This is a genomic window from Actinomadura formosensis NBRC 14204 (assembly GCF_001552155.1).
In the GTDB taxonomy this organism is placed as follows: domain Bacteria; phylum Actinomycetota; class Actinomycetes; order Streptosporangiales; family Streptosporangiaceae; genus Spirillospora; species Spirillospora formosensis.
The window spans coordinates 1-49911 of record NZ_BCQQ01000043.1 but is presented as its reverse complement, the minus strand read 5'-3'; the positions used below and the strand labels follow the sequence as shown (position 1 = coordinate 49911).

The following is a 49911-nucleotide window of genomic DNA, read 5'->3' as shown; positions in this document are numbered from 1 at the left end:
GGTGCCGCGGCCGATGCGCGGCAGCGGACCCGTACCGGGACCTTCGGCGCGCGGAAGCGCGAGCGGACCCGTGTTCGGGTGGATGACGGGCTGCGGGCCGGTGCCGGGCCCGACCACCGGCTGCGGACCCGTCCCGGAGCCCACGACGGGCTGCGGGCCGGTGCCAGAGCCGACCCTCGGCAGCGGGCCGGTACCAGAGCCGATCGCGGGCAGCGGGCCGGTGCCGCGGCCGATGCGCGGCAGCGGACCCGTACCGGGCCTCTCGGGACGCGCCAGCGGACCCGAGTTGAGATCGACGACAGGCTGCGGACCGGTGCCCGTGCCCACGATCGGCTGCGGGCCCGTCCCAGAGCCCACAACGGGCTGCGGGCCGGTACCGGAGCCGACCCTCGGCAGCGGGCCGGTACCGGAGCCGATGGCGGGCTGCGGGCCGGTACCAGAACCGACCCTCGGCTGCGGGCCGGTGCCCATGGTCGGCTGGGGGCCGGTGCCGGAGTCGCCGGGCTCGGCCGGCGGGCGGGGCGCGGCGAACCCGCTCAGGTCGGGCATCGTCAGCGACGGGTCCACGACGGTGGACGTGGGGTCGCCGGCGGCGCGCTCCTCCTCCAGGGCGCGCGCGAAATCCTGCTCGGGCCCTTCAGGGCTCGGGGCGGGTACGGGCGGCTGTTCGCCGTCCGGCACGGACATGGGATCGGACATGGGATCGGTGAACGGATCGGAGGCCGCCTGGAGGGCGGGCGGGCCGGGCTGCGCCCCGCCGGACTGGTCGGCGTGCCTGTCCTCCTCGATGATGGCCTTGAAGCCCTGGGTCACCGCGGGGCTGACGGGCTGGAGCTCGGGATCGTCCGCGTCGGACTTGAGCTCGCCGAGCCACTCCATCGAGGGCTCGTCGGAGTTGTCCCGTGCCGCTCGTCCGGAAGCGTGGGGCCGTTGCTCACTCATGCGTTGACCAGTCTCTTGACGATCGAGGTGAAAAAGCCGAGCCCGTCGGTGGACGGTCCGGTCAGCGACTCCACGGCATGCTCGGGGTGGGGCATGAGCCCGACCACGTTGCCGGCCTCGTTGCAGATGCCGGCGATGTCATCGAGGGAGCCGTTCGGGTTCAGGTCGACGTACCGGGCGACGATCCGGCCGCTGTCGGCCAGTTCGTTCAGGGTCTCCCGGTCCGCGGTGTACCGGCCGTCCCGGTTCTTGATCGGGATCACCAGCTCCTGGCCCTCGCCGTAGTCGCTGGTCCAGGCTGTGTCGGCGTTCTCGATCCGCAGCCGCTGGTCACGGCAGACGAAGTGCAGGCCGGCGTTCGGCAGCAGCGCGCCGGGCAGCAGGTGCGACTCGCACAGCACCTGGAAGCCGTTGCAGATGCCGAGCACGGGCAGTCCCGCGCCCGCGGCGGCCACCAGTTCGGTCATCAGCGGCGCGAACCGGGCGATCGCCCCGGCCCGCAGGTAGTCCCCGTAGGAGAATCCGCCGGGCAACACGACCGCGTCGACGCTCTGCAGGTCGTGGTCGCCGTGCCAGAGGGCGACCGGCTCGGAGCCGGATAGCCGGACGGCACGTGCGGCGTCCTTATCGTCCAGGGAACCTGGGAAGGTGATGATCCCTACCCGGGCAGCGTTCATCTCTTCTGTTCCTCCGAAATGAGGTGAGGTCGGGACGGTCGGGTTCTCCTCCGCCGATCACCCCGTCGCGCGTCGCAATACCCCCCGCGCGCGTCCTAATCTACCCGGCGTTGTGCATGAGGCTGCGGTCGAGGCGCCGGACCAGCGCCCCGTCCCGCCAGGTCAGCCGCTTTCGCAGGTGAACGATGGTGCCCCGGTCGGGCGAGGAGTCGATGTCCAGGTCGTCCACCAGTGCCCGCATGATCGCGATCCCGCGTCCGGACTCGCTCAGGGGGCCCCGGTCCGCGGGCGCCGGGCGGGGCCCGCCGCGCCCCCAATCCATGATCTTCATCATGCAGAAGCCGCCGTCCACCTGCCCGGTGACCTCGTACTTCCCGGTCGCGCGGGCGTGCTGGACGACGTTCGTGCATGCCTCGGAGGTGGCGACCAGGACGTCGTCGACGCAGTCATCGGATACGCCCAGCCCCCGCAGCGCATCCCCCACCACCCGCCGGATCACCGGGATGCTCAGCGCCTCGCGCGGCAGCGCGAGCGAGAACCTCATGTTCACCCGGACACCTCGTGTCATGGCCCCGGGCTTCCCGTTTTTCCCCCGGCCCCGGAGCGTGCTCGACGACTCGACGCAGCTAACACTTCCCCGGCGGAATCTTCCGTAATCGCTATACCTGCGGTCTTTCCCGGGCATCTCAGCGGCCCGCGGAAACGATATGGAACGAACCAACTTCATCCCGGCACCGAACGGTACTCCGCGCCATTTCCGATCAGAGAACGCGGACCTCGTAGTTCTCTATGACGGGATTGGCCAGCAGCGTCTCAGCGATCTTGCTGACCCGCTCCAGGGCCGCCTCGTCGGCGTCCCCCTCCAGTTCCACCTCGAACCGCTTGCCCTGCCGGACGGCGACGACCCCGTCGTACCCCATCTGCGGCAGTTTCCTGGCGATCGCCTGGCCCTGCGGATCAAGGATCTCCGGCTTGAGCATGACGTCCACGACGACACGCGCCACGACCGCCTCCTCACTGATCTGCGCTTTTTACTTACGATCTGAAGCGTACGGCACCATGGCCGAGCACGACCCATCCGCACCCCCCGGAGCCACCTGATGAACATCGAGGACCTGACCCCCTCGGAACGCCTCCTCTGGAAGGCCTTCCCGAAGGGCGAATCGGTCGACCTGTCGTCCGGCGACCCGGCCTTCGACGACGTCGGGCAGTCCGACCGGTGGGGACGCGACCGGGTGGTCAGGGCCGAGGTCCTCGTCGCGCTCCTCGCCGGCGCCGTGGACCCCGAGCCGGGGCAGGTCGCCGCCGTCCGGCTCAGCGGCGCCCGCATCACCGGCTCGCTGAACCTCGGGCACGCGGAGGTCACCGTGCCGCTGGCGCTCACCGGCTGCTCGTTCGACGAGGCGCCGCACCTGTACTGGGCGAGCATGAACAGCGTCCACCTGATGCGCTGCGGCCTGCCCGGGCTGGTCGCGTCCGGCACCCGGGTGGACGGCCACCTCTGGCTGGAGGGCAGCCGCATCAACGGCGGGCTGTGGCTGGACGGGGCGAACATCACCGGCATCCTGAACATGTCGGGCGTCCAGCTGGCCAATCCGGGCGGGGACGCGCTGCTCGCCGACCGCCTCACCGTCGAGGCGAACGTGTACTGCGACCAGGGGTTCACGGCCACCGGCGAGGTCCGGCTGCCCGGCGCCCATGTCGGCGGCCAGCTGATCTTCCGCGGTGCGCGGCTCCACAACCCGTCCGGCGCCGCCCTGTACGCGAGCCGCCTGGACGTGGCCGCGAACGTGTTCTGCGACGGCGGGTTCACCGCCGAGGGCGAGATCCGGCTGCGCGGTGCCCGCGTCGGCGGCTACCTCTCCTTCGTCGGCGCGAACCTGTCGGCCCCGGAGCGCACCGCGCTGAACGCCGACGACCTCGCCGTCGAAACCGACATCTACTGCTCGGACGGATTCACCGCCGTCGGGGCCGTCAGCTTCTCCGGCGCCCGCGTCACCGGCCAGCTCAGCTTCCGCGACGCCCGGCTGCGCCACGAGCGGGGGACGGCGCTCAGCCTGCAGCGCATCCAGGCCGAGGAACTCCTGCTCCGCACCGCCGAACCGATCAGGGGCACCGCCGACCTCTCCTATGCCCGCATCAACCTGCTCCGCGACGACGCCGCGTCCTGGCCGGAACGCCTCCAGCTGGACGGCCTCCAGTACGAGACCCTCGATCCGCCGCTCACCGCCCGCCAACGCCTCGAATGGCTGCACCGCGACACTGACGGCTACGCGCCGCAGCCCTACGAGCGCCTCGCCCAGACCTACCGCTCCCTCGGCCTCGACGCCGACGGCCGCTCCGTGCTGCTCGCCAAGGCCCGCGACCGGCGCCGGACGCAGGGCGTCCCCCGCAAGATCGTCGGCTGGCTGCAGGACTTCCTGGTCGGCTACGGCTACCGCCCGTTCCGCGCCGCGAGCTGGCTGATCGGCCTCCTCGCCTTCGGGACGATCGTCTTCTCCACCCACAAGCCCGACGTCCTGGACGACGGCCACAAGCCGCACTTCAACGCGTTCTTCTACACGCTCGACCTGCTCCTGCCCATCGGCAATCTCGGCCAGGAGGTCGAGTTCGCCCCCAAGGGCGTCTACCAGTGGATAGCGAACTTCATCGTCGCCGCCGGCCTCATCCTCGGCCTGACGGTCGCCGCCGGCGCCACCCGGGCCCTGTCCCGCGAATGAACATGGGGGTCAGGGCGCGGAGGTGCGGGTAGGGATCACAGTGGCGGGACTTGCATCGCAGGGTGTGATGTCTGCCACGATGGCATTGCGGCTTTTGTCCCTTACCGGGGGCCAAGTCCGCTGACATCGGCCGGCGACGCGGCGATCCCGTGTTCCGGCCCTGAACGAGGAGTGTCATCGATGACGATCGACTCCGTGCGCGGCGCGCCCGACACCCCCGAGCTCACCGAGCCCGAGCTCATCCAGCTGCTCACCCCCGAGGGGGAGCGCGTCGAGCATCCCGACTACCCCCTGGACCTCGGTGCCGAGGAAGTCCGCGCCCTGTACCGCGACCTGGTGATCGTGCGGCGGATCGACCTGGAGGCCGTGGCGCTCACCCGGCAGGGCGAGCTCGGCCTGTGGGCGTCGCTGCTGGGGCAGGAGGCGGCGCAGATCGGCTCGGGCCGCGCGCTGTCCGAGCACGACATGGTGTTCCCGACGTACCGGGAGCACGGTGTCGCATGGTGCCGGGACGTGGAGCCGCTGAAGCTGCTCGGCCTGTTCCGGGGCGTCAACCACGGCGGGTGGGATCCCGCCGAACACGGGTTCCACCTGTACACCATCGTGATCGGCAGCCAGACGCTGCACGCGACCGGGTACGCGATGGGCATCCAGCGGGACGGGGTACTGGGCACGCCGTCGGCCGGCGCCACGATCGCCTACTTCGGGGACGGGGCGACCTCGCAGGGGGACGTGAACGAGTCGTTCGTGTTCGCCTCGGTGTTCAACGCACCGATCGTGTTCTTCTGCCAGAACAACCAGTGGGCCATCTCCGAGCCGCTGGAGAAGCAGTCCAGGATTCCGCTCTACAAGAGGGCGCAGGGATTCGGGTTCCCGGGCCTGCGGGTCGACGGGAACGACGTGTTCGCCTGCCTGGCCGTGACCAGGAAGGCCCTGGAGAACGCCCGGACGGGGCAGGGCCCGACGCTCATCGAGGCGTACACCTACCGGATGGGCGCCCACACGACGACGGACGATCCCACGCGCTACCGGCTGAAGGCCGAAGAGGAGGCGTGGAAGCTCAAGGACCCGATCGAGCGCGTCAAGGCGTACCTCGTCCGGAACGACCTGGCGGACGCGGGGTTCTTCGAGAAGATCGAGGACGAGGCCAAGCGGATGGCCAAGGAACTGCGCGAGGGGTGCCGGGCGATGCCCGACCCGCAGCCGCTGTCGATGTTCGACGAGGTGTACGCCGAACGTCATCAGCTGATGACGGAGGAGCAGGAGCAGTTCGCCGCCTACCTGGCGTCGTTCGAGGAGGAGGCGAAGTGAGCACCCTGACCCTCGGCAAGGCGTTGAACGAGGGCCTGCGCAAGGCCATGGACAACGACCCGAAGGTCCTCGTGATGGGCGAGGACGTCGGGAAGCTCGGCGGGGTCTTCCGGATCACGGACGGCCTGCAGAAGGACTTCGGCGAGGAACGCGTCATCGACACGCCGCTCGCCGAGTCGGGCATCGTCGGGACGGCGATCGGGCTCGCGCTGCGCGGATACCGGCCCGTGGTGGAGATCCAGTTCGACGGGTTCGTGTTCCCGGCCGCCGACCAGATCATCACGCAGCTCGCCAAGATGCGGATGCGGTCGCTGGGCGCGCTGTCGCTGCCGGTCGTCGTCCGCATCCCGTGCGGGGGCGGCATCGGCGCGGTCGAGCACCACTCGGAGTCGCCCGAGGCGTACTTCACGCACACGGCCGGCCTGCGGGTGGTGACGTGCTCGAACCCGGTGGACGCGTTCTCGATGATCCAGCAGTCGATCATCTCCCCCGACCCGGTGATCTTCTTCGAGCCGAAACGCCGGTACTGGGACAAGGCCGAGGTCGACCTCGACTCCACCGACTGGACCCCGCTGCATCAGGCGCGGGTCGTCCGGCCGGGAGAGCACGTGACGGTGCTGGCGTACGGCCCGGCGGTGAAGACGTGTCTGGAGGCCGCCGCGGCGGCGGCCGAGGAGGGGCGCTCGCTGGAGGTCATCGACCTGCGCTCGCTCAACCCGCTCGACATCGACACCGTGACGGCGTCGGTGAACCGGACGGGACGCTGCGTCGTCGTCCACGAGGCGCCGGTGTTCAGCGGGTTCGGCGCCGAACTGGCCGCGCGGATCACCGAGCGGTGCTTCTACCGGCTGGAGTCGCCGGTGCTGCGGGTCGGCGGGTTCTCCACGCCGTACCCGCCGTCCCGCCTTGAGGACCACTACCTGCCCGACCTCGACCGCATCCTGGACGCGGTCGACCGTACCTTCGCGTGGTGACGCCGGTGAGCGAGCCGAAACTGTTCAAACTGCCGGACGTGGGCGAGGGCCTGACGGAGGCCGAGATCGTCAAGTGGCATGTCCAGCCCGGCGACACCGTCGAGGACGGCCAGACCATCGTCGAGATCGAGACGGCGAAGGCGATCGTGGAGCTGCCCTGCCCGTTCGACGGCGTGGTGGCCGAGCTGCTGGTCACCGAGGGCCAGACCGTGGACGTCGGCGTGCCGATCATCTCGGTGGACGCCGCGGGCGGCGGCGGGGTGGCGACGCCGGTGTCCGAGCCGCCGGCGCAGGCGGCGGCGCTGCGCGAGGAGGGTGTGCCGACCGCGAACGAGCCGGGCATGATGGCTCCGGAGGAGCCGCCGAAGCGCCGGCCGGTCCTGGTCGGGTACGGGGTCAAGGAGGGGACGACCAAGCGCCGGCCGCGCAAGGCGGCCAACGGCGCCGCGCCCGCCGCGCCCGCTGTGCCCGCTGTGCCCGCTCCGGCGCGGCCGGAGGCGCCCGCTCCCCGTCCGCGGCCTGGGGACGGGGGGCTGCCGCTGGCCAAGCCGCCCGTCCGGAAGATGGCGAAGGACCTCGGCGTGGACCTCGCCACCATCGCGGGCACGGGTCCGCAGGGCTCGATCACGCGGGACGACGTCCTCGCCGCGCAGGCCGCGCCTCAGGCGCCGTCCGTCCAGGCGGGTTCCCGTGAGGAGCGGATACCGGTCAAGGGCGTCCGCAAGGCCACGGCGGCGGCGGTGTCGGGTTCGGCGTTCACGGCTCCGCACGTCACCGAGTTCCTCCAGGTGGACGTGACGCGCACCATGGAGGCCGTCAAGCGGCTCCGCGAACTGCCCGAGTTCGCGGACGTGAAGGTGTCGCCGCTGCTGCTGGTGGCGCGCGCGCTGCTCACCGCCGTGGCGCGGCATCCGATGGTGAACTCCACGTGGGCGGACGGCCCGGACGGCGCGGAGATCGTCGTCAAGCGCTACGTGAACCTGGGCATAGCGGCGGCCACCGACCGCGGCCTCATCGTGCCCAAGGTGAAGGACGCGCAGGACCTCGACCTGCCCGGCCTCGCGCGCGCGCTGAACGAGCTGACGGAGAAGGCACGCGCGGGCAAGGCGTCCCCGGCCGACCTCTCCGGCGGGACGATCTCCATCACCAATGTCGGCGTGTTCGGCGTGGACACCGGGACCCCGATCCTCACCCCCGGCGAGGCGGCGATCCTGGCGTTCGGCCAGATCCGGGACATGCCGTGGGTGCACGAGGGCGAGCTGGCGATCCGCAAGGTCACCACCCTCGCCCTGTCCTTCGATCACCGCATCGTGGACGGCGAACTGGGCTCTCGCGTCCTGCGCGATGTCGGCGACATGCTGGAGGACCCGATCCGGATGCTCGCCTGGAGCTGACGAACGATCACGTGGGGCCGGCGCCGCACCTCGGCGCCGGCCCCGCGGCCTTTCAGCGCGGCGGGTTGTCGCCGTCGTACATGTGCTCGTCCCGCCGCTGGTCGGAGCCCGGCCCGCGCTGCTGCGGGCGGGCCATCATCACCAGTTGCAGCACGACCATCGCCCCGCCGACGATGATCAGGATGACGCCGACGACGTGGACGTCCACCGGGTCGGTCATCGCATCCGACCGGATCGCGAACTTGAGGATCAGCCCCAACGTGATCAGGAAAACACTGACGCCGATACCCATGGATGACCTCCGCCGGACGATCCGTTGCCGTGCTCTTTACCTATCCGCCCGGCTCGTCCGCCACACGTCGCGGTACCGGCCCAACGGCACCGGGGCCGAGATCGGTCTATGAAACGGGGACCTTCTCGACCTTTCCGAAGGGACCCGCATTGAACGTCACGGACGTGACATTGCCGGGCGGCGCGGGCAGGTAGACGAAGCCCCGGCCGGGCCGGCCGACGGCGGTGAGGAAGGTGGCGCGTCCGGGGTCGAGGTAGACGCCGGTTCCGGTGGGCCTCGCCGGGCCGACGCGGACGGCACGGTAGACGTCCTTGCCGCCCGGCACCTGAATGGAGAACGACCCGAACACGCCTCCCGGATAGTCGGGGTTCGGGTAGGACGCGTCAGGCGGAGTAGTGCCGGGACCCTCGTTCACGATGTCGAACACGGCGACGATGTAGGCGCCGTCCCGGTAGAAGGGTTTGACTTCCAGCCGCCTCTTGTCGGCGCCAAAGTGGGCCGTGCGGGTCGCCACCGTCTTGCCGTCCTCCGGGCGGAAGGCCGCCGGTGAGGTGGTGCCGCGCGCGCTTGCCTTCACCTGATAGGAAATCTCGACACGGTTGTTGCGGGCAGTGTCCTTGGAGATGGGCTCGGCCTTCCCCCTGCCGGTCGCGGTGTAGGTGAAACCGCCGCCGAGCCGTGTCTTCATCTCCTTCATGACGGCGTCGGCACGGTCCTGGGAGAGCTTCACGTCGTCCTTGCCGTCGGCGTGCCCTTCGATCGTCAGGGGGCCGGCGGCCTTCGCCTTGATCTGCCGCGCCATCTCGTCCAGGACGGCTTTCGCGCGGCTCGACGGCTTGGCCGAGTCACCGTCGAACAGCACACCGGCGCGCAGGCTCACCGTCATATCGGAGATGCCGGACGTGACGTCCTTCGTCTCGCCCTCCACGATGTCGTACAAGTCCACCGGTTTCCCGGCTGAAACGGACGGAGACGGCGGCGAGGTGATGGACCGGAAGCGGCGCGCCCACGGACGGCTCAGCGCCCACAGAGGGCTTGGAGCGCGGCCCGGACGTGGTCGGGGACGCGCTGGGCGCGGCCGAGGTCGGGGACGGCGCCGGAGACGAGGCCGCGCCGCCCACCGGGATCCCGGTGAACTCCCCGGCCGTCCCGGGTGTGAGCGCGGTGACCTTCTGGACGTCCGCGGGAAGCGGCGGGTATTCGGCGGTCATCTCGCGCGTGGCCCCGGGCGCGAAGCCGCTGCCGCTCGTCGTCCCGGTCGGCTTGTAGAGCCTGCGTCCCACCGGATCGATCAACGCGATCTCGAACGGGACGGACTTCTCCGTCGAATCCAGAGAAGTCACGCTGTAGCGCAGCACCGCCTTGGAGACCTGCCGCTCGACGCCCTTGACGTCCACCCGCGCGTGCAGGCCGTCCGCGCCGCCGAACCAGCCCTCCTTGGAGAACGCTCCCCCGGGCGGCGCGGCGGGCCGGGGATCACCGCCCGCCCTGACGGTCGGCGGTTCGACCTTCTCGGCCTTGCCGGCGTCGGCGCAGCCAGAGGCGAGCAGCAACCCGGCGAGGGAGACGGCGAGGGGCATGGCACGCATCGGTCATCCGGTCCGGGAGGCAAGAGGGCGGGGAACCCGGCCGATAGTAGTGAACAGCGACAGCCCCCGCCATACAGGCTCGTCGGGCCGCTACAGCGCACCGCGAACGGTCAGCCGGCTTGGGAGTCGGCGGGGACGGCGGTGGCGCGGACGTGTTCCAGGACGTGCTGGATGGACGTCACCTCGGTGTCGGTGAAGAGGTCTTCCGGGCCACCGGGGGCCAGCCCGGTGAACGGCGGCCTGTAGAGGGCGCCGACGTCCACGACGCCGTTCTTGGCCAGGAAACCGATGAGGAGCTGGAGGAAGTCGAGTTGCGCGGCTGAGAGCTTCTTCCCCGCCTGGAAGTGGTCGAAGGCGGCGGTCGCGGCCTCGTACTCCAGGCCGGTGACGGAGCGCAGGAACAGGCCGAGGTTTCCGTACTCCCCGCTGACCTGGTCGATGTCGTCGTGGGTGCCGAATCCGGAGGCGATGAAGACGTCCTCGAAGTGGGCGATGTCGAGAGTGGTGAGCTGGCGGTTGCGCAGTAGCTTCTGCACGGCGAGTTCGTGTTCGTGGCTGCGCAGGTAGGTGCGGACCTTGGTTTCGAACCGGGTCCGGTTGGTGCCGAGGGAGACGCCCCTGAGTTCCGCCTCGGTGAGTTCACCCAGCTCGTCCTGGAAGTCGGTGTAGAGGACGCCCTTCTTCGCCTTCTGGATGAGCTTGGCGAGGCCGCGGACGCGGCGGCGCATCAGTTCCAGCATCGGCAGGGAGACGTCCTGCCACCACTCGTCAAGGGTGAGGTCGGACAGCAGTTCCCGCTGCTTGGCCACGACGGGATTGTTCAGCGTGGTCGGGTCGAGGAGCGCTTCGGCGATCTCCTGGACCTGGCCGCGCAGCGTGTCGTACGCCGGGTCGCCGCCCAGGACGGCGAGCTGGAGGCGCAGGGCGAGCAGGTCGAACCGTTTGGCCTCCTCGCTGTTCTCGTCCTCGCGGAACTCGGTGGGCAGGCCCGCCAGGTTCTCGGTGATCTCGTCGCGTTTCTCGGCGGTGAGCCGCTGCCAGCTCGCGGAGTCCTGGTAGCGCTCGACCTCCGCCAGGCGGCGGCGGACCTCGATGTTCTGCGGGTTCATGCCCGAGACCTCCTCTTGGAGGCGGGCGGCGAGATCCCGGCGGAGCCCGGTCTCGGTGCGCGTCCCGTCCGATTCCGGGGACGGCTCCGGGGGAAGGTCCTGCCGGTCCAGGGCGTAGAGAAGATCGGTCCGTTCCCGGAACAGGCGCTCGCTGAGGGACGGCTGGACGCGGCCCTCGGCCGTGGCGATGTCCTGGTTGAAGAATTCGACGTTGCGGCACAGGTCGAAGACCAGGAATTTCTGCTTGTCGATGTTCGGCCCGAACAGGTCCGGGCACAGGCGGGTGCCGCGACCGATCATCTGCCAGAACTTCGTCTTGGACCGGACGAGCTTGGCGAACACCAGGTTGACGACCTCGGGGATGTCGATCCCGGTGTCGAGCATGTCGACGGAGACGGCGATGTGCGGGGGCGAGTCCTTCATCGAGAACAGCATCCGCTGGTCGGGCGGCCTCTCACAGCTCACATGGACGAACGCCCTCTTGCTACACCTGCGCCCGTCACGCACCATGGAAGGAGAACATTCCCGGCGATTTCTCGCAAGGAGGCGCCATGCGCGCTCGGTTCCTCGGCAAGGATCCAGACTCCCAGGAGGGCCAGTCCCCCACTCTCTTCGCCACCGACCGCACCGACCGGATCACCTACATCGCCCAGGGCTGGAAGGTGACCGATCCCCAGGTGCTCGACGACGTCGGCCCCGTGCCGGAGCACGAGAGCCTGATCGAGATTCCGGAGGACGTGCTCAAGATGTACGCCCGGCGCTACCTTGGCGAGGGGGAACAGCACTGAGTCGACTGATCCCACCCGGCGCGGAGTTCAGCGAACTCTTCCGCACCTTCGAGCACACCGCCTTCCGCCTGGAGACTCGCGACGAGTACAAGTCGGCCAACGAGACGACGGCCCTGCGTCAGTTCGTTGCGGGCGAGCCTGTGGACATGGCCTGGTTCCATAACTGGCTGACCATGATCCGCGATGCCACGGCCGAGGGCAGGCGCTTCACGCGCGTGCGGGTCGTCACCACACCGCTGACCGACTACAGCCGGTTCGGTGTCTTCTGCTCCAAGTACACCAACGAGGCGGGCGAGGAGATCCGCTACCTGGCCCGGAACGACGCGGCCGATCTACCGAACTACGACTACTGGCTGTTCGACTCGCGGAAGCTGGTGAAGATGCACTTCGATGAGTGTGAGAACTTCCTCGGCGCCGAGGTCATCGACGATCCTGCCGTCATCGTGCAGCACAACTACTGGCGTGATGCCGCTTGGCACCGCGCCATGCGACGGGACGAATTTGCCACCGAAGAGAACCACCGGAATCACCAGCGTTCACGAAGCACGTGACGCGCTGGGCAAACGGCTCCGCGAGCTGCGACGACAGGCCGATCTGAGCGGCCGGCAGCTCGCGGAGTCCTTGTCATGGCCGCCGTCCAAGGTGTCCAAGCTGGAGAACGGTCGGCAGACGCCCACGGACGACGACATCCGCGGTTGGACGCGAGCAACCGGGAGCGAGCGGGAGGCGGAAGCACTTCTCGCCTCACTGCACACGCTCGAAATCCAACACGCCGAGTGGCAGCGTCAGCTGAGGACGGGCCTCCGACCGCATCAACAGGAGATCGCCGAGCTGGACGCCAGGACGCGACTCTTCCGCGCCTTCGAGCCGACCTTCGTCCCCGGCCTGCTTCAGACGGCCGAGTACGCCCGCTACCGCTTCGCCCAGAGCATCACCGTGTTCAAGGTTCGCAACGACATCGATGAGGCAGTGGCTGCACGGGTGAAACGGCAGGAGATTCTGTACCGGCCGGACAAGCGCTTCCACTTCGTCCTGACCGAGGCAGCCCTGCGCTACCGGCTCTGCCCACCCGAGGTGATGCTCGGGCAACTGGATCGCCTGATCTCCCTTTCCGCACTGCCCAACGTGAGACTCGGCATTATCGGATTCGAGACGGCATATGCGGTGGCACCCGCGCATGGCTTCTGGTTGCTCAACGACGACCGCGTGATGGTCGAAACCTTCTCGGCCGAACTGAACCTCGCCCAACCGCAGGAGATCGAGCTTTACGGGCACGTCTTTGAACAGCTCGCAGCCGTCGCCGGTTATGGCCGGTCGGCGCGAACGATCATCCACCGCGTCATCGAGGATCTCGCTCCAGAGACCGAAACGGACGACGCGGGATAGCTCCTGATTGCTCCCAAAAGCTTCGCGGGAAGATCTTCTAGAAAGATAGAGAAACTTTCTAGCTAAGATTGTTATTCCTCTCTACTGTCGGCGCTAAGAGCGAATCACGCCCGCCCCGGCCGCCAGCAAGGGAGAGGGACACATGCCTCCCATCCGAGTTCCTCTGCTCAGCCAGGATCAGATCGCCCGGCTTCCCGTCCGGGCTCGCGAAGTCGTGGAGTACCGCAAGAGCGGCCTCAGCCTGAACCACATCCAGGGCTGCCCTCTGGACTGCGCGTACTGCATCCGGCACACCTACGGCCTCTGGGATCAGCGCCGGCCGCGTGCCCTCATGACGGATGCCGAAGCCGTTAAGGAACTGGTCAATCATCGCTACTTCCAGCCGCACGTCACTCCGGTGCAGGTGTTCAACCGGGCCACCGACCCGTTTCTGCCCAGCGTCCGGCCGCACACCTTCGCCGTCGCGGAGGCCCTGGACGCGCGGGAGTTGACCAACCACGTCCTGATCATCACGCGCCACCAGATGACATCTGATGACATCGATCGGCTCAATCGACTCCGGCATCTGAGAGTGACGCTGCTGTTCACCTACTCGGGCATCGATGACAGAAGGATCGAGCCCTACCCGTCGCACGTCGCCGCCGAGTCGCTGAAGCTCATGAGCGCACCGCGGTCGCGGCGCTACCGCACCGTCCTCTACTGGCGTCCGCTGGTCCCCGGCTTAAACGACTCACCTGAGCAGCTGAACCGAGCGTACGAGCTGAGCAAGCACGCCGACGCCACCGTATTCACCGGCCTCTTCTACCGCGACCAGATCGCGGAGTACTACCGGGCGAACCATCTGCCCGAGCCTTACGGTGAGACGGCCCGTCGCAAGGTCGTCCCTGAGACGCTCGAAAAGCGGGTGCTTTCAGCGTTCTCGGGTAGCCGGGCCTTGTTCCGTAAGACCTCCTGCGCCGTGGCGTTCGCCCATGGGCTCCCGGATTACAACGGCCACTATGGCATCCGTGAGCTATGCGACATCTGCCCGGCACGTCAGGTGAAGCTCTGTGCGTCCACGCACCGCAGACCCGAGGCCGAGGAGATCCAGCGAGCCGCCAGCTCGCTACCCGATGCGCGTGATCTGGTGGTCGAGGACATCACCGACCGCGCAGCCGTTCTGTCCGGGTTGCCGGACGAGCAGCCGCGCTACTTCTTGCAGCACGGTTTCGGCTTCCAGATGCACGACGCGGCTCACCCGCATCGGGAGCGTCGGCACGGTCGGGCCGACATCGGATGGAAGGTGCCGGAACAGTGACCGACTGGACCGAGCTCACGTATGCCGTCGTGGACGTCGAGGGCAACGGACAGCAGCCGCCCGACCTTGTGGAACTGGCCATCGTTCCGATCATCGGCGGTTCCGTAGGCGAGTGCGTCCAGTGGCTCCTCAAGCCGGACGAGCCGATCAAGCATTTCGCCACGCGCATCCACGGCCTGCGGAACAGCGACGTGGCCGAGGCGCCGAAGTTCGACCACATCGCACCCCAGGTCCGAGAAGCGTTGGATGGGACGGTCCTCGTCGCGCAGAACGCGCACGTGGACGCGGGCCTGTTGGCACGCAAGCTCGGGGAAGCGTGGCCACATCCAGAGGTACTCGACACGCTCAAACTCGCGCGGCGTCTGCTTCCCGGTAGGAAGAGCTACCGCCTTGGCGAACTGGCGACGTCCCTCAACCTCGCTGAGGGCCTCCCCGAAGGACTGACACCGCACCGGGCGGTCTATGACGCGCTCGTGACCGCGCGCCTGTTCACACTTCTGGCCGAACGCGCCCGCACGATCGAAGCGCTGCGCGACATTCCGGGAATGAGAAGTGCGGACGAACCGCCGGCCCTCTTCTGAACGGCACAAAGGGCTGTTCGTCAGCGTTGACGGGCCAAGTGGTGCCGGGAAGACCACCATCGTTCACCACCTGGCCCGGCTCCTCACGGCAGAAGGCCGGAAGGTTCACGTGACCGCAGAACCGTCGTCCGGTCCGATCGGTGAGTTGTGCCGAGCGCTGACCGAGACCGTCACCGGCCCCGCGCTCGCCTGTTTGTACGCCGCCGACAGGTATCACCACCTGGTCACGGAGATCCGGCCGAAGCTCATGGCCGGGCATCTGGTCATCTCCGACCGATACCTCGCCTCGGGCCTGGTGGTCCAACGCCTTGACGGCGTGGACGCCGGTTTCCTGTGGAACATCAACGAGGCGACCGATCCGCCGGACCTCGCGGTGATCCTCGAAGCCGATCCAAAGGTCGTCTCTGCACGGCTGGCCGAGCGCGGACCCCATAACCGTTTTCAGATCACGCCGGGCAGCAGCGGTGCCGAAGTGCACTTCTATCGGGAGGCTGCCATGCGAATGAGCGAGGCCGGTCTCAATGTGCTCCCCGTCAGCTGCAACAAGCGACCGGCCCACCAGATCGCCAAAGTCATTTGCGGCCGACTGCTCACACTCTCCGCTACAGGCGGTCCCGAGGGCGGTCGATCTTGCTCTTCAGCTCACCCGTAATCACGCCAGAACTCCAGTAGCTCACGGCGCCGCCTGCGCCCGACTCCCGCAGGTCGGGGGCGGTCGCTCCGACTCCGCCCGTACCCCGCAGATGTCCACGCCGGGCATGACACCACATTCGCGGGTGACGAGCTTTGACGGACGGCCATCGTGCGCCCCAGGCTCTCTCTCCCCATCCAGGCACATCGCTTGTCAGGGGCAGGGGCGAACCTCGTCGGACCATCCGTCGCGCTACGTCCGTCAGAGGTTCTTGAGCGCCTGAGCGAAGCGGCCGAAGTCACGACGACTCACCACGAGCACCGGGCCGTTGGGGTCCTTACTGTCTCGGACTGCTACAAGGTCCAGGGTGCATGCCACTTCAATGCACTGGTCTCCGTCATCGTGGCTACGGGACGCCTTGCGCCAGGTTGCCCCACTCAGGTCCATCTTTCTTCAATCACCTCTCCGATCAAGGCTCTCGTGGCCCCAGGCTTTCCCGTCCAGGCTCATCGCTTGTCAGAGGCAGGAGCGAACCTTGATCGGACCATCCGTCGCGCTACGTCCGTCAGAGGTTCTTGAGCACCTGAGCAAAGCAGCCGAAGTCACGACGACTCACCACGAGCACCGGGCCGTTGGGGTCCTTACTGTCACGGAATGCCACGACTCTCGACGCTCCGGCAACTTCAACGCAGTTGTCACCCTCTACCGTGCTGCGGGTGGCCTTGCGCCATACCGTCCTACTCGAAGCCATCGTCTTCATAGATTTTGCTCCAGCAGAGGGTAACCATACTTACAAACTCTTGAGCACCTCAGCAAGGCGCCGAAATTCGCCACAACTTACGAATATCTTAGGGCCGATCGGGTCCTTGCTGTCGCGGAAAACAACGACACGAGACATTAGCGCAACCTCAACGCAAGCGTCACCTTGTTCGCTACTGCGAGAAGACTTACGCCACGTTGCTTTGGTCATGTCCATTGTTCGTCTATAACCTTTCTAATCAGGGCTCGCGCGTCCCTCACGTTCAGTGCTTCCGATTGCAGGATCACGAAGGTCTCGTTTGCCATTGCAATCTCTTCGGGGGTCTGTCGTTGTTTCACCTCCCCACGCCTTGATCGCATACGCCACCTGCTTGTGGTCGGGACGAGTGGCGATATGAAAAGATCCCCAGACGTTCCTGATGTATCGAATCGGAGCAATCTGCAACTGAACCTTCCCGCTCAAGGATAGTTCACATAGGTGCTCCAACTGCTCCTTCATAACCTCCGGCCCTCCAACCTCACGATAGAGGACCGTCTCGTCCATAATGACAGAGATGATCGGAGGCGGATTCCTGTGTAGAATCTCCTGCCGTCGCATCCGGTTTTTAACTGCGTCCTCATCTCTCAAGAGAACGCGAGCATAGGCTTCCTTCTGCAAAAGCCCCGGCACCAGTCGCTCCTCGTAGGCGCGGACCATGATCGCGGACTGCTCAGCCTTCGGGTAGCTAGCGAAGTGTTCGGGGTACTTGTCGGACTTGATCGATTCTAGTAGTTCGTCCCAGGCTTCGACGAGGGTCGTCCCGGACTTGAGCGCACGGTCAAGCCGAAGGGCCATATCTCGGCGGCAGCGCGTCCGGCCGGACTCGATCTGCGTGATGTAGCTGCGTGTCACATTCACCAGGTCAGCGAGCTGCTGCTGATTGAAGCCAGCAGCCTTGCGGAGGCGCCTGACCTCCGCACCGAAGCTCAGGAACTCGGGCTTGATTCTGTTCTGCATCGGCATAACGCCTCTCGCTGAGGGGGTTACTTCCAACGACAGCGGTTGTGAGTGTTCTGACACTGCTTCACAGGTACCCGGGAATCCTACGCCGTCTTGTGACTTCATAGTGTTCGTTCGATAACACAGGGTGATCGTGGCGGGTTCTTCCGGTTTGGCGGGTTGGCCCCGTTCGAGATCAGCCTCCGTCCAGGCTGGAGGTTCACCGATGCCAGCGGTCATGCTCGCGCCCGAGGCGGCGCCGCTCGTCCTCGATCCGTCCGACGAGGCGCCCGCGAAAGCGCGCCGCTACCTCACCGACCGGTTCCGCGAGCTCGGGCACGCCGACGACTTCGTCGGCCGGCTCGTGGTTACCGAGCTGGTGACCAACAGCTACAAGCACGTCGGGGTCGGGCACATCATCGTCCGCGTCTTCCCGGACGTGCGCGAACCGCTCACCGTCATCGAGGTCTGGGACGAGAGCACCACTCTCCCCATCGTCCAGGACGAGGACGGCGACGCCGAGAGCGGGCGCGGTCTGCTGCTGATGGCTCAGCTCGTCCACGACTGGGGTGTCCGGCCGCTCAACGAGGAAGGGAAGATCACATGGGCTCGCTGCGCCCGCTGAACGTCCGGGCGGGCCGTCATCTGCTGCGGTGGCGGACCCGGCTGGGGCGCACCACGGCGATCCGGAACCTCGACCTGCTCGCCGTCGCCGTCCGAGCCAAGAACTACCGCTGCGTCAAGCTCTACCAGGCCGACGAGTTCCCCACTCGTCCGCCGGTGCTCTGGGTGCTGGCGTTCGGCCCCGACGACTACGTCCGCGTCGCGGTGAACGTCCAGGCCGTGCCCGGCGGCTGGGCCTACTACGACGCCGGGCGCGGACGCCACGGCTACCTCTGCCCCTGCGGCGACACCAAGCAGGCCGCCGACCAGGTGGACGCCCTCCTCAAACACCGCATGTTCCCCTCCACCTGGTAGCGCAACGGAGGCATCCCGATGACCCACAGACCCGAGGCGTGGCACGACCGACCGGCGCTTGCCCGCTCAGCGCCCGCGCCACCGCTGTCCACGCGTCCGGTCGGACGGCTGGAGCTGGATCTCGACATCGACCAGGCTCTCGACGACCTTCAACGTGCCTTCCCGGGGCTCTGCATCTGGCACGGCGAGTTCAGCGGTTCGCTCTGGGCGCTCCTTCCGGACCGGCTGGTCGAAGCCAGGACGGCCGCCGACCTGGCCCGCAAGCTCCGCGCCGCTCTGCCCCGCCCGCATCCCCACGCGAGGCCCGAGCCGTATGTGCGCCGCCCTCAGCCGTCCACCCCGCATCCAGACGGCACCGGGACGACCGCGAAGGCCACCACCCGGCGACCAGCGCAACACAGCGGGCGTGTCCGGCGCGTCGTCCACTGGTTCCTGACCGCCTGCCTCCACCCGACGCCCGCGGCTCCACTCCCGTGACCGCCAATCCGCGAAATGCCCGGGCGCCGTGATTTCCAGGATGGCCGGGTTTGATCGGCGTTGCCGCAGAGGCAGACCCGAACGAGTTATTCCAGCCCGAACCCAACGAGCCCCGAACAGGGCCAGCACTCCGTAAGGTCGAAAAGATCGTCCGAAAGGATCAGCCTCATGGGTAAACACGAGAATCCGTCGAACTGCGGCATGTGCGGCGGAAGCGGAAAGATCACCGTGAACAACGACAGCAAGGAGGAGGACGTCAAATGCCCCGGCTGCCACGGTTCGGGGAAGGCATGAGCATCGACGCCGCGTTCAAGGCCGTACCGCGCGAAGCGTTCGTCCCTGACCTGGTTTGGGTCCGTCGTGACGACGGCTGGGCCGTCCCCCTGCGCCGTCAGGACGACCCGGACCGCTGGCGCGCCCTGGTGCGCTCCGACGACGCCGTGACGACGCAAATAGATGACGGAGCGGCCGATAAAGGCGTGTGGCCCACAAGCTCGTGCTCGGCCCCGCACGTCGTGCGGCAAATGCTGGAGCTCCTGGACCTTCAGCCCGGTCACCGGGTCATGGAGATCGGCACTGGCACGGGCTGGAACGCCGCACTGATGGCGGAAATCGTCGGGCCGCAGAACGTGACCACGATCGAGATCGACCCGGTGGTGGCCGAGCAGGCGAGGGCGAACCTGGCCGGGGTCGGCTGCCCGGTCCAGGTCGTCACCGGAGACGGCGAGGCCGGAAGCCCGGCGGGCGGCCCGTTCGACCGGGTGATCGCCACGGCCGCCACGGCGGAGCTGCCGTATGCCTGGGTGCGGCAGACGCGGCCGGGCGGGCTCCTACTGGTTCCGTGGGCTCCGACGTTCCACCCCGACGGCCCGATCGGTCGTCTCGCCGTCCGGGACGGAGGGCGTGCAGAAGGCCGGTTCGTCGCCCCCTCCTGGTTCATGCCGCTACGCGGCCAACGGATCTCCCAACCCGACCGGAACGCCTGCAAGGAGAGGTGGGCCGACGCCGGCAGACCTGCCATCGACCGGTTCGGGATCACCGTGACGTCCCAGGGGCAAACGATCTGGCTCGACTCCCCGGACAACCCGATCGCCCCGACCTGAACGAACAGGCCCCCGCCGTCGGGACGGCGGGGGCCGGTGCGCGGCCGGTCAGGACGGGATCAGAACGATTCTTCGGGAAGGTCCGTCACGTCCAGGGTGGTGGCCTCGGTGACGGCCCGCCCGCATCCCCACGCCAGGCCCGAGCCGTATGTGCGCCGCCCCCGGCCCTCCACCCGCCGCGCAGACGGCACCTGGACGACCACGAAGTTAATTAGCGGTGCCGCACAGGCGGACGTGGACGAAGTCCTCTGGGCGGTCGATCGGGCACACTGGTGTGTATGAAAGGGCACAGCGGAGAGCCGTTCAGTTACGCCGAGACCAGGCCGTACGAGGTGGCCGGCTCGCTGGATGAGCTCCGGGGGCCGGAGCATGGTGTGGTGGTGCTTCCCCTAGAGCTGGCCTGGGGCGGGCGGACTGAATTCGATCTTGATGACGACTACGACCGGGCGGCGCTCTACAAGATTGTGCTGGAGGAGGGCGGGGCGGAGCATCAGCGGCGGCTGATCAACGGTCGGCTGCTGGTGGAGCACTGGGATGAGATCCTTTCGGCTCGTCCGGTCCGTGCCCGGTGGGAGCGGCGCTTTTCCCAGTTGCGGCATGCCGCCTGATGGATCGGTTCCCACAACGGCTGGCCCGCATCGCGCTGGAGGCCGTCGGTGACCGGGGTCCCGGCTTTGACACTGCGCTATTCGCAGAGTCGCTCTCCTACCTGCACCGCATCCCCGACCGGGACTTCACCGCCTACGGCGTGCCCAGCGCGGAGATCGGGGCAATGAGAGACCGATTCGCCGCCTGGGAGCAACTGCTTTCGCCATAGACGACGGGACCGAAGCCGCCAGACCTGCCATGGGCCGGTTCGGGATCACCGGACGCCGGAGGGGCAGACGATCTGGCTCGACTCCCCGGACAACCCGGTCGACCCGGCCTGAACCGACAGGCCCCCGCCAGAACCCTCACGGGGGCCTGACGCGCTGTCTATGGCGCAATGGTGTCGGTGTACGCCGCGTCCACTTCGGCCGTGAAGGTGTCCTCGGCGCCGTCACCGTCGGTGATGGAGACACGAGACGGGCGGCTGCGGGCCCAGAAGGCCCGCATGTCCGGCTGGCCATCAGGAACCGCAGGGCATTGCGGAGTTCTGGGAGCTCGATGGTGCGGGTCTCATAGGCGACCTTCTGGAGGTCAGGATCAGATTGCAGTAGTGGTCCTTGCGGGTCGTCTGCTCGCCGGGTGCGGGGGCTGGCCAGACCGAGCGGAGTTCGCTGTCCTCGATGGCCATTTTGATCAGGTCGGTGTGCAGCTCGCGCATCGCGAGTTCACTGCTTCGCGCCTGCTCCTCCTGAGCAATTCTCAGCTCTTCACGCTGGTTGCGCAGCTCGCGGCCCTGCATCAGGAGCGCGGCGGTGATGCCCAGGAACGCGGCGCCGGAGAAGAAGACCGCGACCGGGCTGACCGCCTGACCGATGTCCGACCAGCGCGCCAGCTCGTCGTCGTCCAGACGGAGCAGGAGAAGAACCGGGACGAGGACGCAGAAGACCACGGCGAGGAGTCCCGCCGTGATCGCGAGACCCATGGGGAGGGCGCGCCGCACTCTGCCTTTCATGGCATCGCCGGGTCAGGCGCGGTAGGCGTCCGGAACTCCTTGCAGCGGTCGCAGCCTTTCACCGCGGGTCCGCACATCGCCGGCGATGTCCGCGAGAGCGTCCAGCGTCTTTGGACGCCGGACGAGCCAGCCGCCGACCTGGTAGCCGATGGGGCCGGGACCGTAGTCGTGGACGAGGGCGCTGTGCGAGTCGAACAGCAGGAAATCGAAGTAGTTCTCCACCGGAGCCGGTGGCGCGAAGAATTCGATGTGCTCGCCCAGCCCGCACCGCACCTCATAGTTGATCATCTCGTAGCGCAGGTAGTCGGTGAGCGGGTAGGACAGCAGCCGCACCCGGGTGAACTCCAGGTTCCGCGACCTGACCTCGTCGCGAAGGGGCTGGTCTCCCATCGCCTCTTCGCTCAGGAGGCGGCGGGCCCGCACGGCGTCGCCCGCCTGGAACGCCTCCTGCGATCGGACGCCGTCGGCCTCGCGGTAGGACTGCCAGCACTCCAGCTTGAGGAAGCGCCGTTCGGTACGTGCCCAGGCTCGGCCGAACGCCTCCAGGAAGCCGTCCAGGGTGAGCCGCTCGCTGCCGTCCAGTACCCACTCAGGCGGTTGATGCATCATTCGTCCGGGATGTCTTTCTTCGCGGCGATGAGAGTGGCGCGCGTGATGCGAACGATCCGTTCATCTGGGGCGCATCGGGCGTCTTTCATCGGATTCGGCCCGAGCTCGTCGGTGATGTCGACGCCAATGACCGCGAATGCACCATCACTGAGTGTGAGAATATCAGGAGAACCGGTCGTCGAGGTCGTATCACCGCGCTCGGCGGGTGCTTTGCCGAGGCGACCGATCACCTTCATGGGGATCCTCCCGGATAGAAGCCGTCGTCAGCCCTCCCCGGGCCACATCACGGACAAACGGCAGACGCACGCTTCCGGCCTCTTCGGGTCAATACTGTCCGCAAGGTGCAGTGATCATCTATTTCCGGGCGACACTGCGGTCGAGAATCGTTCTGTCCAAAGCGCGGGCTCGCCGACACAGTGGTACGAGAACAGGCCCCCGCCGAAATCGGGCGGGGGCCTGTCGCAGTCGAACTCAGAACGATTCTTCGGGCAGGTCCATTACGTCGAGGGTGGTGGCCTCGGTGATGGCGCGGTCGGATGCCAGGCGCGGCAGGACGGTCTGGCAGAAGAACTGCGCGGCCGCGACCTTGCCGCTGTAGAACGCCTTGTCGGGGTCGGACACGTCCCCGCCGCCGAGTGCGGTCAGCGCGACGTCGGCCTGGCGGAGCAGCAGCCAGCCGACGATGAGGTCACCGAGGGCGAGCAGCAGCCGGGACGTGTTGAGCCCGACCCTGTACAGCTCCTTCGGGTCCTCCATCGAGCCGAGCGCCCACCCGACCATCGGGGTGATGATGCCCTGCACGTCGTCCAGGGCCCGGCCGAGCAGCTCCCGCTCGTTCTTCAGCCGGCCGTTGCCCGCCTCGGACTCGGCGAACGCCCTGATCTCGCCGGCGAGCACCTTCAGCGCCTCGCCGTTGTCCCGCAGGATCTTGCGGAAGAACAGGTCCTGGCCCTGGATCGCGGTGGTCCCCTCGTACAGGGTGTCGATCTTGGAGTCGCGGATGTACTGCTCGATCGGGTAGTCCTGCAGGAAGCCGGAGCCGCCGAGGGTCTGCAGCGACTCGGCGCCGAGCAGCGCGTACGCCCGCTCGGAGCCGAAGCCCTTGACGATCGGCAGCAGCAGGTCGTTGACCTTCTCGGCCTGCTCGTCCTTGCGGCCCTCGTGCTCGGCGACCTGCACGGCGTCCTGGTAGGTCGCGGTGAGCATCACGAGCGCCCGCATCCCCTCGGCGTACGCCTTCTGCGTCATGAGGCTGCGCCGGACGTCCGGGTGGTGGGTGATCGTGACGCGCGGGGCGGACTTGTCCGTCATCTGCGTCATGTCCGCGCCCTGCACGCGCTCCTTCGCGTACTCCAGCGCGTTGAGGTAGCCGGTCGACAGCGTCGCGATGGCCTTGGTGCCGACCATCATCCGGGCGTACTCGATGACGAGGAACATCTGCCGGATGCCCTGGTGGACGTCCCCGACCAGGTAGCCGATGGCGGGGTGCTTCTCGCCGAGGGTCAGCTCGCAGGTCGTGGAGACCTTGAGGCCCATCTTCTTCTCGACGTTCGTCACGTAGGCGCCGTTGCGCTCGCCCAGCTCGCCGGTCTCCAGGTCGACCAGGTACTTCGGGACGAGGAACATCGACAGGCCCTTGGTGCCGGGGCCGGCGCCCTCGGGACGGGCCAGCACCAGGTGGAAGATGTTCTCGGCCATGTCGTGCTCGGCCGAGGTGATGAAGCGCTTGACGCCCTCGATGTGCCAGGTGCCGTCCGGCTGCTGGACGGCCTTGGCGCGGCCGGCGCCGACGTCGGAGCCCGCATCCGGCTCGGTCAGCACCATCGTGGCGCCCCACTGCCGTTCAAGGGCCAGTTCGGCGAACCGCTTCTGCTCGGGCGTGCCGATGTACCACAGGATCTGGGCGAAACCGGGACCGGAGGCGAACATGTAGACGGCCGGGTTGGCGCCCAGCACCTGCTCGGCGACGGCCCAGGTGAGGGAGCGCGGGGCGCCGCTGCCGCCGAACTCGGGTGCGAGGTCGAGGCGGTACCACTCGGCGTCCATCCACGCCTTGAACGACTTCTTGAAGCTCTCCGGCATCGTGACGGTGCCGGTGGCGGGGTCGAACGCGGGCGGGTTGCGGTCGGCGTCCTCGAAGGACTCGGCGATCGGCCCCTCGGCCAGCCGGTTCACCTCGTCGAGGACGCTGCGCACGGTGTCCTCGTCCAGTTCCGCGTACGGGCCGCTGCCGAGGAGGTCCTGGCGCCTGAACACCTCGAAGAGGTTGAACTCCAGGTCCCGGAGGTTGCTCTTGTAGTGCCCCATTCGAGACTCCGTTTAGCTCCGGCGGTGCCGGCGGCCCCGCTGCATACTGGTTAGTAACTCAACATCATGCTACCCGCTAGTAACCAGTGGCAACCCCGCACAGCACCCGGTTTCAGGGCATAGGCCACATCGAACCACGCCCCGATGCCGGACATGACACAACTCACAAGCTCGCGGGCGCCTCCCTGACCCCGCCCCAGCCCCTTCCGCGGCCCACCGGACCGTGGTGGGAAGATCGGGCGGGGGCTGAACACCGTGAGACACGAGGAGGTGCGCATGAACCAGGAGGAGGCCGAGGCCCCGAGACTGACCGTCATCGGGACCGGCTACCTCGGCGCCACGCACGCCATCTGCATGGCCGTGCTCGGCTACGAGGTCCTCGGAGTGGACGTCGACCGACACAAGATCGACCGGTTGGCGTCCGGCGAGGTCCCTATCTTCGAGCCCGGACTACCCGAACTGCTCACCAAAGCGCTCGACTCCGGCCGGCTCCGCTTCACCACCTCGTTCGAGGAGGCCGGCGCGTTCGGAGACGTCCACTTCCTGTGCGTGGGCACACCCCAGCAGGCCGGGTCCGACGCCGCCGACCTGACCTACCTGGAGGCCGCCGCCCGCTCCCTCGCCCCGCACCTGCGCCGCCGCGCCCTCGTCGTCGGCAAGTCCACGGTGCCCGTGGGGACGGCCGCGCGCCTCACCGAACTCGTCCAGGCGCTGGCGCCCGCGGGCGACGCGGTCGAGCTGGCCTGGAACCCCGAGTTCCTCCGCGAGGGCTTCGCCGTCGACGACACCATGCGCCCGGACCGGCTCGTGTTCGGCGTCGCGTCCGACTGGGCGGACGAGCGGCTGCGGGCGGCGTTCAAACCCGTCCTCGACATCGGCACCCCCGTCATCCGGACGGATCTCGCCACCGCCGAGCTGGTCAAGGTCGCCGCCAACTCCTTCCTCGCCACCAAGATCTCCTACATCAACGCGATGGCGGAGGTCTGCGAGGCGGTCGGCGCCGACGTCAAGGACCTCGCCGACTCGCTCGCGCTCGACGACCGGATCGGCGGCAAGTTCCTCAAACCGGGCCTCGGCTTCGGCGGCGGGTGCCTGCCCAAGGACATCCGGGCGTTCGCGCACCGCGCCGAGGAGATCGGCGTCGGCCAGGCCGTGTCGTTCCTGCGCCAGGTGGACGACATCAACCGGCGCCGCCGGGCCCGCACCGTCGACCTCGTCCGGGAACTGCTCGGCGGCGACTTCGCCGGCCGGCGCATCGCCGCCTGGGGCGCGGCGTTCAAGCCCAACTCCGACGACATCCGGGACGCGCCCGCGCTGGACGTGGCGCGCACCATGCACGGCCTCGGCGGGGACGTCCGCGTCTACGACCCGGCCGCGCTCGGCAACGCCCGCCGCGCGTTCCCCGAACTGCGGTACGGCGACAGCGCGTTCGACGTCGCCCGGGACGCCGACGTCGTCGTCCTGCTGACCGAATGGTCGGACTTCCGGGAGGTCGACCCGGAGGCGCTGGGCCGGGTCGTCCGGCACCCCCGGATCGTGGACGGGCGCCACGCCCTCGACGCCACCCGATGGCGCGAAGCGGGCTGGGAGTACCGCGCCCTGGGCCGCTCCTACGCCCCGAGCCGCTCCTAACGCGCGGCAGGCGGCCACTCATGGCCACCAAAACTGGCGATTCGCAGGTCACAGCCATTCCCGGAACGTACTCTCCCGTAACAGCGTCTATGGGACGAGAGCGCGGGGAGTGCTCGAACACGGGAGGGACCACCCTTGGTCTTCAAGAAACTGCGGCAGGCGATGGGCATCGGCGGCCCGTCCATCGAAACCGTCCTACACAACCCGAACACGACGCCGGGCGGTGTCGTGACGGGTGAGATCACCATCATCGGGGGCCAGTACAACTCCGACATCAAGGCGGTGAACCTCGCCCTGCGGACCAAGGTGGAGGTCGAGTCGGGCGACAACGAGTACACCACCAACCTGGAGTACGCCAAGATGCCCGTCGCGGGCGGCTTCAGCCTCCAGGAGGGCGCGCGGCACAGCATTCCGTTCCAGTTCCCCATCCCGTGGGAGGCGCCGCTCACCCACATGTACGGGCATCCGCTGCACGGCACCACGGTCGGGATCGCGACCGAGCTGGAGGTCGCGGGGGCACTCGACCCGGGCGACCTCGACCCGGTCGCCGTCCACCCGCTGCCCGCGCAGGAGCGCATCCTCGCGGCCTTCTCCAACCTCGGCTTCCAGTTCCGCAACGCCGACTGCGAGAAGGGCCGCATCTGGGGCGTCCACCAGGAGCTGCCGTTCTACCAGGAGATCGAGTTCCACCCTCCGGGCCAGTACGCGCGCGGCATCAAGCAGCTTGAGGTGACGTTCGTGTCGTACCCGCAGTCGATGGAGGTCGTGCTGGAGCTGGACAAGCGCGGCGGTGTGTTCACCGAAGGGCACGACGCGTTCAGCCGGTTCACCGTCGACTACGCGACCGTGGAGCACACCGACTGGGAGCGGCAGCTCGACGGCTTCTTGCAGGACGCCGGCCGGCGCCGCGGCTTCTTCTAACCGTTCCGGCCGTCCCGAAGATCCCCTCCGCGATCTTGCTCGCGGAGGGGATCTCCGCGTAGAAAGAGGTTCCGTGCCCCAGCCCCCCGGACTGAACCACGCGGAACGGCGCCTCTGGGCCGCGTTCCCCACCGGCTCACCCGTCGTCCTCGGCGACGACCTGCCCGCCGGGCCGCTGCCCGACCGGATCGTCCGCGCCGAGATCATCACCCGGCTGCTGCTCGGCGCCGGCGAGACGCAGCCGGGCGCGGTGGCGGCCGTCCGGCTCCGCGGCGCCTACATCACCGGACGGCTGGACGTCACCGGCGGCACCGTCGAGCACGAGCTGCGGCTGGAGGACTGCCGCCTCGTCGAGGAACCGGACTTCTCCAACGCCACGACCCGGCAGCTGCGGCTCTCCGGCTGCCGGATGCCGGGCTTCGACGGCGGCGGCCTGCGCGCGGACGGCTACCTCAGCCTGTCCCGGTCGCGGATCGAGGGCTCGGTGCGGCTCCCGAGGGCGCAGCTCAGCGGCGGCCTGCGGATGAACGACACGCGCATCACGGTGACCGACCCCGCGCAGTGGGCGATCTTCAGCGGCGGCCTCGTCGTGGACGTCGGCACGTTCATCCGGGGCGCCGAGATCAGCGGCGGTGTCCGCTTCGTCGGCGCGCGGATGAACGGCGGCCTGTTCATGGAACAGACGACGCTCTCCAATCCCGGCCGCATCGCCCTCGACGCGCAGAACATGATCGTCGAGGACGCCGCCGAGTTCAGCAGGGGCTTCACCGCGCTCGGCACCGTCCGGCTGCGCAGCGCCCGGTTCAACGGCATCCTGTCGTTCTCCCGGGCCCGGCTCGACTCCGGCGACCCGGCCCGGATGGCGCTGCACGCCAGCCACATCCAGGCGGACGAGCTGCTGCTGTGGCCGGAGGAGAAGATCCAGGGCCGGGTGTCGCTGTCGTACTCCCGGATCGACCTGATCATGGACCATCCGTCCGTCTGGCCGGACGAGCTGTATCTGAACGGCATGACATACCAGACGCTGCGCGGCGCCGAGTTCAAGGACCGGCTCAGCTGGGTCTCGCGGGACAAGGAGTTCCACCTCCAGCCGTACGAGCAGCTCGCCGCCTGGTACCACGGCATCGGCCACGACGACCTGGCGCGGAAGGTGCAGCTCGCCAAGCTGCGGGCGCGCCGCCGCGGGCTCCACCCGGTCGGCAGGGCGTGGAACCACCTGCTCGACTGGACGGTCGGGTTCGGGTACCGGCCGTGGCTCGCGGCCGCCTGGTTCGCCTCGCTGCTGGCCCTCGGCACGACGGTGTTCTCGATCGAGCATCCCCGCCCGGTCAAACCGGGCAACGAGCTGCCCTCCTTCCACGCGCTGATCTACACGCTCGACCTGCTGATCCCGCTGGACACCTTCGGGCAGCAGCTCTCCTACGACGCGGTGAACTGGTCGCGCTGGATCGCCTACGCACTCGTCACGCTGGGCTGGGTGCTGGCCACCGCGCTGATCGCCGGTGTCACGCGGGTGCTCCGTCCGAACTAACCCGCCGCCCCGCGCGTCCATCGAGGTAGGGGACGCGGGAAGATGGGACGACATGGGCACATATCTGATCACGGGGGCGACGGGCGGCATCGGGACGGCGGTGGCCGAGCTGCTGCGTGAACGCGGGCACGACCTGATCCTCACCGGCCGCTCCCCCGAGCGCCTCGACGCGCTGGCCGGGGCGCTGCGCACGGGTGCGCACGCCGCCACCCAGGTCATCAACCGGGGCGCGGTCACCTCGCCGCCGCGCACCACGTCCATCACCACGATCCCGCTGGACCTGACCGAACCGCGCCGCATCGAGGCGGCCCTGGCGATGTCCGGGATTCCGGCGCGGCTGGACGGCCTCGTCCACGCGGCGGGCATGGTGCGCCTGTCACCGGTCGCGCACCTGGAGGCCGACGAGTGGATGGAGCACCTGTCGGTCAACCTGGTGTCCGCGGCGGAGCTGACCCGCCTGCTGCTGCCCGCGCTGCGCGCCGCCGAGGGGCAGGTCGTCTTCGTGAACTCGACCGCCGGGCTGCGCGCCAACCCCGGATGGGCGGCCTACGCGGCGAGCAAGTTCGGGTTGCGCGCGCTGGCCGACTCGCTGCGCGCCGAGGAGCCGTCCCTGCGCGTCACGACCGTGTATCCGGGCCGGACGGCCACGGAGATGCAGCGCAGGGTGCGCGCCCAGGAGGGCCGCCCCTACGCCGAGGGCGACTTCGCCGCCCCCGCGACCGTGGCCCGCGTGCTGGTGTCCGCGCTGGAGACGCCGCGCGACGCGGTCGTCGCGGAGGTCACCGTCCGGCCGCACTAGCCGCGGCGCAGGAACCAGGACGCGAGGACGCCGCCGATCAGCCCGAACAGGTGGCCCTGCCAGGAGATGCCGGGATCTCCGGGGATCACGCCGAAGATCATCGTCCCGTAGACGGCCACGACGGCGACCGCGATACCGATGTCGAGCAGCCGCCGCTCGAAGATCCCGCGGCCGACCAGGTAGCCGAAGAAACCGAAGATCAGGATGCTGGACCCGAGCGTGTTCGCCGAACTGAGGAACCACACCCCGAGCCCGCCGACCACGATGATGATCAGGCTGGCGGCCAGGAACTTGGCGATGCCGCGCGCCGCCGCGACGAACCCGAGGATCAGGAACGGGAGCGTGTTGGCCATCAGGTGCCCGAACCCGGCGTGCATGAACGGCGCGGTGAAGATGTCCGGAAGGTCGTTCACGTCGCGCGGCTGGATCCCGAACCGGTCGAGCCAGCCGTCGGTCGTGTAGTCGAACGCCTCCAGCACCCACATGACCGCGGTCACGGACCCGATCAGGATCAGCGACGACAGCGCGCGGGCACCGTGCTTCGCGAACCCTTCGGAGGAACGTGGCCGGTCAGGGAGATAGCTCATGTCAGTCACCGTAAGTCTGGACGACCCTGCATGGTCAACGAGCAGGCCGTCCAGAAGGTGCCATGAACGGTTTTCACCCTGCCCCGGGTGCCGCCCCGCACGGCACCTCCGGCATCGGCGGCCGAGGTCCTGGACGACCCGCCGGCCCGCCGCTTCGCGGGCAGGAGCTCTGCCTCCCTAGGCGGCCGGCGCGTGCTCCGACTCGGACGCGTCGCCGCGCACCACGATGACGGGCAGCGGGCGCCGCGCCGGGGCATCGGCCGTCCGGCGCAGGTAGCGGCGCTCCTCCGGGGTCGTCCCGCCCCAGATGCCGTCGGGCTCGCCCACCCGCAGCGCCCACGCCAGGCATTCGGCGCGCACCGGGCAGTTGGCACAGATCTCCTTGGCCGCGTCCTGCTGCGCCTGGAGGAGCGGCGCCGAGTAGCCGATCGGGAAGAAGAGGTCGGGATCGGCACCACGGCAGATGGCGTGGTCGGTCCAGTGTTCCTCGTTCTCGTTGCTGTGCATTGGCTTCTCCCTGCGCGGCGACGAGACCACCGTGGGTTCGGCCCGGCGGGGGTGGTCTCCACTCAACGTAGTACTACCGCCCGTAGTACTACAAGACATACATGAACGATGCAACTTAACGTCCGGATAACCTGTGAGATGTGCAGCGTGATGAAGAAGTGACCATCCGCGAGGCCACGGCCGACGATCTGCCGGGGATCGTCCGGCTCCTGGCCGACGATCCCCTCGGATCGACCCGTGAAACCCCGGGAGAGAGGATCCCGGAGTCCTACTTCACCGCCTTCGCCGCGATCGAGAAGGACCCCAACAACACCGTGATCATCGCGGAGATCGACGGCGCGCTCGCCGGCACCCTGCAGCTCACCTTCATTCCCGGCCTCACCTACACCGGCGGTGAGCGCGCCCAGATCGAGGGCGTCCGCGTCGCCTCCGACCAGCGCGGCCGCGGCGTCGGCCAGCTCATGATCAACTGGGCCATCGACCGGGCCCGGGCCCGCGGCTGCCGGGTCGTCCAGCTCACCACCGACCGCCAGCGCCCCGACGCGATCCGCTTCTACCAGAAGATCGGCTTCCGCCCCTCCCACATGGGAATGAAGTACCCCCTCACGGACGGGTAGCGGCGATCGGGCTTCAGGGCTGCAGGAGGAAGAGCTTCCGGTCCACGCGGTCGAGCGCACCGCCCCGTCCGAAGACGAGCCCGGTCGCGAAGTCGACGAGCTGCCTGGCTTCGGCGTCGGACAGATCGCTCAAGTCCATGAGGACCGGCACACCCTTGCGGAAGAAGTGCCCGACGTACAGCACCTCGTTGTAGTTCTGGGGACGCAACGACTTGACCACCGCCCCAGTGTGCACGTCTCCCCGGCCTGGTCAAGGCCGAACGCAGGCTCTGGCAGGGTCACCGGAGCGGAAGGCGCGCTCGCTGCTCCGCCCGTTGCGGGAGGGCATCCAGAGCCCTGAACAGAGACAAGCAATTAACACAGTATTCCCGTGGCAGAAGTTTCCATGGAAGATGCGGGGGAAATCTGCTGCCATAGGAACGGAGGCGATTGGCATGGAGGTCGTCCTCGAAATGACCCTGCCGAGGAACGCCGAGAGCGCACCGCTGGTGCGACATACGCTCGACGCCTCTCTCCGCGGGCTCGGAGTGGGTTCTGAGATCCGTGCCGATATCGCGCTGGCCCTGGGGGAGGCGTGCGCGAACGTCATCCAGCACGCGGCGGCCGGAATGGAGTACGAGGTCCGGGCTCGGATGGACGGGACGAGGTGCGTCGTGGAGGTCATCGACGGGGGCACGGGCGAGGCGGAACCCGAGGAGAACGCCGGGTGGGGGGCCGCGCAGGCGGCACCGCTCGCCGAGCATGGCCGGGGGCTCCAGCTGATGCGGGCGTTCACGGAGGAACTTCACATAGCCGAACGCGTTCACCGGAGCGGCTCGATCGTGCATTTCGAAAAGTCGCTGGCGAGCTGACGCGCCTGGCCGCGCCCCGGCGGCGTCCGCCGGACCCGCGACTCGTTGGCGCAAATAATGATAACCGTTCAGCTTGCGGGTACTTTGCCGAGCAAATTCCCCCATTTGCGGAAAAGCGGACGAGTCAGGCGAGCATGGAGAGCGAGCCGCCCTCGTCGTCCGGCCTGGAGGCCGCCTCGTGGAATTCCGTGAGACCCCAGAGCAGCGCGGCCCGCGCGGACGCCGGCATCTGCGCGAGCACGCGGGTGAGATCCTCCAGCCGCCGCAGCCGGAGCCGGTCGAGCAGCGCCTGCCCGTCGGCGCTCAGCCGGACGGTGACCTCGCGGCGGTCCCGGCCGGGGTCGCGGGTCAGCAGCCCGGCCGCCTCCAGCCGGTCGCACAGCCGGCTCGCCGAGGACACCAGCGCGCCCAGTTCACCCGCCAGGTTGCTGACGTTGACCGGCCCCCGCTCCAGCACGAACAGCGCGCGCAACTGCGTGGACGGGACGGGCACATCCGGGGCATTGTGGGCGCGCGACCACACGTTCATCAAGGTGGACGCCGCACTGTCGAGGGCCGCCGCGGAATCCGCGGTCCCGTCACCCGGCGCGTCCACCATGCCCTCCACTGTTACATACGACGTCGCCGACGGCATCCTCGGACCGGCGGGCCCGGGGGATGCCGAAGACGGCTCGGTCCCTACCCCGGCGAGGATTTCCATGCATCGCGAACCCGCGGACGACGATTCCTTCGCGGCGATCGAGGAGGCGCTCTGGGCGGCGCCGCCGCACGAACTGATCAAGATCGCGACCGGCCTGCTGGACCGGCGGGGGATCGGCGCCGAGGTCCTCCTCATCGACTACCGGCAGGCGTTCCTCGTCCGGAGCGGCCCGGGTGAGCAGGACGTGCCGGTCGACAACACGGCGCCCGGACGCGCGTTCGCCGCGCAGCGGGCCGTCCGGGAGGAGGACGCCGTCCACCTGCCGCTGACCGTGCGGGGCGAGCGCCTCGGCGTGCTCACCGTCCGCCCCCCGGACGGCGGGCCGCCCTGGCTGGACGGCTTCGCCCCCGTCCTCGCCCGCGCCCTGAAGATCGCCGACCAGGGCACCGACCTGTACCGGCGGATCCGCCGGCGGACCCGGCTGACGCTGGCCGCCGAGATGCAGTGGGACCTGCTGCCCGCGCCGTCCTACCAGTCCGCCGAGTTCCGCTTCGCCGGCCAGCTCGAACCGGCGTACGCGGTGTGGGGCGACAACTTCGACTGGGCGGTGTCCGGCGAGCGGCTCACGCTGACCGTCAGCAACGGCATGGGCTCGGGGACGGACGCGGCCGCGCTCACCCATCTGGCGATCAGCGCGCTGCGCAACGCGCGCCGGTCCGGCGCCGACATCGCCGAGCAGGCGGCGCTCGGTGACCAGGCGCTGTACGCGCGGCACCGGGGCGAGCAGCACGTGGCCACGCTGCTGATGGACTTCGACCTCGGCACCGGACGGGTCGGGGTCGTCGACGCGGGCTCGCCCCGGATCCTCCGGATGCGCGGCGGCGTCACCGAAGGGATCGGGTTCGACGCGCAGATGCCGCTCGGGATGTTCGGCGACACCCGCTACACCACCGAGGAGTTCACCGTCGAGCGAAGTGACCGCCTGGTCATCATCAGCGACGGGATACACGCCGCCCTCTCCCCGAGCGGTGCCGCCTACGGGGGTTCCGCGCTGCTCCAGGCGCTGCGCGCCACCCGGCTGCAGGACCCGCCGGAGGCCGTCCGCACGATCATCCGGCACTTCGTCGAGTACCACGGGGACTCCGCGCCCGCCGACGACGCCGTGGTCGTCTGCGTCGACTGGATCGGCCGGGACGGCGGCTGAGCGGTCAGCGCGGCAGCTTGACCACCGTGACGAAGAAGTCGTCGATCCGCCGGACGACGGAGATGAACTGGTCGAAGTCGACCGGCTTGGTGACGTAGGCGTTGGCGTGCAGGTGGTAGCTGCGCAGGATGTCCTCGTCCGCCTCGGACGTGGTGAGCACGACGACCGGGATGCGGCGCAGGTCTTCGTCGTGCTTGATCTCCTCCAGCACCTCGCGGCCGTCCTTGCGCGGCAGGTTCAGGTCGAGCAGCACCATGTCGGGGCGGGGCGCGTCACCGTACTCGCCCTCCCGGCGCAGGAACGCCATCGCCTGCTCACCGTCGTTGACGACGTGCAGGGTGTTGTTGACCTTGTTGTGCTCGAACGCCTCGACGGTCAGCAGGACGTCGCCGGGGTCGTCCTCGACGAGCAGGACCTCGATGGGGCGCGGGCTCTGGTTCATGAGTCGTCTCCGTTGGTGGTGGGCGGCCGGGCCGGCAGGGTCCACCGGAAGGTGGTGCCGGGCGTGTCGCCGCGGTCGTCGGTGTCGAGCCAGATGCGCCCGCCGTGGAATTCGACGATCTTCTTGCAGAGCGCGAGGCCGATGCCCGTGCCGGTGTACTCGTCCCGCGGATGCAGCCGCTGGAAGATCAGGAAGATGCGGTCGGCGTACCGGGGTTCGACGCCGATGCCGTTGTCGGCGCAGCGGAACACCCACTCCTCGCCGTCCCGGTCGGCGTCGATGGTGACGCGGGGAGGCACGCCCTCACGGCGGAACTTGATCGCGTTGCCGATGAGGTTCTGGAACAGCTGGATGAGCTGCGTGCGGTCGCCGGGCACGTCCGGCAGATCCCCGATCTCCACCTCGGCGCCGGTCTCCTCGCACAGCGCCCCCAGGTTGTCGAGGGCCTGCCGGGCGACCTCCCCCAGGTCGACGGACTCCTCGGGCTGCGACATCCGGCCGACCCTGGAGAAGCTCAGCAGGTCGTTGATGAGGGCCTGCATGCGCTTGGCGCCGTCCACCGCGAACGTGATGTACTGCCGGCCCCGATCGTCCAGCTGGTCCCCGTACCGGCGCTCGATCATCTGGCAGAAGCTCGCGACCTTGCGCAGCGGCTCCTGCAGGTCGTGGCTCGCCACATAGGCGAACTGCTCCAGTTCGGCGTTGGACCGGCGCAGCTCCTCGGTCTGCTCGTTGAGCAGCCGGCTCTTGTCCTCGCTGGCCCGCCACCCGTCGATGATCCGGGTGCGCATCGCGTCGATGATCGCCGCGAGCTCGTTGATCTCGGCCGGGCCGGGGACGTCGAGGGAGTGTCCGAGGTCGCCCTGGGACACCGCGCGGACCCGTCCGGTCAGCGTGGACACCGGGGTCAGCACCGTCCGGCGGAACAGCAGGACGAGCGCCAGCGCGGCCACGACGACCAGGGCGAGCGCGGCGACCGCCGACCACTGGGCCGTCCGCGCGCGGGAGCGCAGCTCCGTGGAGGCCCGGTCGTGCAGCTTCGCGATGCCGTTCTGCAGCGGGGTCATGTCGCCGCTGACCTCGTTGAGCAGCCGCCGCGCCTGCTGGCTCCGGCCGGGCTCGACGCCCTGCCCGCCGGGTCCCGCCGCGATCGTGTCGGCGAACTCCGTCCGCCAGATCCCGGAATCGGACGTGGCCTCGTTCAGCAGGCGGTCGACCTCTTCGCTGCCCGCCACCCCGGAGAGGAGCCGGCGCATCCGCGCCGCGGAATCCGCCTCCTGCCGCACGGCGTCGCGGTACCGGTTGAGGTGTTCGGCCCTGCCGTCCTGCGCGTAGTCGCGGATGGCCATGTCCTGGAGGGTGACGGCCGTCGAGAGCCGGAACTGCTCCAGCGTCGCCGGATCGACCCGGTTGATGAGGACGTCGCGCGCCTGGTTGTTCCCGTACAGCGCGGTCCCGGCCTGGACGAAGACGATCAGGAGGAGCAGGCCGAGGACGAGCGAGCCGATCCGGTAGATCTGGACGAGCCGGATGCGGCCCATCCCGTGCCCCTCGGGAATGTCCACCGCGGGCAGCACGACCGCCGGGCCGCCGGGCCGGGCCTCGCCTCCGCCGTCGCCGCCGGGCGGCTCCGGCGTGCCCGCATCGGTCGTCTCCGTGCCTTCCGTGGCCATCAGCCGTCCCCCCGGCTCAGCAGCAGGACGGCCAGATCGTCGGACAGGATGCCCCCGTTCAGCCGTTCCGCCTCCGCGATGAGCCCGTCGATGAGCACGTCGCCGCGCCGGCCGTCGCCGTGCGCGATCTTCGCCAGCTCCATCAGACCGGGCAGGTCGAGGTACCCGCCGTCGCCGGCCCGCCCCTCGATCAGTCCGTCGGTGTAGAGCATCAGTCCCCACGAGTCGCCGAGTTCCAGGTCGACCGCGGGCCAGTCGGCACCGGGGAGCAGCCCGAGCGCCGGCCCGCGCGGCTCGTCCGGCAGGGGCTCCACGCCGCCCGGCGTGAAGAACAGCGGGCGCGGGTGACCGGCCTGGTACACCCGGGCGCTGCGCCGGTCCGGCGCGATCGTCACCATGCACACGGTGGTGAAGATCTCCTCGGCCCACCGCTCGTGCTGCAGGACGGTGTCGAGCGTGTCGAGGAGCCGCCCCCCGGTGTGCCCGCTGAGGACGAGCGTGCGCCACGCCATGCGGAGCCGCACCCCGAGGGACGCCTCGTCCGCGCCGTGCCCGCTGACGTCGCCGATCACCGCGTGGACGGACCCGTCGGCGGTCTCCACGGTGTCGTGGAAGTCACCGCCGAGCAGCGCGCGGTCGCGTCCCGGACGGTACCGGGTGTGGTGCCGCAGCGTGCCGTCGTTCAGGATCGGGACGGGCAGCAGCCCCCGCTCCAGCCGGGCGTTCTCCCGGCTCAGCGCCCGCGCCTCGACGAGCTGCCGCTCCGACTCGTCCGCGCGCTTGCGCTCGATCGCGTAGCTGATCGCGCGGGTCAGCAGCGCGCCGTCCACGTCCTGTTTGACGAGGTAGTCCTGGGCGCCGGCGGCGACGGCCTCCACCCCGACGTGGGCGTCGGCCAGGCCGGTCAGGACGAGGACGGCGGTGGCGGGCGCGTGCGTGCGCACCTCGCGGAGGGCGTCGAGGCCCTGCGCGTCCGGCAGGGACAGGTCGACGATGACGCACTGGATCTCCGGGCGCAGCGCGTCGACGGCCTCGCGGAGCGTGGTCGCGACGGTGATCCGGAGGCCGGGCTGCGCCTCGGTCAGCAGTTCCTCGAACAGGAACGCATCGCCCGGATCGTCCTCGACGAGGAGCAGGTGCGGGGAGCCCGCGACACCGAGGAGACGCTCCGCACCGCGACTGTGCATCGCGGCCATCTCTCAGCTCCTTCGGTCCGGCGCAACCGTACGGATCAGGCGGGTTTGATTGCCGTCGAGCAAATATTAGAGGTATCCGGGCGGTGAAATGGACAGCAAACACCCGAATCGGGGGGCGGCCCCAACCTACTGGGAGCCTCCGGGAGGACGACACCATCCCTTGTAACAACGCCGCTCCCCCGGCCACTACCTCATGACATGAACACCTGGACGGACGGAGAAGCGGTGTCGGACGACAGCGGCGGAGGGACGGGCGGTGGCCGGCGTGACTCCCGATGAACAGCGCTTCACCGCGATCTACGACGAGTGCCGGCAGCGCGTGTGGGCGTACGCCGCCGCGCGGGCCGGGCGGCAGGTCGCGGACGAGGTGGTGAGCGAGACGTTCGCGATCGCGTGGCGGCGGTTCGCCGACGTTCCCGAACCGGCCCTGCCGTGGCTGCTCGGCGTCGCGCGGAACGTGCTGCGCGACGGCCACCGGGCGGAGAAGCGGCGTGAGTCGTTCACCGCGGAGCTGGGCCGCTCGGCCCGGCGGTCCGCCGGCGACATCGCCGAGGACGTGGCGGAACGGCTCGCCGTGCTGCGCGCGATGGCCACGCTGCCGGAGAGCGATCGGGAGATCCTGATCCTGATCGCCTGGCAGGGGCTGACGCCGCGGGAGGCGGCCAAGGTCGTCCGCTGCTCACCGGCCGCGCTGCGCGTCCGCCTGCACCGCGCCCGCCGCCGCCTCCTCCGCGCCGCCGAGCAGGAGGCCGGTGGCAGGACCGCGCGGGCCGGCGGGCGGCCGCAGGTAGGGATCATCAACGAGGAGATGTCATGAGGGACGTGCTGCACACCCTGCGCGAGGCAAGGCCGGCCGAATTCGATCCGGACGTGCCCGTCGACGACGGTGTCCGGCGTGCCGAGCTGGCGCGGGCCATGGCGGGCGCGCAGGCCGCGCCGGAGCGGCGCCGGGTGCGCCGGGTGCGCCCGGTGTGGGGGCTGAGCCTGGCCGGGGCGGTGGCGGCGGGGGCGATCGTCGCGGCGACGGTGGTCACGACCGGCGGGAACCCGTCCGGCGGGACGCCGCGGGCGGGCGGGGCCGAACCGGTGCTCGACGCCCGGACCGTGCTGCTCGCGGCGGCGGAGAAGGCCGACGGGCAGACCGAGACGATGCGGGCGTACTGGCATCAGGTGACCATCTCGTCCCACACCTACCCGGTGAGGACGGACCGCTACGCCATGACCGTCCGGGACAGGGCGGAGTCCTGGACGCCGAGCAAGCCGGGCGTCAAGGCATGGGGGCTCCAGCAGAACCTCGGCGCCAAGCCCGCCACACCGCAGGACGAGGCGGCGTGGCGGCGCGCCGGATCGCCGGCCAAGTTCGAATTGGAAGTACCCGTTCTCCACAAGGCCGGAACGGCCAAGGCGCGGAGTAAGACGCTCCCGGCGCGGACCGCGCCCGGCCGTCCGGAGGTGAACAGCGCGGCGCTGGTCGACGGCGACAAGGTGTTCTGGCTCGGCCGGAACGTGACGATGCGGGATCTGCGCTCGCTGCCGTCCGATCCGAAACGACTCAAGGCCGAACTGCTGCGCTGGTACAAGGGCCACGGCACCGAGTCGGGCGCTCCGATGCCGGCGGACCAGTGGCTCTACGAGGTGGCGCACGGCCTGGTGCTGGACATGCCGGTGCAGCCGCGGGTCCGGGCGGCGGCATTCCGGATGCTGGCCGGTCTTCCGGCGGTGAAGTCGGTCGGAAAGGTGAAGGACCCGCAGGGCCGTCCCGGAGTCGCCATCGCCATGGACGAGAAGACGCAGGCCGGCGTGATCCGCCACCGGATGATCCTCGATCTGTCCACCGGCACCGCGCTGGCCGGTGAGAACATCATGCTGGTGCCGGCGGCCGGGACGAAGATCCCCGCCGGGCGGACGATGGACGCCACGGTCACGGTCACCTCGGAATGGACGAACTCCCACCCGGGCTGACCCATCACCCGAAGGGACGGTGCCACCCGATGGCGCCGTCCCTTCCCGGCGTTAGTGGCCGAGATGTGATCAAGCGCTTTTGGGCGTCCGGCGGGCCGTATTCTGCGCCGCCCTGCGCTGCGCGGCGGCCGCCTTCGCGCGGCCCAGACTTTCCCTGACCTTGGCGGCGCCACGCGCCGCGGTCAGGGTGTCCTTGGCGCGCCCGGCGTAAACGGCGAGCACCTCCGCGACGGGCGGCGGCTGCCATTCCTCCTTCGCGGTGATCGGCAGGACGGGGACGGGTGCGGCGGAGTTTCCGGGCACGGTGTTTCCAGTCACGGGGACGAGCGCGAGATGCGATTGGCAGTGCGGGCACTGCACCCCCGGATGGGTGTCTCTGCTCATAACACAAATCATTACGCGAGGGTCTGACAAAACAACCCCCCTTTTATCGCCGCCCCGCCGGGGGCCGGGGTGGCGCGGGGGTCGCAAGTACCTGACCGTCGGGAGACCTGCACTGCGCGGACCGCCGTGGGTAGAACGTGACAGTGACCCTTCACGAGCCTTCCTCACCGGCGGTGTTCTGGCCGCGCTGCACGGCCGTCCGCGGATGCATCGGGCGGGCCGCCGGCCGACTCGGAAGCTGCCCCGCCCACCTGCGCCCCCACGAGTTCGAGGAGTTCGTGGGCGCGCTCCGTCCGGGCGCCGACCTCGACCTGCGCGGCGTGACCGTGCCGGCATGGCTCCTCGACGCGGTCCTGGACGCCGTCACCGGGCCCGACGGGCGGCCCCACCTCGGCCGCACCCGTTTCGACGGCGCGGTGCTCCCCTCCGACGCCGTGCTGCGCGGCATCTGCGTGGAGGGCGACAGCTCGTTCGACGGCGCGTGCTTCCTCGGCGGCGTGTCGTGCTACGACGCGCGGTTCTTCGGCAACGTCTCGTTCCGGGGCGCGCGGTTCGGCCGCAACGTCTCCTTCCACGAGGCGCGCTTCCACCGGTTCACCTCGTTCGAGGAGGCCGTCTTCACCGGCGACGCCGTGTTCGGCGAGGCGCGCTGGCACGCCGACGCGTCGTTCCGGAAGGCGGTGTTCATGGGCGCGGCCTGCTTCGACCGCGCCCGGTTCGGCCGGGACGCGGCGATGCAGGCGGCGCGTTTCGGCGGCCCCGTCTCGTTCAAGCGCGTCCAGGTGACCCGGCACGCCCGGTTCGAGCGGACACGGTTCCGGCAGGGGGTGCGGCTCGGCCCGCTGGTCGCGGGCGGCCGGATCGGGCTGACGGACGCGAGCGTGCACGGCGGCCTGCGGGTGCACGCGGCGGTCCGGCAGGTCACGGCGCGCGGCGCGACCGTGCACGGGGAGGCCGGCTTCCGGCTGCGGCACGCCGAACTCGACCTGGAGGACGCGGTGTTCGAGGGCCCGGTCTCCGTCCGGCTGCTGGCCCATCCGATCCAGGGGCTGGCCGAGCCGCCGTGGCCGGGCCCCACGGCCGTCCGGGTCGTCTCGCTGCGGCGGGCGGACGCGGCCCGGCTGCACCTCGCCGACGTCGACCTGAGCGGCTGCGCCTTCCTCGGCCTGCGCCGCCCGGACACGCTGACGATCGCGGGCGAATGCTCGTTCGCGACCGTCGCGCACCGGGGGCCGTGGCAGTACGGCGGACGCGCGGTGCTCGCCGAGGATCTCATCCGGGGCACCGGCGGCACCGCCTACGACGACCGGCTCCGCGCCCTCTACCTGGAGCTGGCCCGCGCCGCCGCCGAGACCGGCCGGGGCCGCCTGGCCCGGGACTTCCGCTACGGCGCGCTGGAGATGCGGCGGCGCGCCGAGCGCGATCCGTGGCGCCGCCTCGGCCTGCACCTGCTCTGGATCACCTGCGGCTACGGGCTCCGGGCGGGACGCGCCGTCGCCTGGCTCGCCGTCATCGTGGCGCTGGTGTGCTGCGGCGCGTCCGCCCTGCACCATGACAACCGGGCGGACACCGCCCGCACCGCGCACCTGACCGGGCACAACACCTAGCGGACACCCCGCGGAACGCGGAAACCCGGTGTGATCTGCGGGAACTCCGGGCATGATCGAAGGGTCCAATACTCAGGTGAAACACCCGAGTTCGACCGTCGTTCATCTTGGTCAGGGAAAATCACGGTATGACCGTCACCCCGGGACAGCTCCCCCAGCCGGCCGAAGCGCTGCCGGACGATCGCTTCCTCGACCGGGAGGAGAGCTGGCTGAGATTCAACCAGCGCGTCCTGGAACTCGCCGAGGACCCCGACCTCCCGCTGCTCGAACGCGTCCGGTTCCTGTCGATCTTCGCCAGCAACCTGGACGAGTTCTTCATGGTCCGCGTCGCCGGCCTCGCCCGCCGGATGGCGACCGGGCTCGCCGTCCAGTCCGCGAGCGGCCGGCAACCCCGCGAGGTGCTGGAACGCACCGGCGAGGTCGCGCATGAGCTGATGGCGCGGCACGCGGCCTGCTTCCGTGCCGAGATCCGCCCCGCGCTCGGCGACGAGGGCATCGACATCCTGCGCTGGGACGGGCTGGCCGAGACCGAGCAGGAGCGGCTGCGGCGGCTGTTCCGCGACCGGATCTACCCCGTCCTCACCCCGCTCGTCGTCGACTCCGCGCACCCCTTCCCGTACATCTCGGGCCTGTCGCTGAACCTCGCGGTGATCGTCCGCGACCCGGAGACGGACGCGACGATGTTCGCCCGCGTCAAGGTGCCGCCGCTGCTGCCGCGCTTCATCGAGGCGTCCCCCGACCGGTTCACGCCGCTGGAGGACGTCATCGCCGCGCACCTCGGGCAGCTGTTCATCGGGATGGAGGTCGTCGAGCACCACGCGTTCCGCGTCACCCGCAACCAGGACCTGGAGATCGACGAGGACATCAGCGAGGGCCTGCTGCAGGCGCTCGAACGCGAGCTGCTGCGCCGCCGGTTCGGCCCGGTCGTCCGGCTGGAGGTCGAGGAGTCGATCTCCGCGGGCGTGCTGGAGCTGCTCACCTCCGAACTCCAGGTGGACGAGAGCCAGATCTACCGCGTCATCGGCCCGCTCGACCTCGGCGGCCTCGTGGCCATCGCCGACCTCGACCGCCCGGAGCTGAAATACCCGCCCTTCGTGCCGTCCAAGGAGGCGCTGCCGGAGGACGTGAGCATCTTCAACGCCATCCGCGAAGGGGACGTGCTCGTCCACCACCCGTACGACTCGTTCACCACCACCGTGCAGCGGCTGATCGAGGACGCCGCGGCCGACCCGCAGGTCCTCGCGATCAAGCAGACGCTGTACCGGACGAGCGGCGACTCCCCGATCGTGGACGCGCTGATGAGCGCCGCCGAGGCGGGCAAACAGGTCGTGGTCGTCGTCGAGCTGAAGGCCCGGTTCGACGAGCGCGCCAACATCGCGTGGGCGCGCAAGCTGGAGACGGCCGGCTGCCACGTCGTGTACGGGTTCGTCGGGCTGAAGACGCACTGCAAGCTCGCGCTCGTCGTCCGGCAGGACCCGGACGGCCAGCTGCGCCGCTACTGCCACATCGGCACCGGCAACTACCACCCGAAGACGGCCCGCCTCTACGAGGACTTCGGGCTGCTCACCGCCGATCCCGAGGTCGGCGAGGACGTCAGCGCCCTGTTCAACCACCTGACCGGCTACTCGCGGCAGAACTCCTACCACCGGCTGCTCGTCGCGCCGAACAGCCTGCGGTCCGGGCTCGTCCAGCGGATCGAGCACGAGATCGACAACCGGCGGGCCGGGCATCCCGCCCGCGTCCGGATCAAGTGCAACTCCCTCGTGGACGAGGTGCTCATCGACGCGCTGTACCGGGCGTCGAAGGCGGGGGTGCCGGTGGACATCTGGGTCCGCGGCATCTGCGCGCTGCGCCCCGGCGTGCCCGGCCTGTCGGACACGATCCGGGTGCGCAGCGTCCTCGGCCGGTTCCTGGAGCACTCCCGGGTGTTCGCGTTCGAGAACGGCGGCGAACCCGAGGTGTGGCTCGGCAGCGCCGACCTCATGCACCGCAACCTGGACCGCCGCGTCGAGGCCCTCGTCACCGTCACCGACCGGCCGCAGCGCGACGACCTGCTGTCCCTGCTCGGCCTGGCCATGGACGACGGCACCCGCGCGTGGACGCTCGCGGGCGACGGCACGTGGACCCGCAACCAGCCCCGGCCCGGCGAGACCCTGCTCGACATCCAGACGCACCTGGTCAAGAGCCGCCGGTGGAGGACCGTCGATGCCTGAGCCCGGTAAGCAGGTGGTCCACGCCGCGGGCGCGCTGCTGTGGCGGGACGGCCCCGAGTTCGCGGTGGTGCACCGTCCCCGCTACGACGACTGGTCGTTCCCCAAGGGCAAGGTCGACCGGGGCGAGCACGTGCTGCGCGCCGCCGTCCGGGAGATCGCGGAGGAGACGGGCATCGTCGCCCGGCTGGGGCACCGCCTGCCGTCCAGCACGTACCCGATCGGGGACCGGACGAAGCACGTCGACTACTGGGCGGCCCGGCCCGTCACCGAGAGCGTGTTCGCGCCCAACGACGAGGTGGACGAGCTGGTCTGGCTCCCGGCCGCCGAGGCGGAGGCCCGGCTCAGCTACGAACCCGACATCGACCTGCTCCGCGAGTTCCTGCGCGGGCCCGCCCGCACCTCGCCGCTGGTGATCCTGCGGCACGCGTCCGCCGGGGAGAAGCGCGCATGGCGCGAGGCCGACGAGCTGCGCCCCCTGGACACCGCCGGCCGCGGTGACGCGGCCGCCCTCGCCGGGCTGCTGCACGCCTACGGGCGGATGCGGGCGGTCAGCTCGACGACGGCGCGCTGCGTGGAGACCGTCCTGCCGTACGCGCGGCTCGCCCGGACCTCCGTCGTCACGGACCCGGCGTTCACCGTCGGCGACACCGGCCCGGACCGCGCCGCGGAACGGCTGCTCTCCCTGGCGGGCGCGCCGACGGTCGTGTGCACGCACGGCGAGGTCGTCTCCGCACTCGTCACCGGCCTGTGCAGGGAACTCGGCGAGAAGGTCCCCGACGACCCGCCCCTGCGCAAGGGCGAATTCTGGGTGGCCCACCTCGCCGGCGGCGCCATGGCCTCACTGGAGCGCCACAGCGTCTAGAACGACGGGCCGAGGGTCTGCGACCAGGTCGTCGCGAGGTGGTCGCGGGCGCTTTCGGCCTCGCACTGTTCCCTTCCGTAGAGGACACCGAGCGTGAACGCCTCCGCGGGTATCCGGGTGCGTTTCGCGGCCGCCGCGAGATGCTCCATGGCGATGACGCCGTCCTGGTAGCCGCCGAGGACCTCCTGGATCCGCTTGGCGTCCTTGACCACCCGTTTCGCCGCCACACCCAGCATCGGGACCGCCAGCTCCGCCGCGTACCGGGCGCGTTTGGCCTCCTTGCGGGTGTCGTGGCGCGCGGTCTCGGCGTCATCGGCCGTGCTGATCGACGCGTACTCCTTGGCCATCCGCTCCCACGCCCTGGTGACGAGGCCGGGCAGTTCCTTGCGGGCCTTCCTGCCCGCCGCCGCGGCGAGCGGCGGGTCGGCGATGAGCCCGTCGAGTTCGTCGAGCAGCGCGAAGTACCTCGGTTCCCTGAGGCTCGCGTTCATCCGCCGGTACGCGGCCCGCTCCTGCTTTTCCAGATCGTTCAGCAGGAACTCGGGCGCGCCCTGGAAGCGCATGCGCAGCACCTCAAGGTCGCGGACTTCGCCGAGGACCTCGGCCAGCCACCGCAGTTCCGGGCCGAGCGGGGAGGTCCTGCCCGTGTCCAGGACGGAACGGTAGCTGCGCAGCGCGCTCCTCGTCCGGCGCACCGCCACCCGCATCCGGTGGACGGCGTCGTCCTCGCCCAGCCGCGCCTTCGGGTCGAACTGCATGATCGCTTCGATCTGCTCGGCGAGATAGGCCATGACGACCTCGCCGGTGGTGATCGCCGGCCCCTTCCCGTTGCAGGTGGCCGCCGCGATCCGCGACCTGGCCGCCGCCCGCGCCGCCGCCGTCTCGGACGGCACCACGGCGCCCCCGAGCAGCCGCCCCAGCTTGGACGACGACTTGCCCTTCTTCGCGCCGCTCTTGCGGAGCCGCTTGCCTGCGGCTTTCAGCAGTTCGGGCGTGCCCGCCCCGAGCTCGACCTCGATCTCCCGCCACTGCTCAGGCTCGGAGTCCTGCCCGCCCCTGCCCGTCACCAGGTCGTCGGCGACCTCCGCCAGCTCGGTCCCGTCCGCCGCGAACAGCCGGACGACCGTCCGCCTGGTCTCCAGCGTCGCGACGGGACGCAGCTCGGCCCCCCGCGTGTACGCCGCGACCAGCCCCGCCAGCCGCGCCGGGACGACCAGCGGCCGGCCGAGCGGGGCCCGCAGCTCCTGCTTGCTGTCCGGGCCCACCGGCATCTTCAGGTGCCAGCCCGCGTCCGGCCCGCCCCGCCGCCGGCGCAGCGTGATCTTGTTGGCGGCGAGCCGCAGGTCGGCGGTGTCGAAATAGGTGGCGTGCAGCTCGTGGACCTCCGGCTCCCCGAGCGCCGCCACGCCCGGCAGGCCGGCCAGGTCCGGCAGGACGAAGTCGGCGGCGGCATCGTACTTCTGCTCGATTTCGAGATGCCTTTCGGGCACGCTCTGCTCCTTACGGACGCTCCATAACCGGCACACACACCCAGATGACAAGCATTTCACGCCGAGGTGGACGGCGGCAGAAACCTTTACGCACGGTCTCGTCTAGCATGCGTGCGTGCGGACACTGGTGCTCTGGGACATCGACCACACGCTCATCAACGCAGGCGGCATCAGCGCCGACATCTACGCGGGGGTGTTCCACCGCCTCTTCGGCCGTCCGCCCGAGAAGGTCGCCCCCATGGCCGGGCGCACCGACCGCGCCATCACCACCGAGACCCTCCGCCACCACGGCATAGAGCCGACGCCCGACCTCCTGGCCTCCTTCACGACCGCGCTGGCCGAGGCGTTCCAGGCCCGCTCCCACGAGTTCCCGTCCCGGGGGCACGTCCTGCCGGGCGTCCACGCCGCGCTGAAGTCCCTCGCCGCCCGTACGGACGTGATCCAGTCGGCGCTGACCGGCAACATGGAGCAGATCGCGGCCATCAAGCTGACCGCGTTCGCCCTCATCGGCTATTTCGACCTGGACGTGGGGGCTTACGGCATGGACGCGGTCGAGCGTCCGCCCCTCGTCGCCCTCGCGCAGCGGCGCGCGGCCCGCAAGTACGCCGGCGAGTTCACCGCCGCCAACACGGTCCTGATCGGGGACACGCCCCACGACGTCCGCGCGGGCCACGAAGGCGGCGCTCGCGTCATAGCGGTCGCGACGGGCGCCACCCCGGCCGCCGCCCTGCGCGTCTCAGGCGCGGAAGTGGTCCTCCCCGACCTGGCCGACACTCCGAAGACCGTCGAGGCGATCCTCGGCGGGCTCTGACAGCACGGCGCGGCACGCCGTGACGATCAGGTCGTCCACCGCGGGCGGGGGCGGGCGGCGGTCGAGCAGATGGCGGCGGACGGCGCCGTAGGGCACGTCCACCGTGGCGAACACGAGGCGTTCGCGGTCGAGCCCGGGATGCCGCCCGGCGAAGGCGTTGAGGGCGTCGACGCTTTCGCGGTTCAGCGCGGCGAACCGGTCGGGCCACTCGGCGACGAGGTCCTGCCGCCGGTGCAGGAGCAGGACGGCGGCCTCGTCCAGGTGGGAGCGGCACCATCGGGGCGTGTGCAGGGCGGCCGATTCGGCGTCGTCCGCCGCCAACGCCGTGATGAAGCCCTCCTGGAAACGCCGCACGCAGCGCGCCCACAGGGTGGCGAGCAGCAGGTCGCGCGAGCCGAACCGGTGGTAGATCGAGCCGGTCGGGGCACCGAGGCGCCTGGCGATGGCGCCGACCGTGGCGGCGGCGGGCCCGTCCTCGGCGGTCACCGCGAGGGCGGCGTCGAGGATCTGGTCCTCGCTGAACTTGGCCGGCCTTCCCAAGGGACGCCTCCCGTGTTTTAGTAATGAGGTCATTCTAGAACACACTCTCTAAAAGGTGACCCCATGACCGCAGACTCGGACGTCGTCGCCGGGTTCTACGCCGCCGCCCAGGCGGCCGACGCCGCCGCGCTCCTCGCCCTCCTGCATCCGGAATTCGAGGCCCACACCGCGCCCGGCCTGCCGTTCGGCGCCGGTGGCACCTTCCAAGGCCCCGAGGAGACGCTCACGCGGGTGTGGGGCGCTGTCTTCACCGAATACGACACCGCCCCCTATGCCGAGACCTGGCACGAGACCGGCGATGGGCTCGTGGTGGTGACCGGCCGCTACCGGGGCACCGCGCGCTCTACGGGACGCCCCTACGAGGCCGAGTTCGTCCATCTGTGGCGCGTCACCGGCGGCAAGATCTCATGGCTCCACCAGTACACCGACACGGCGCGGTGGCACGAGGCGCTGTCCCCGGCCTGACCAGGGATCAGAGGGAACCAGAACGCGGTCCGGCGCATCAATATGCCTGACATCGTCCGATACGGGGGTATCCGTGAAGCGTTCTGGGCTCGTTCTTTCCCTCGCCGCGCTCGGCGGCGTCCTGCTGCTCACCGGCTGCCAGACCAACTCGCACAGCTGCGTCAACGGCAAGTGCCACGTGACCGTGAACGGCGCCGGTCAGACCGTGGAGGTCGACGACGTCGACGTGACCGTCTCGCAGATCTCCGAGCGGGGCATGACCGTGTCCGCCGGCGGCTCCGCGCCGACCACGATCGGCAACGGGCAGCGCTCGCGGGTCGGCCCCGTCACGATCACGGTCACGTCCGTCGAGGGACAGAAGGTCAAGTTCGACCTGGAGTAGGCCGTATGAGCGGTGCCCGGCAACCTGCGCGGCATGAGCTACGCATTTCAGGCGGACGGCCTGGTCAAACCATTCGGGAAGACGACCACGACGTGAGGGCACGAGCCCGGCCAACCTGAGTGAGCCCTCCAGGCGTAGCCGTGGGGCGGGGTGCGCTGGGGGCGTATGGCGGCGGGCGGGACGACGGGAGGGCCGTCACGGCGGCGGGCCGAGTTAGGTGGGGTAGGGACCCACTCGGTCTCGTGCCTGTCCGCACGTCCAGTGACGGTCCCAGTCCGCCGGAACGTGTTCCGTCCGGTCAGCCGGAGCCGCGCGGCAACGGGCTGCACGCAGACCTACGTGTGGGAAGTCCTCACACGCGTTGCCGCGTACAAGGCTGCCCTCGCATGATCCGCAAGTCAGAGAGGCTGTGTGGATCAGTGCCTCCATAATGGTTTTCGCGAGAAGTGTTAGGACGTGGAAGGGTGGAGTGTCGTGTGGATCGTGAGTTCGTTGCCGTACCTGTCTCCACGGCAGGAGGGGGAAGTTGATGCGTGGACCGAGGAGGCTGCGCAGGCCGGCCGGGTCGGCTCGCAGCGATTGCGGGAAGTGTCGATAGAGGTTCCGCCCTCAGACGTGGCCTCGGCCTTGGGTCTGGCTCCGGGAGATTCCGCGGTGGTGCGGCGCAGAACGATGCTCCTGGATGGTCGGCCCGTCGAGCTGACCGATTCGTGGTATCCAGCGGAGATCGCAGACGGCACCGCTCTGGCCGCTATGGGGAAGATCAAAGGTGGGGCCGTGACCCTGCTGGCGAACCTGGGCTACTCGGTGCACGAGGCCCGGGAGGACATCGTGTTCCGGGGTGCTACGGCAGATGAAGCCGCCGAATTGGGCTTGCCGGTGGAGACGCCCGTGATCGTCCTGTCGCGTACCTGCCTGAACGCCGAAGGTGTGGCGTTCGAGGCGTCGCTCATGGTGATGGTCGCTGAGGGACGTCACCTGCGGTACCGGCTGATCGCGGGTTGACGACGTTGGCGCAACGAGCGGATGACCGCCCTCCGTACGAGCAGATGGCGGCCGAGATGCGAGCTCGGATCATGGCCGGAGACCTATTGCCGGGAACGCAACTGCCCTCCACGGCGCATCTGGTCACAGAGTTCGGCGTCTCCAACACGACTGTGCAGAAGGCTCTTGCGGTACTCAAGGCCGAGGGGTACCTGACGAGCCGCCAAGGCAAGGGCGTCTACGTCCGCGACCGTCAGCCGTTCCGGGTCGAGGTCGGGGCCTACTTCCCGCCCACCCCTGGCGGGTACTCCTATGAGCTGCTGCAAGTCGGGGAGGTTCCAGCGCCCAATGAGGTTGCCGGTGCGCTGGACATCGAGGCCGGAGACCATGTGCTGCTGCGTCGGCGCTTGCTGCGCCACGGCGGTCGGCCGGTAGAGATCGAGCGGTCGTACTACCCGTTGGAACTGGCGGGCGGTACCGAGCTTGCCGCATCACAGAGGATTCCCGGCGGAGCCCACCGGGTCCTGGCCGATCTTGGGTACGACCTACAGCACTTCGTAGACGCGGTGTCCTCACGGATGCCAACGAGCGAAGAGGTCGATCTCTTGGCGCTGCCAGACGTTCCGGTGATCCGGCAGTTCCGGGTGGCCTTCTCGCACGATGATCGTCCCGTAGAGGTTTCGGTACTGATCAAGGGCTCTCACCTGTACGAACTGATGTACCGCATGCCCGCCTGAGTCCCCCTGGACCGACATGCTGGGGCCGTGCCCGTGGTCGGGTTCTCGCGCATACTGCTTGTGTACTTATCGCGATATCCATTAAAGTCCCCATCGGATAGCACTGCGGCGCAGTCAAAACGAAGACGGCCCCGGCCCGACGCGGGAACGTCGGGGTAACCCGGGGCCTGGCCCGACTGGAAGGAGTCGGACTTATGGGAGATGTTACGGGCGGGCCGCTGGAGGTGCTGGCGGCGGAGCTGGCGCGGCGGGGATGGCGCGCGGAGGTGTCCGGGGGGACGCTGGTCACGGCGGCGGGTGCGCGGGGCGTCCGGGTGATCGTATGCGACGGCCGGCGGTTCCGGTGGGGTGGGGAGCGCGGGCACGTGCTG

General features: G+C 69.5%; 58 protein-coding genes and 1 pseudogene. 32 read left to right on the top strand and 27 right to left on the bottom strand.

Annotated elements, in window-relative coordinates; genetic code table 11:
- The 4 genes and pseudogenes from AF1_RS14135 to purS all read right to left on the bottom strand — a co-directional run.
- Positions 1 to 942: pseudogene (locus tag AF1_RS14135) on the bottom strand (phosphoribosylformylglycinamidine synthase subunit PurL); the annotation flags it as partial.
- Positions 939 to 1619 (bottom strand): phosphoribosylformylglycinamidine synthase subunit PurQ, encoded by a 681-nt coding sequence (purQ, locus tag AF1_RS14130; RefSeq protein WP_067797954.1) that lies wholly within the window; start codon positions 1617 to 1619, stop codon positions 939 to 941. The pseudogene AF1_RS14135 and the gene purQ, both read right to left, overlap by 4 nt.
- A gap of 100 nt (positions 1620 to 1719) precedes the next feature.
- Positions 1720 to 2163 carry an ATP-binding protein gene (locus AF1_RS14125; RefSeq protein WP_242608671.1) on the bottom strand — a complete coding sequence of 148 codons (444 nt, stop codon included), beginning with the start codon at positions 2161 to 2163 and terminating at the stop codon, positions 1720 to 1722.
- A 217-nt stretch (positions 2164 to 2380) separates the two neighbouring features.
- Complete coding sequence (gene purS, locus AF1_RS14120) at positions 2381 to 2623, bottom strand: phosphoribosylformylglycinamidine synthase subunit PurS (protein ID WP_084262879.1); 243 nt, start codon at positions 2621 to 2623, stop codon at positions 2381 to 2383.
- A gap of 96 nt (positions 2624 to 2719) precedes the next feature.
- Between purS and AF1_RS14115 the strand changes: the two genes are divergently transcribed.
- From AF1_RS14115 to AF1_RS14100, 4 genes are all read left to right on the top strand, one after another.
- Positions 2720 to 4339 (top strand): hypothetical protein, encoded by a 1620-nt coding sequence (locus tag AF1_RS14115; protein ID WP_067797948.1) that lies wholly within the window; start codon positions 2720 to 2722, stop codon positions 4337 to 4339.
- Positions 4340 to 4519: 180 nt separating this feature from the next.
- Positions 4520 to 5650 carry a pyruvate dehydrogenase (acetyl-transferring) E1 component subunit alpha gene (gene pdhA, locus AF1_RS14110; protein WP_067797945.1) on the top strand — a complete coding sequence of 377 codons (1131 nt, stop codon included), beginning with the start codon at positions 4520 to 4522 and terminating at the stop codon, positions 5648 to 5650.
- A complete protein-coding gene (locus AF1_RS14105) occupies positions 5647 to 6624 on the top strand; it encodes an alpha-ketoacid dehydrogenase subunit beta (RefSeq protein WP_067797943.1) in 978 nt (325 codons plus the stop codon). The genes pdhA and AF1_RS14105 overlap by 4 nt, the downstream gene beginning before the upstream one ends.
- Before the next feature lie 5 nt (positions 6625 to 6629).
- Positions 6630 to 8018 (top strand): dihydrolipoamide acetyltransferase family protein, encoded by a 1389-nt coding sequence (locus AF1_RS14100; protein WP_067797981.1) that lies wholly within the window; start codon positions 6630 to 6632, stop codon positions 8016 to 8018.
- A gap of 52 nt (positions 8019 to 8070) precedes the next feature.
- Here the strand turns inward: AF1_RS14100 and AF1_RS14095 are convergent, their stop codons facing one another.
- The 4 genes from AF1_RS14095 to AF1_RS14080 all read right to left on the bottom strand — a co-directional run bounded on the left by AF1_RS14095 (position 8071) and on the right by AF1_RS14080 (position 11473).
- Entirely contained in the window at positions 8071 to 8310 is a 240-nt protein-coding gene (locus AF1_RS14095; RefSeq protein ID WP_067797940.1) for a DUF6458 family protein, read from the bottom strand.
- Positions 8311 to 8416: 106 nt separating this feature from the next.
- A complete protein-coding gene (locus AF1_RS14090) occupies positions 8417 to 9256 on the bottom strand; it encodes an OmpA family protein (protein WP_067797937.1) in 840 nt (279 codons plus the stop codon).
- Positions 9156 to 9899, bottom strand: coding sequence for a hypothetical protein (locus AF1_RS34345; protein ID WP_131732442.1), 744 nt, complete (start codon positions 9897 to 9899; stop codon positions 9156 to 9158). Before AF1_RS34345 ends, AF1_RS14090 begins: the two co-directional genes overlap by 101 nt.
- A 110-nt stretch (positions 9900 to 10009) precedes the next feature.
- Positions 10010 to 11473: a type I restriction-modification enzyme R subunit C-terminal domain-containing protein gene (locus AF1_RS14080; RefSeq protein ID WP_242608665.1), complete on the bottom strand. Its 1464-nt coding sequence runs from the start codon at positions 11471 to 11473 to the stop codon at positions 10010 to 10012.
- A gap of 86 nt (positions 11474 to 11559) precedes the next feature.
- Here AF1_RS14080 and AF1_RS14075 point away from each other — a divergent pair, with 86 nt between their 5' ends.
- From AF1_RS14075 to tmk, 6 genes are all read left to right on the top strand, one after another.
- On the top strand, positions 11560 to 11796 hold the full coding sequence (locus AF1_RS14075; RefSeq protein ID WP_067797928.1) for a hypothetical protein: 237 nt from the start codon (positions 11560 to 11562) through the stop codon (positions 11794 to 11796).
- Positions 11793 to 12347: a DUF6879 family protein gene (locus tag AF1_RS14070; protein ID WP_067797978.1), complete on the top strand. Its 555-nt coding sequence runs from the start codon at positions 11793 to 11795 to the stop codon at positions 12345 to 12347. The genes AF1_RS14075 and AF1_RS14070 overlap by 4 nt, the downstream gene beginning before the upstream one ends.
- On the top strand, positions 12262 to 13182 hold the full coding sequence (locus tag AF1_RS14065; protein WP_067797975.1) for a helix-turn-helix domain-containing protein: 921 nt from the start codon (positions 12262 to 12264) through the stop codon (positions 13180 to 13182). The genes AF1_RS14070 and AF1_RS14065 overlap by 86 nt, the downstream gene beginning before the upstream one ends.
- 142 nt (positions 13183 to 13324) lie before the next feature.
- Positions 13325 to 14479 carry a radical SAM family protein gene (locus AF1_RS14060; protein WP_067797925.1) on the top strand — a complete coding sequence of 385 codons (1155 nt, stop codon included), beginning with the start codon at positions 13325 to 13327 and terminating at the stop codon, positions 14477 to 14479.
- Positions 14476 to 15060, top strand: coding sequence for a 3'-5' exonuclease (locus tag AF1_RS14055; RefSeq protein ID WP_067797922.1), 585 nt, complete (start codon positions 14476 to 14478; stop codon positions 15058 to 15060). Before AF1_RS14060 ends, AF1_RS14055 begins: the two co-directional genes overlap by 4 nt.
- Positions 15032 to 15712: a dTMP kinase gene (gene tmk, locus AF1_RS14050; protein WP_207393974.1), complete on the top strand. Its 681-nt coding sequence runs from the start codon at positions 15032 to 15034 to the stop codon at positions 15710 to 15712. The genes AF1_RS14055 and tmk overlap by 29 nt, the downstream gene beginning before the upstream one ends.
- A gap of 240 nt (positions 15713 to 15952) precedes the next feature.
- Here the strand turns inward: tmk and AF1_RS33275 are convergent, their stop codons facing one another.
- The 4 genes from AF1_RS33275 to AF1_RS14045 form a co-directional block, all read right to left on the bottom strand.
- Positions 15953 to 16138 (bottom strand): DUF397 domain-containing protein, encoded by a 186-nt coding sequence (locus tag AF1_RS33275; protein ID WP_084262877.1) that lies wholly within the window; start codon positions 16136 to 16138, stop codon positions 15953 to 15955.
- Positions 16139 to 16256: 118 nt separating this feature from the next.
- Positions 16257 to 16442, bottom strand: coding sequence for a DUF397 domain-containing protein (locus AF1_RS33270; protein ID WP_084262881.1), 186 nt, complete (start codon positions 16440 to 16442; stop codon positions 16257 to 16259).
- A 39-nt stretch (positions 16443 to 16481) separates the two neighbouring features.
- Positions 16482 to 16661, bottom strand: a complete 180-nt coding sequence (locus AF1_RS33265; RefSeq protein WP_242608672.1) for a DUF397 domain-containing protein — start codon at positions 16659 to 16661, stop codon at positions 16482 to 16484.
- A 24-nt stretch (positions 16662 to 16685) separates the two neighbouring features.
- Complete coding sequence (locus AF1_RS14045) at positions 16686 to 17447, bottom strand: helix-turn-helix domain-containing protein (protein WP_169804033.1); 762 nt, start codon at positions 17445 to 17447, stop codon at positions 16686 to 16688.
- A 208-nt stretch (positions 17448 to 17655) separates the two neighbouring features.
- Here AF1_RS14045 and AF1_RS14040 point away from each other — a divergent pair, with 208 nt between their 5' ends.
- From AF1_RS14040 to AF1_RS14025, 4 genes are all read left to right on the top strand, one after another.
- Entirely contained in the window at positions 17656 to 18054 is a 399-nt protein-coding gene (locus tag AF1_RS14040; protein WP_131732444.1) for an ATP-binding protein, read from the top strand.
- Positions 18033 to 18407, top strand: coding sequence for a hypothetical protein (locus AF1_RS14035; protein WP_067797912.1), 375 nt, complete (start codon positions 18033 to 18035; stop codon positions 18405 to 18407). Before AF1_RS14040 ends, AF1_RS14035 begins: the two co-directional genes overlap by 22 nt.
- An 18-nt stretch (positions 18408 to 18425) precedes the next feature.
- Positions 18426 to 18884 (top strand): hypothetical protein, encoded by a 459-nt coding sequence (locus AF1_RS14030; RefSeq protein WP_067797909.1) that lies wholly within the window; start codon positions 18426 to 18428, stop codon positions 18882 to 18884.
- 260 nt (positions 18885 to 19144) lie between these two features.
- Complete coding sequence (locus AF1_RS14025) at positions 19145 to 19987, top strand: methyltransferase domain-containing protein (RefSeq protein WP_242608667.1); 843 nt, start codon at positions 19145 to 19147, stop codon at positions 19985 to 19987.
- A gap of 59 nt (positions 19988 to 20046) precedes the next feature.
- Here the strand turns inward: AF1_RS14025 and AF1_RS34340 are convergent, their stop codons facing one another.
- Positions 20047 to 20190, bottom strand: a complete 144-nt coding sequence (locus AF1_RS34340) for a hypothetical protein (RefSeq protein WP_157419190.1) — start codon at positions 20188 to 20190, stop codon at positions 20047 to 20049.
- A 75-nt stretch (positions 20191 to 20265) separates the two neighbouring features.
- Here AF1_RS34340 and AF1_RS14020 point away from each other — a divergent pair, with 75 nt between their 5' ends.
- Positions 20266 to 20595 (top strand): hypothetical protein, encoded by a 330-nt coding sequence (locus tag AF1_RS14020; RefSeq protein ID WP_067797906.1) that lies wholly within the window; start codon positions 20266 to 20268, stop codon positions 20593 to 20595.
- A 500-nt stretch (positions 20596 to 21095) separates the two neighbouring features.
- Here AF1_RS14020 and AF1_RS14010 read toward each other — a convergent pair whose 3' ends face one another.
- From AF1_RS14010 to AF1_RS14000, 4 genes are all read right to left on the bottom strand, one after another.
- Complete coding sequence (locus AF1_RS14010; protein ID WP_207393975.1) at positions 21096 to 21587, bottom strand: DUF6082 family protein; 492 nt, start codon at positions 21585 to 21587, stop codon at positions 21096 to 21098.
- A gap of 12 nt (positions 21588 to 21599) precedes the next feature.
- Positions 21600 to 22196 (bottom strand): DUF6879 family protein, encoded by a 597-nt coding sequence (locus AF1_RS14005; protein ID WP_255218804.1) that lies wholly within the window; start codon positions 22194 to 22196, stop codon positions 21600 to 21602.
- Positions 22193 to 22432 (bottom strand): hypothetical protein, encoded by a 240-nt coding sequence (locus AF1_RS33260; RefSeq protein WP_084262874.1) that lies wholly within the window; start codon positions 22430 to 22432, stop codon positions 22193 to 22195. The genes AF1_RS14005 and AF1_RS33260 overlap by 4 nt, the downstream gene beginning before the upstream one ends.
- A 235-nt stretch (positions 22433 to 22667) precedes the next feature.
- Positions 22668 to 24503 (bottom strand): acyl-CoA dehydrogenase, encoded by a 1836-nt coding sequence (locus AF1_RS14000; protein ID WP_067797896.1) that lies wholly within the window; start codon positions 24501 to 24503, stop codon positions 22668 to 22670.
- 276 nt (positions 24504 to 24779) lie between these two features.
- On the opposite strand from AF1_RS14000, the gene AF1_RS13995 reads away from it, so the two are divergent.
- The 4 genes from AF1_RS13995 to AF1_RS13980 all read left to right on the top strand — a co-directional run bounded on the left by AF1_RS13995 (position 24780) and on the right by AF1_RS13980 (position 29386).
- Positions 24780 to 26135, top strand: coding sequence for a UDP-glucose dehydrogenase family protein (locus AF1_RS13995; protein WP_067797894.1), 1356 nt, complete (start codon positions 24780 to 24782; stop codon positions 26133 to 26135).
- A gap of 135 nt (positions 26136 to 26270) precedes the next feature.
- Positions 26271 to 27056, top strand: a complete 786-nt coding sequence (locus AF1_RS13990; RefSeq protein ID WP_067797891.1) for a sporulation protein — start codon at positions 26271 to 26273, stop codon at positions 27054 to 27056.
- Between the two features lie 73 nt (positions 27057 to 27129).
- Positions 27130 to 28587: a hypothetical protein gene (locus AF1_RS13985; protein WP_067797888.1), complete on the top strand. Its 1458-nt coding sequence runs from the start codon at positions 27130 to 27132 to the stop codon at positions 28585 to 28587.
- A gap of 52 nt (positions 28588 to 28639) precedes the next feature.
- Positions 28640 to 29386, top strand: coding sequence for an SDR family oxidoreductase (locus AF1_RS13980; RefSeq protein ID WP_067797885.1), 747 nt, complete (start codon positions 28640 to 28642; stop codon positions 29384 to 29386).
- Here the strand turns inward: AF1_RS13980 and AF1_RS13975 are convergent.
- Entirely contained in the window at positions 29383 to 29973 is a 591-nt protein-coding gene (locus AF1_RS13975; protein WP_067797882.1) for a rhomboid family intramembrane serine protease, read from the bottom strand. The genes AF1_RS13980 and AF1_RS13975 overlap by 4 nt on opposite strands.
- Before the next feature lie 177 nt (positions 29974 to 30150).
- On the bottom strand, positions 30151 to 30480 hold the full coding sequence (locus tag AF1_RS13970; protein ID WP_067797879.1) for a WhiB family transcriptional regulator: 330 nt from the start codon (positions 30478 to 30480) through the stop codon (positions 30151 to 30153).
- Between the two features lie 140 nt (positions 30481 to 30620).
- Between AF1_RS13970 and AF1_RS13965 the strand changes: the two genes are divergently transcribed.
- Positions 30621 to 31097 carry a GNAT family N-acetyltransferase gene (locus tag AF1_RS13965; RefSeq protein WP_407642196.1) on the top strand — a complete coding sequence of 159 codons (477 nt, stop codon included), beginning with the start codon at positions 30621 to 30623 and terminating at the stop codon, positions 31095 to 31097.
- A gap of 13 nt (positions 31098 to 31110) precedes the next feature.
- Here the strand turns inward: AF1_RS13965 and sepF are convergent, their stop codons facing one another.
- Positions 31111 to 31317: a cell division protein SepF gene (sepF, locus tag AF1_RS13960; protein WP_067797873.1), complete on the bottom strand. Its 207-nt coding sequence runs from the start codon at positions 31315 to 31317 to the stop codon at positions 31111 to 31113.
- 214 nt (positions 31318 to 31531) lie between these two features.
- Here sepF and AF1_RS13955 point away from each other — a divergent pair, with 214 nt between their 5' ends.
- Positions 31532 to 31948 carry an ATP-binding protein gene (locus AF1_RS13955; RefSeq protein WP_067797870.1) on the top strand — a complete coding sequence of 139 codons (417 nt, stop codon included), beginning with the start codon at positions 31532 to 31534 and terminating at the stop codon, positions 31946 to 31948.
- A gap of 124 nt (positions 31949 to 32072) precedes the next feature.
- Here the strand turns inward: AF1_RS13955 and AF1_RS13950 are convergent, their stop codons facing one another.
- Entirely contained in the window at positions 32073 to 32546 is a 474-nt protein-coding gene (locus tag AF1_RS13950) for a MarR family winged helix-turn-helix transcriptional regulator (protein ID WP_067797866.1), read from the bottom strand.
- 100 nt (positions 32547 to 32646) lie between these two features.
- Here AF1_RS13950 and AF1_RS13945 point away from each other — a divergent pair, with 100 nt between their 5' ends.
- Positions 32647 to 33792, top strand: coding sequence for a PP2C family protein-serine/threonine phosphatase (locus tag AF1_RS13945; RefSeq protein WP_067797863.1), 1146 nt, complete (start codon positions 32647 to 32649; stop codon positions 33790 to 33792).
- A gap of 4 nt (positions 33793 to 33796) precedes the next feature.
- Here the strand turns inward: AF1_RS13945 and AF1_RS13940 are convergent, their stop codons facing one another.
- The 3 genes from AF1_RS13940 to AF1_RS13930 are packed head-to-tail and all read right to left on the bottom strand — an operon-like array spanning position 33797 to position 37103.
- Complete coding sequence (locus tag AF1_RS13940) at positions 33797 to 34234, bottom strand: response regulator (RefSeq protein WP_067797860.1); 438 nt, start codon at positions 34232 to 34234, stop codon at positions 33797 to 33799.
- The gene (locus tag AF1_RS13935; protein WP_067797857.1) at positions 34231 to 35907 is read right to left on the bottom strand and encodes a sensor histidine kinase; all 1677 of its coding nucleotides are present in this window, start codon (positions 35905 to 35907) and stop codon (positions 34231 to 34233) included. The genes AF1_RS13940 and AF1_RS13935 overlap by 4 nt, the downstream gene beginning before the upstream one ends.
- A complete protein-coding gene (locus AF1_RS13930) occupies positions 35907 to 37103 on the bottom strand; it encodes a PP2C family protein-serine/threonine phosphatase (protein ID WP_067797854.1) in 1197 nt (398 codons plus the stop codon). The genes AF1_RS13935 and AF1_RS13930 overlap by 1 nt, the downstream gene beginning before the upstream one ends.
- Before the next feature lie 265 nt (positions 37104 to 37368).
- Here AF1_RS13930 and AF1_RS13925 point away from each other — a divergent pair, with 265 nt between their 5' ends.
- Positions 37369 to 37920, top strand: coding sequence for an RNA polymerase sigma factor (locus AF1_RS13925; RefSeq protein ID WP_242608668.1), 552 nt, complete (start codon positions 37369 to 37371; stop codon positions 37918 to 37920).
- Entirely contained in the window at positions 37917 to 39065 is a 1149-nt protein-coding gene (locus AF1_RS13920; RefSeq protein WP_067797851.1) for a CU044_5270 family protein, read from the top strand. Before AF1_RS13925 ends, AF1_RS13920 begins: the two co-directional genes overlap by 4 nt.
- A 69-nt stretch (positions 39066 to 39134) precedes the next feature.
- Here AF1_RS13920 and AF1_RS13915 read toward each other — a convergent pair whose 3' ends face one another.
- Positions 39135 to 39449, bottom strand: coding sequence for a hypothetical protein (locus AF1_RS13915; protein ID WP_067797847.1), 315 nt, complete (start codon positions 39447 to 39449; stop codon positions 39135 to 39137).
- Between the two features lie 143 nt (positions 39450 to 39592).
- Here AF1_RS13915 and AF1_RS13910 point away from each other — a divergent pair, with 143 nt between their 5' ends.
- The 3 genes from AF1_RS13910 (at position 39593) to AF1_RS13900 (ending at position 44131) form a co-directional block, all read left to right on the top strand.
- Positions 39593 to 41056, top strand: a complete 1464-nt coding sequence (locus AF1_RS13910; protein WP_131732446.1) for a pentapeptide repeat-containing protein — start codon at positions 39593 to 39595, stop codon at positions 41054 to 41056.
- Positions 41057 to 41184: 128 nt separating this feature from the next.
- Positions 41185 to 43269, top strand: a complete 2085-nt coding sequence (locus tag AF1_RS13905) for an RNA degradosome polyphosphate kinase (RefSeq protein ID WP_067797840.1) — start codon at positions 41185 to 41187, stop codon at positions 43267 to 43269.
- Positions 43262 to 44131 carry an NUDIX hydrolase gene (locus AF1_RS13900; protein WP_067797837.1) on the top strand — a complete coding sequence of 290 codons (870 nt, stop codon included), beginning with the start codon at positions 43262 to 43264 and terminating at the stop codon, positions 44129 to 44131. The genes AF1_RS13905 and AF1_RS13900 overlap by 8 nt, the downstream gene beginning before the upstream one ends.
- Here the strand turns inward: AF1_RS13900 and AF1_RS13895 are convergent.
- A complete protein-coding gene (locus AF1_RS13895; protein ID WP_067797834.1) occupies positions 44128 to 45621 on the bottom strand; it encodes a CYTH and CHAD domain-containing protein in 1494 nt (497 codons plus the stop codon). The genes AF1_RS13900 and AF1_RS13895 overlap by 4 nt on opposite strands.
- Positions 45622 to 45736: 115 nt before the next feature.
- Between AF1_RS13895 and AF1_RS13890 the strand changes: the two genes are divergently transcribed.
- Entirely contained in the window at positions 45737 to 46432 is a 696-nt protein-coding gene (locus tag AF1_RS13890; protein ID WP_084262871.1) for an HAD family hydrolase, read from the top strand.
- Here AF1_RS13890 and AF1_RS13885 read toward each other — a convergent pair.
- Positions 46358 to 46972: a TetR/AcrR family transcriptional regulator gene (locus AF1_RS13885; protein WP_067797831.1), complete on the bottom strand. Its 615-nt coding sequence runs from the start codon at positions 46970 to 46972 to the stop codon at positions 46358 to 46360. The two genes, AF1_RS13890 and AF1_RS13885, sit on opposite strands and share 75 nt — an antisense overlap.
- Before the next feature lie 63 nt (positions 46973 to 47035).
- Here AF1_RS13885 and AF1_RS13880 point away from each other — a divergent pair, with 63 nt between their 5' ends.
- The 4 genes from AF1_RS13880 to AF1_RS13865 all read left to right on the top strand — a co-directional run bounded on the left by AF1_RS13880 (position 47036) and on the right by AF1_RS13865 (position 49540).
- Complete coding sequence (locus AF1_RS13880) at positions 47036 to 47437, top strand: nuclear transport factor 2 family protein (RefSeq protein WP_067797828.1); 402 nt, start codon at positions 47036 to 47038, stop codon at positions 47435 to 47437.
- 73 nt (positions 47438 to 47510) lie between these two features.
- Positions 47511 to 47819, top strand: a complete 309-nt coding sequence (locus AF1_RS13875) for a hypothetical protein (protein ID WP_067797825.1) — start codon at positions 47511 to 47513, stop codon at positions 47817 to 47819.
- 474 nt (positions 47820 to 48293) lie between these two features.
- Positions 48294 to 48824: a GntR family transcriptional regulator gene (locus AF1_RS13870; protein ID WP_067797820.1), complete on the top strand. Its 531-nt coding sequence runs from the start codon at positions 48294 to 48296 to the stop codon at positions 48822 to 48824.
- Positions 48825 to 48868: 44 nt separating this feature from the next.
- Positions 48869 to 49540, top strand: coding sequence for a GntR family transcriptional regulator (locus AF1_RS13865; protein WP_207393976.1), 672 nt, complete (start codon positions 48869 to 48871; stop codon positions 49538 to 49540).
- The last annotated feature ends 371 nt before the right edge of the window (positions 49541 to 49911 follow it).

Bases quoted from the DNA above. Each gene is read 5' to 3' on its own strand.
- purQ (WP_067797954.1), bottom strand. From the start codon at position 1,619: ATGAACGCTGCCCGGGTAGGGATCATCACCTTCCCAGGTTCCCTGGAC.
- AF1_RS14125 (WP_242608671.1), bottom strand. From the start codon at position 2,163: ATGAGGTTCTCGCTCGCGCTGCCGCGCGAGGCGCTGAGCATCCCGGTG.
- AF1_RS14115 (WP_067797948.1), top strand. From the start codon at position 2,720: ATGAACATCGAGGACCTGACCCCCTCGGAACGCCTCCTCTGGAAGGCC.
- pdhA (WP_067797945.1), top strand. From the start codon at position 4,520: ATGACGATCGACTCCGTGCGCGGCGCGCCCGACACCCCCGAGCTCACC.
- AF1_RS14095 (WP_067797940.1), bottom strand. From the start codon at position 8,310: ATGGGTATCGGCGTCAGTGTTTTCCTGATCACGTTGGGGCTGATCCTC.
- AF1_RS34345 (WP_131732442.1), bottom strand. From the start codon at position 9,899: ATGCGTGCCATGCCCCTCGCCGTCTCCCTCGCCGGGTTGCTGCTCGCC.
- AF1_RS14075 (WP_067797928.1), top strand. From the start codon at position 11,560: ATGCGCGCTCGGTTCCTCGGCAAGGATCCAGACTCCCAGGAGGGCCAG.
- AF1_RS14065 (WP_067797975.1), top strand. From the start codon at position 12,262: ATGCCGCTTGGCACCGCGCCATGCGACGGGACGAATTTGCCACCGAAG.
- AF1_RS14060 (WP_067797925.1), top strand. From the start codon at position 13,325: ATGCCTCCCATCCGAGTTCCTCTGCTCAGCCAGGATCAGATCGCCCGG.
- AF1_RS33275 (WP_084262877.1), bottom strand. From the start codon at position 16,138: ATGGACCTGAGTGGGGCAACCTGGCGCAAGGCGTCCCGTAGCCACGAT.
- AF1_RS33270 (WP_084262881.1), bottom strand. From the start codon at position 16,442: ATGGCTTCGAGTAGGACGGTATGGCGCAAGGCCACCCGCAGCACGGTA.
- AF1_RS33265 (WP_242608672.1), bottom strand. From the start codon at position 16,661: ATGACCAAAGCAACGTGGCGTAAGTCTTCTCGCAGTAGCGAACAAGGT.
- AF1_RS14045 (WP_169804033.1), bottom strand. From the start codon at position 17,447: ATGCAGAACAGAATCAAGCCCGAGTTCCTGAGCTTCGGTGCGGAGGTC.
- AF1_RS14040 (WP_131732444.1), top strand. From the start codon at position 17,656: ATGCCAGCGGTCATGCTCGCGCCCGAGGCGGCGCCGCTCGTCCTCGAT.
- AF1_RS14035 (WP_067797912.1), top strand. From the start codon at position 18,033: ATGGGCTCGCTGCGCCCGCTGAACGTCCGGGCGGGCCGTCATCTGCTG.
- AF1_RS14030 (WP_067797909.1), top strand. From the start codon at position 18,426: ATGACCCACAGACCCGAGGCGTGGCACGACCGACCGGCGCTTGCCCGC.
- AF1_RS14025 (WP_242608667.1), top strand. From the start codon at position 19,145: ATGCCCCGGCTGCCACGGTTCGGGGAAGGCATGAGCATCGACGCCGCG.
- AF1_RS14020 (WP_067797906.1), top strand. From the start codon at position 20,266: ATGAAAGGGCACAGCGGAGAGCCGTTCAGTTACGCCGAGACCAGGCCG.
- AF1_RS14010 (WP_207393975.1), bottom strand. From the start codon at position 21,587: ATGAAAGGCAGAGTGCGGCGCGCCCTCCCCATGGGTCTCGCGATCACG.
- AF1_RS14005 (WP_255218804.1), bottom strand. From the start codon at position 22,196: ATGATGCATCAACCGCCTGAGTGGGTACTGGACGGCAGCGAGCGGCTC.
- AF1_RS33260 (WP_084262874.1), bottom strand. From the start codon at position 22,432: ATGAAGGTGATCGGTCGCCTCGGCAAAGCACCCGCCGAGCGCGGTGAT.
- AF1_RS14000 (WP_067797896.1), bottom strand. From the start codon at position 24,503: ATGGGGCACTACAAGAGCAACCTCCGGGACCTGGAGTTCAACCTCTTC.
- AF1_RS13995 (WP_067797894.1), top strand. From the start codon at position 24,780: ATGAACCAGGAGGAGGCCGAGGCCCCGAGACTGACCGTCATCGGGACC.
- AF1_RS13980 (WP_067797885.1), top strand. From the start codon at position 28,640: ATGGGCACATATCTGATCACGGGGGCGACGGGCGGCATCGGGACGGCG.
- AF1_RS13975 (WP_067797882.1), bottom strand. From the start codon at position 29,973: ATGAGCTATCTCCCTGACCGGCCACGTTCCTCCGAAGGGTTCGCGAAG.
- AF1_RS13970 (WP_067797879.1), bottom strand. From the start codon at position 30,480: ATGCACAGCAACGAGAACGAGGAACACTGGACCGACCACGCCATCTGC.
- AF1_RS13955 (WP_067797870.1), top strand. From the start codon at position 31,532: ATGGAGGTCGTCCTCGAAATGACCCTGCCGAGGAACGCCGAGAGCGCA.
- AF1_RS13950 (WP_067797866.1), bottom strand. From the start codon at position 32,546: ATGGTGGACGCGCCGGGTGACGGGACCGCGGATTCCGCGGCGGCCCTC.
- AF1_RS13945 (WP_067797863.1), top strand. From the start codon at position 32,647: ATGCATCGCGAACCCGCGGACGACGATTCCTTCGCGGCGATCGAGGAG.
- AF1_RS13940 (WP_067797860.1), bottom strand. From the start codon at position 34,234: ATGAACCAGAGCCCGCGCCCCATCGAGGTCCTGCTCGTCGAGGACGAC.
- AF1_RS13935 (WP_067797857.1), bottom strand. From the start codon at position 35,907: ATGGCCACGGAAGGCACGGAGACGACCGATGCGGGCACGCCGGAGCCG.
- AF1_RS13930 (WP_067797854.1), bottom strand. From the start codon at position 37,103: ATGGCCGCGATGCACAGTCGCGGTGCGGAGCGTCTCCTCGGTGTCGCG.
- AF1_RS13920 (WP_067797851.1), top strand. From the start codon at position 37,917: ATGAGGGACGTGCTGCACACCCTGCGCGAGGCAAGGCCGGCCGAATTC.
- AF1_RS13915 (WP_067797847.1), bottom strand. From the start codon at position 39,449: ATGAGCAGAGACACCCATCCGGGGGTGCAGTGCCCGCACTGCCAATCG.
- AF1_RS13905 (WP_067797840.1), top strand. From the start codon at position 41,185: ATGACCGTCACCCCGGGACAGCTCCCCCAGCCGGCCGAAGCGCTGCCG.
- AF1_RS13900 (WP_067797837.1), top strand. From the start codon at position 43,262: ATGCCTGAGCCCGGTAAGCAGGTGGTCCACGCCGCGGGCGCGCTGCTG.
- AF1_RS13880 (WP_067797828.1), top strand. From the start codon at position 47,036: ATGACCGCAGACTCGGACGTCGTCGCCGGGTTCTACGCCGCCGCCCAG.
- AF1_RS13865 (WP_207393976.1), top strand. From the start codon at position 48,869: ATGGCGGCCGAGATGCGAGCTCGGATCATGGCCGGAGACCTATTGCCG.